The 57,671-nt window shown below is 73.2% G+C and carries 43 protein-coding genes and 1 pseudogene (2 of these 44 running past the window's edge); 27 read left to right on the top strand and 17 right to left on the bottom strand.

Translation table 11 applies throughout. The annotated features are described in order from the left end of the window. Positions 1 to 189, top strand: the 3' portion of a protein-coding gene (locus AB0A61_RS15715) for a hypothetical protein (protein ID WP_361291977.1). The gene continues 234 nt to the left of window position 1, outside the view; the window shows 189 of its 423 coding nt (coding positions 235-423); its start codon lies beyond the left edge, outside the window; its stop codon occupies positions 187 to 189. Positions 190 to 430: 241 nt separating this feature from the next. Here the strand turns inward: AB0A61_RS15715 and AB0A61_RS15710 are convergent, their stop codons facing one another. Genes AB0A61_RS15710 through AB0A61_RS15695 form a run of 4 tightly spaced genes read right to left on the bottom strand, consistent with a single transcriptional unit; the run spans position 431 to position 5,336 of the window. Then, the gene (locus AB0A61_RS15710; protein WP_361291900.1) at positions 431 to 2,101 is read right to left on the bottom strand and encodes a glycoside hydrolase family 13 protein; all 1,671 of its coding nucleotides are present in this window, start codon (positions 2,099 to 2,101) and stop codon (positions 431 to 433) included. 42 nt (positions 2,102 to 2,143) lie between these two features. After that, entirely contained in the window at positions 2,144 to 2,977 is an 834-nt protein-coding gene (locus tag AB0A61_RS15705) for a carbohydrate ABC transporter permease (RefSeq protein ID WP_361291898.1), read from the bottom strand. Further along, the gene (locus tag AB0A61_RS15700; RefSeq protein ID WP_361291896.1) at positions 2,974 to 4,026 is read right to left on the bottom strand and encodes a sugar ABC transporter permease; all 1,053 of its coding nucleotides are present in this window, start codon (positions 4,024 to 4,026) and stop codon (positions 2,974 to 2,976) included. Before AB0A61_RS15700 ends, AB0A61_RS15705 begins: the two co-directional genes overlap by 4 nt. Positions 4,027 to 4,037: 11 nt before the next feature. Continuing rightward, positions 4,038 to 5,336, bottom strand: coding sequence for an ABC transporter substrate-binding protein (locus tag AB0A61_RS15695; protein WP_361291894.1), 1,299 nt, complete (start codon positions 5,334 to 5,336; stop codon positions 4,038 to 4,040). 325 nt (positions 5,337 to 5,661) lie between these two features. On the opposite strand from AB0A61_RS15695, the gene AB0A61_RS15690 reads away from it, so the two are divergent. From AB0A61_RS15690 to AB0A61_RS15680, 3 genes are all read left to right on the top strand, one after another. Continuing rightward, a complete protein-coding gene (locus AB0A61_RS15690; protein ID WP_361291892.1) occupies positions 5,662 to 6,717 on the top strand; it encodes a LacI family DNA-binding transcriptional regulator in 1,056 nt (351 codons plus the stop codon). A gap of 117 nt (positions 6,718 to 6,834) precedes the next feature. Further along, positions 6,835 to 6,957, top strand: a complete 123-nt coding sequence (locus AB0A61_RS15685) for a putative leader peptide (protein ID WP_361291890.1) — start codon at positions 6,835 to 6,837, stop codon at positions 6,955 to 6,957. Positions 6,958 to 7,128: 171 nt separating this feature from the next. Then, entirely contained in the window at positions 7,129 to 8,013 is an 885-nt protein-coding gene (locus AB0A61_RS15680; RefSeq protein WP_361291888.1) for a glutathione S-transferase C-terminal domain-containing protein, read from the top strand. A 164-nt stretch (positions 8,014 to 8,177) separates the two neighbouring features. On the opposite strand, the gene AB0A61_RS15675 is transcribed toward AB0A61_RS15680, so the two are convergent. Further along, positions 8,178 to 9,263 (bottom strand): M12 family metallopeptidase, encoded by a 1,086-nt coding sequence (locus AB0A61_RS15675; protein ID WP_361291886.1) that lies wholly within the window; start codon positions 9,261 to 9,263, stop codon positions 8,178 to 8,180. A 95-nt stretch (positions 9,264 to 9,358) separates the two neighbouring features. On the opposite strand from AB0A61_RS15675, the gene AB0A61_RS15670 reads away from it, so the two are divergent. Further along, the gene (locus AB0A61_RS15670; protein ID WP_361291884.1) at positions 9,359 to 11,272 is read left to right on the top strand and encodes a LuxR C-terminal-related transcriptional regulator; all 1,914 of its coding nucleotides are present in this window, start codon (positions 9,359 to 9,361) and stop codon (positions 11,270 to 11,272) included. A gap of 17 nt (positions 11,273 to 11,289) precedes the next feature. On the opposite strand, the gene AB0A61_RS15665 is transcribed toward AB0A61_RS15670, so the two are convergent. Next, positions 11,290 to 13,854 carry a CHAT domain-containing tetratricopeptide repeat protein gene (locus AB0A61_RS15665; protein WP_361291975.1) on the bottom strand — a complete coding sequence of 855 codons (2,565 nt, stop codon included), beginning with the start codon at positions 13,852 to 13,854 and terminating at the stop codon, positions 11,290 to 11,292. 150 nt (positions 13,855 to 14,004) lie between these two features. On the opposite strand from AB0A61_RS15665, the gene AB0A61_RS15660 reads away from it, so the two are divergent. The 3 genes from AB0A61_RS15660 to AB0A61_RS15650 are packed head-to-tail and all read left to right on the top strand — an operon-like array spanning position 14,005 to position 16,624. Beyond that, positions 14,005 to 15,441, top strand: a complete 1,437-nt coding sequence (locus tag AB0A61_RS15660) for a S8/S53 family peptidase (protein WP_361291882.1) — start codon at positions 14,005 to 14,007, stop codon at positions 15,439 to 15,441. Positions 15,442 to 15,476: 35 nt separating this feature from the next. After that, a complete protein-coding gene (locus AB0A61_RS15655; RefSeq protein ID WP_361291880.1) occupies positions 15,477 to 16,076 on the top strand; it encodes a sigma-70 family RNA polymerase sigma factor in 600 nt (199 codons plus the stop codon). Then, entirely contained in the window at positions 16,073 to 16,624 is a 552-nt protein-coding gene (locus AB0A61_RS15650) for a hypothetical protein (protein WP_361291878.1), read from the top strand. The genes AB0A61_RS15655 and AB0A61_RS15650 overlap by 4 nt, the downstream gene beginning before the upstream one ends. Before the next feature lie 128 nt (positions 16,625 to 16,752). Here AB0A61_RS15650 and AB0A61_RS15645 read toward each other — a convergent pair whose 3' ends face one another. Both AB0A61_RS15645 and AB0A61_RS15640 read right to left on the bottom strand, forming a co-directional pair. Continuing rightward, entirely contained in the window at positions 16,753 to 17,559 is an 807-nt protein-coding gene (locus AB0A61_RS15645; RefSeq protein WP_361291876.1) for an N-formylglutamate amidohydrolase, read from the bottom strand. 188 nt (positions 17,560 to 17,747) lie between these two features. Beyond that, entirely contained in the window at positions 17,748 to 19,967 is a 2,220-nt protein-coding gene (locus tag AB0A61_RS15640; protein ID WP_361291874.1) for an NADP-dependent isocitrate dehydrogenase, read from the bottom strand. 207 nt (positions 19,968 to 20,174) lie between these two features. On the opposite strand from AB0A61_RS15640, the gene AB0A61_RS15635 reads away from it, so the two are divergent. Next, a complete protein-coding gene (locus tag AB0A61_RS15635) occupies positions 20,175 to 21,725 on the top strand; it encodes a M1 family metallopeptidase (protein ID WP_361291872.1) in 1,551 nt (516 codons plus the stop codon). Positions 21,726 to 21,817: 92 nt separating this feature from the next. Here AB0A61_RS15635 and AB0A61_RS15630 read toward each other — a convergent pair whose 3' ends face one another. After that, the gene (locus AB0A61_RS15630; RefSeq protein ID WP_361291870.1) at positions 21,818 to 22,237 is read right to left on the bottom strand and encodes a DUF4186 domain-containing protein; all 420 of its coding nucleotides are present in this window, start codon (positions 22,235 to 22,237) and stop codon (positions 21,818 to 21,820) included. A 229-nt stretch (positions 22,238 to 22,466) separates the two neighbouring features. Here AB0A61_RS15630 and AB0A61_RS15625 point away from each other — a divergent pair, with 229 nt between their 5' ends. Continuing rightward, on the top strand, positions 22,467 to 23,666 hold the full coding sequence (locus AB0A61_RS15625) for an AI-2E family transporter (protein ID WP_361291868.1): 1,200 nt from the start codon (positions 22,467 to 22,469) through the stop codon (positions 23,664 to 23,666). A gap of 84 nt (positions 23,667 to 23,750) precedes the next feature. Here the strand turns inward: AB0A61_RS15625 and AB0A61_RS15620 are convergent, their stop codons facing one another. The 3 genes from AB0A61_RS15620 to AB0A61_RS15610 form a co-directional block, all read right to left on the bottom strand. Further along, positions 23,751 to 24,845, bottom strand: coding sequence for a mechanosensitive ion channel family protein (locus AB0A61_RS15620; RefSeq protein ID WP_361291866.1), 1,095 nt, complete (start codon positions 24,843 to 24,845; stop codon positions 23,751 to 23,753). Positions 24,846 to 25,044: 199 nt separating this feature from the next. Beyond that, entirely contained in the window at positions 25,045 to 26,577 is a 1,533-nt protein-coding gene (locus tag AB0A61_RS15615; RefSeq protein WP_361291864.1) for an amino acid permease, read from the bottom strand. Between the two features lie 41 nt (positions 26,578 to 26,618). Continuing rightward, positions 26,619 to 27,617, bottom strand: a complete 999-nt coding sequence (locus AB0A61_RS15610; RefSeq protein WP_361291862.1) for a hypothetical protein — start codon at positions 27,615 to 27,617, stop codon at positions 26,619 to 26,621. Positions 27,618 to 27,891: 274 nt separating this feature from the next. On the opposite strand from AB0A61_RS15610, the gene AB0A61_RS15605 reads away from it, so the two are divergent. The 3 genes from AB0A61_RS15605 to AB0A61_RS15595 are packed head-to-tail and all read left to right on the top strand — an operon-like array spanning position 27,892 to position 31,942. Next, positions 27,892 to 29,322, top strand: a complete 1,431-nt coding sequence (locus AB0A61_RS15605) for an FGGY family carbohydrate kinase (protein WP_361291860.1) — start codon at positions 27,892 to 27,894, stop codon at positions 29,320 to 29,322. Beyond that, a complete protein-coding gene (locus AB0A61_RS15600) occupies positions 29,319 to 30,722 on the top strand; it encodes an FAD-dependent oxidoreductase (RefSeq protein ID WP_361291858.1) in 1,404 nt (467 codons plus the stop codon). Before AB0A61_RS15605 ends, AB0A61_RS15600 begins: the two co-directional genes overlap by 4 nt. Then, the gene (locus AB0A61_RS15595; RefSeq protein ID WP_361291856.1) at positions 30,719 to 31,942 is read left to right on the top strand and encodes an FAD-dependent oxidoreductase; all 1,224 of its coding nucleotides are present in this window, start codon (positions 30,719 to 30,721) and stop codon (positions 31,940 to 31,942) included. Before AB0A61_RS15600 ends, AB0A61_RS15595 begins: the two co-directional genes overlap by 4 nt. A gap of 304 nt (positions 31,943 to 32,246) precedes the next feature. Here the strand turns inward: AB0A61_RS15595 and AB0A61_RS15590 are convergent, their stop codons facing one another. Further along, entirely contained in the window at positions 32,247 to 33,011 is a 765-nt protein-coding gene (locus AB0A61_RS15590; protein WP_361291854.1) for a crotonase/enoyl-CoA hydratase family protein, read from the bottom strand. Positions 33,012 to 33,270: 259 nt separating this feature from the next. Continuing rightward, positions 33,271 to 34,245 (bottom strand): lysylphosphatidylglycerol synthase transmembrane domain-containing protein, encoded by a 975-nt coding sequence (locus AB0A61_RS15585; protein WP_361291852.1) that lies wholly within the window; start codon positions 34,243 to 34,245, stop codon positions 33,271 to 33,273. A gap of 159 nt (positions 34,246 to 34,404) precedes the next feature. On the opposite strand from AB0A61_RS15585, the gene AB0A61_RS15580 reads away from it, so the two are divergent. The 10 genes from AB0A61_RS15580 (at position 34,405) to AB0A61_RS15535 (ending at position 47,913) form a co-directional block, all read left to right on the top strand. Then, the gene (locus AB0A61_RS15580; protein WP_361291973.1) at positions 34,405 to 36,306 is read left to right on the top strand and encodes an ABC transporter ATP-binding protein; all 1,902 of its coding nucleotides are present in this window, start codon (positions 34,405 to 34,407) and stop codon (positions 36,304 to 36,306) included. Positions 36,307 to 36,399: 93 nt separating this feature from the next. Further along, on the top strand, positions 36,400 to 36,528 hold the full coding sequence (locus tag AB0A61_RS15575; protein ID WP_361291850.1) for a hypothetical protein: 129 nt from the start codon (positions 36,400 to 36,402) through the stop codon (positions 36,526 to 36,528). Positions 36,529 to 36,885: 357 nt separating this feature from the next. Then, entirely contained in the window at positions 36,886 to 37,047 is a 162-nt protein-coding gene (locus AB0A61_RS15570) for a hypothetical protein (RefSeq protein ID WP_361291848.1), read from the top strand. A 177-nt stretch (positions 37,048 to 37,224) separates the two neighbouring features. Continuing rightward, positions 37,225 to 39,120, top strand: a complete 1,896-nt coding sequence (locus AB0A61_RS15565; RefSeq protein ID WP_361291846.1) for a hypothetical protein — start codon at positions 37,225 to 37,227, stop codon at positions 39,118 to 39,120. Then, positions 39,113 to 40,720, top strand: coding sequence for a SagB family peptide dehydrogenase (locus AB0A61_RS15560; protein WP_361291844.1), 1,608 nt, complete (start codon positions 39,113 to 39,115; stop codon positions 40,718 to 40,720). Before AB0A61_RS15565 ends, AB0A61_RS15560 begins: the two co-directional genes overlap by 8 nt. 144 nt (positions 40,721 to 40,864) lie before the next feature. Then, positions 40,865 to 41,047 carry a hypothetical protein gene (locus AB0A61_RS15555; protein ID WP_361291842.1) on the top strand — a complete coding sequence of 61 codons (183 nt, stop codon included), beginning with the start codon at positions 40,865 to 40,867 and terminating at the stop codon, positions 41,045 to 41,047. 112 nt (positions 41,048 to 41,159) lie between these two features. After that, positions 41,160 to 43,103 (top strand): TOMM precursor leader peptide-binding protein, encoded by a 1,944-nt coding sequence (locus tag AB0A61_RS15550; RefSeq protein WP_361291840.1) that lies wholly within the window; start codon positions 41,160 to 41,162, stop codon positions 43,101 to 43,103. Between the two features lie 16 nt (positions 43,104 to 43,119). Continuing rightward, positions 43,120 to 45,738, top strand: a complete 2,619-nt coding sequence (locus AB0A61_RS15545) for a lantibiotic dehydratase (protein WP_361291838.1) — start codon at positions 43,120 to 43,122, stop codon at positions 45,736 to 45,738. After that, the gene (locus tag AB0A61_RS15540) at positions 45,722 to 46,738 is read left to right on the top strand and encodes a thiopeptide-type bacteriocin biosynthesis protein (RefSeq protein ID WP_361291836.1); all 1,017 of its coding nucleotides are present in this window, start codon (positions 45,722 to 45,724) and stop codon (positions 46,736 to 46,738) included. The genes AB0A61_RS15545 and AB0A61_RS15540 overlap by 17 nt, the downstream gene beginning before the upstream one ends. Continuing rightward, positions 46,735 to 47,913: a thiopeptide maturation pyridine synthase gene (locus tag AB0A61_RS15535; protein WP_361291834.1), complete on the top strand. Its 1,179-nt coding sequence runs from the start codon at positions 46,735 to 46,737 to the stop codon at positions 47,911 to 47,913. The genes AB0A61_RS15540 and AB0A61_RS15535 overlap by 4 nt, the downstream gene beginning before the upstream one ends. A 119-nt stretch (positions 47,914 to 48,032) precedes the next feature. On the opposite strand, the gene AB0A61_RS15530 is transcribed toward AB0A61_RS15535, so the two are convergent. Continuing rightward, entirely contained in the window at positions 48,033 to 50,837 is a 2,805-nt protein-coding gene (locus tag AB0A61_RS15530) for a LuxR family transcriptional regulator (protein ID WP_361291832.1), read from the bottom strand. Positions 50,838 to 51,440: 603 nt separating this feature from the next. On the opposite strand from AB0A61_RS15530, the gene AB0A61_RS15525 reads away from it, so the two are divergent. The 4 genes and pseudogenes from AB0A61_RS15525 (at position 51,441) to AB0A61_RS15510 (ending at position 55,388) form a co-directional block, all read left to right on the top strand. Further along, a complete protein-coding gene (locus AB0A61_RS15525) occupies positions 51,441 to 53,750 on the top strand; it encodes a glycosyltransferase family 39 protein (protein ID WP_361291830.1) in 2,310 nt (769 codons plus the stop codon). Positions 53,751 to 54,105: 355 nt separating this feature from the next. Next, positions 54,106 to 54,864: a 3-isopropylmalate dehydratase small subunit gene (leuD, locus tag AB0A61_RS15520; protein ID WP_361291828.1), complete on the top strand. Its 759-nt coding sequence runs from the start codon at positions 54,106 to 54,108 to the stop codon at positions 54,862 to 54,864. Positions 54,865 to 54,921: 57 nt separating this feature from the next. Then, a pseudogene (locus AB0A61_RS15515) lies at positions 54,922 to 55,152 on the top strand (MbtH family NRPS accessory protein). A gap of 56 nt (positions 55,153 to 55,208) precedes the next feature. Further along, complete coding sequence (locus AB0A61_RS15510) at positions 55,209 to 55,388, top strand: hypothetical protein (protein ID WP_361291826.1); 180 nt, start codon at positions 55,209 to 55,211, stop codon at positions 55,386 to 55,388. Positions 55,389 to 55,523: 135 nt separating this feature from the next. Here the strand turns inward: AB0A61_RS15510 and AB0A61_RS15505 are convergent, their stop codons facing one another. After that, the gene (locus tag AB0A61_RS15505) at positions 55,524 to 56,042 is read right to left on the bottom strand and encodes a hypothetical protein (RefSeq protein WP_361291824.1); all 519 of its coding nucleotides are present in this window, start codon (positions 56,040 to 56,042) and stop codon (positions 55,524 to 55,526) included. 102 nt (positions 56,043 to 56,144) lie between these two features. After that, a protein-coding gene (locus AB0A61_RS15500) for an amino acid transporter (RefSeq protein WP_361291822.1) crosses the window boundary here: on the bottom strand, positions 56,145 to 57,671 show its 3' portion. It continues 429 nt past the right edge of the window; the window shows 1,527 of its 1,956 coding nt (coding positions 430-1,956); its start codon lies beyond the right edge, outside the window; its stop codon occupies positions 56,145 to 56,147.

Raw genomic sequence — 57,671 nt, 5'->3', positions numbered from 1 at the left:
CCGGAGCGCTTCGCACGGTGCCGGGACGGTCACGAGCCGTGGCCCGGTGAGATCCCGGCGGGATTCATCCCGCGCCACACCTGCAAGGACGAGTGCCTCTACCACGACAGGGACGTGCTCGACGCCATCATGCAGTGCACCTGCGGCCGGCCGCCGTGCCGGGCGTGCGAGATCGGCGGGAAGCTCTGACCGGCGCGGGCCCACGCCCGCGATGAACGGGAGCCCGCTCCGGGCGGGACGTGGGTCACGTACCGCACTGTGGGTGTCACACTCCGGCCCCCCTGCCCCTGCCCTTCGGTGTCGCCGACACCGAAGGACCAAGGACGCACTCAGGAGACCCGGCCGCCGCAGGACCGCGGCGGCCGGGCGCAGCTCAGGCACCTGACGCCGGAGCCGCGCCCGCGCGGACGGGCACCCGTGGGGCCGGCCGCTACACCGCCAGCCAGGCCGCGTGGTCCGGTGCGAGCAGGCCGTCCCGGACCGGGCCGCTCGACAGGAGCACCGCGGTGTGATCGGGCAGCCGGTACGCGTCGGGGGAGAGGTTGACCACGCAGACGAATCCGGGTTCGCGGCGCAGCGCCAGCACCCCCTCGGGTGCGCCGAGCCAGGTGAGGGTGCCGTCGCCGAGCGCCGGGTGCGCGCGGCGCAGGCGCAGGGCGTCGCGGTAGAGCTCCAGCATCGACGTCTCGTCCCCGGTCTGCGCCGCCACGCTGAGCGCGCCCCAGTCCGCGGGCTGCGGCAGCCAGGGCGCGGCGGAGCCTTCGGGGCCGAAGCCGTACGGTGCCGCCGTGCCGGACCAGGGCAGGGGCACGCGGCAGCCGTCGCGGCCCCGGTCGGTGTGCCCGGACCGCTCCCAGACCGGGTCCTGGAGCACCTCCTCGGGCAGGTCCTCGACCTCCGGGAGGCCGAGCTCCTCGCCCTGGTAGACATAGGCGCCGCCGGGCAGCGCGAGCATCAGCAGCGCGGCCGCGCGGGCCCGCCGGGTGCCGAGGGCCAGGTCCGCCGGACCTTCCGGCCGGTAGGGCTCGTTGGCCACCCACTTCCTGACCGTACGACGGCCGTAGCGGCTGGGATGGCGCATGACGTCGTGGTTGGACAGCACCCAGGTGGCCGGTGCGCCCACCGCGCCCAGCATGGCGAGTGAGTCGTCGATGACCGAGCGCAGCTCCTTGGCATTCCAGCTCGCCATCAGGAAGTCGAAGTTGAAGGCGGTGTGCAGACCGTCCCGGCGGACGTAGGCCGCGAGCCGCTCGGGCGTGTCCGCCCAGGCCTCGGCGACGAACGACCGCTCGCCGGGGAACTCGTCGGCCACCTTGCGCCAGGCGCGGTAGATGTCGTGCACCTCGTCACGGTCCCAGTGCGGGTGGTCGGTGTGCTGCCGGGGCTGCTCGCCCACCGGCTCCCGGGAGCTGAGCGGACCCAGCACCGCGGGCTCCTGGCGGGGCGGCAGGTCGGGCAGTTCGGGGTGCTTGACGAGGCCGTGGGCCACGTCGATGCGGAACCCGTCGACGCCCCGGCTGAACCAGAACCGCAGGACCGACTCGAACTCCTCGCGCACCTCGGGGTGTTGCCAGTTGAGGTCGGGCTGCTGGGGCGCGAACAGGTGCAGGTACCACTCGCCGTCGGGCAGCCGGGTCCAGGCCGGTCCGCCGAAGCAGGAGACCCAGTCGTTGGGCGGTTCGGCACCGCCGGGCCCGCGGCCGGGCCGGAAGACGTAGCGCTCGCGTTCCGGGCTGCCGGGCCCGGCGGCCAGCGCCGCCCGGAACCAGGCGTGCTGGTCGGAGGTGTGGTTGGGCACGATGTCGGGGATGACGCGGAGCCCGTGCGCGTGCGCCTCCTCGATGAGTTGCTCGGCCTCGGCGAGCGTGCCGAACAGCGGGTCGATCTCGCGGTAGTCGGCCACGTCGTACCCGTGGTCCGCCATCGGTGACTTGTACCACGGGTTGATCCAGACGGCGTCCACGCCGAGCGACGCCAGATACGGCAGGCGGGAGCGGAGCCCGGCGATGTCGCCGACGCCGTCGCCGTTGCCGTCGGCGAAACTGCGGATGTAGACCTGGTAGATGACGGCGCTGCGCCACCACGGTGCGGTACGTGACATGGGTTTCGGTCGGCCCTTCGAGTCGACGGGACAGTGCGGTGTCTACTTCGCCGCGCCGGCGGTGAGCCCGGCGACGATACGGCGCTGGAAGAGCAGCACCATGACCACCAGCGGGACGGTGACCAGGACGCCGGCCGCCATCTGGCTGCCGAACGGCGTCTCGAACTGGGTGGCGCCGGAGAACTTGGAGATGGCGACCGGCGCGGTCTGCATGGAGGGCTTGTTCGTCATCGACAGGGCGATGAGGAACTCGTTCCAGGCGGCGATGAAGGTGATGATCGCGGTGGTGAAGATGCCCGGCGCGGCGAGCGGGACGATGACCTTGCGGAAGGCCTGACCGCGGGTGCAGCCGTCGATCATGGCGGCGTGCTCCAGCTCTTCGGGCAGCTGCCGGAAGAACGTGGTCAGGTTCCACACCGCCAGCGGCAGCGCGAAGGACATGCTCGGCACGATCATGGCCTGGTAGGTGTTGATCCAGCCGATGTCCGTGAACAGCTTCAGCAGCGGGACCACGATCGACACCACCGGGAACATCGAGGTGGCGATGATCAGCGTCAGGATCAGCCGCTTGCCCCGGAACTCCAGCCGGGCCATCGCGTAGGCGGTGAACGTGGCCAGCAGCAGTGCCAGTGCGGTGGTGACACCGGCGACGACGAGGCTGTTGAGCAGCGCTCGCGTGAACCCCTGGGACGGGTCGAACACCGCCCGGTAGTTCTCGAACGACACGGGGGAGGGGAACAGCGAGGTGTCGAAGATGTCCGAGGTGCGCCGCAGGCTGGAGACCAGCATCCAGTAGAACGGGGCCAGGCAGTAGGCCACCACCGCGGCCACCCCGGCGTACAGCAGGCCCTGGCGCCACTTCGCGGTGAGGGTCATGCCGTCACCCCCGCCCGGCGCGGCACGACGAGCCGTCGGCGCGCGCTGCGGCCCGGCCGCCCGCCGCCGCGGTCGCCCACGAGATCGGTGCCCAGCAGCCGCACGAAGGCGAGCGCGATGAGCAGGACGTAGAGGAAGAGGAGCACCGCGTAGGCGGAGGCCGGCCCGAAACGGACGTTGGAGGCCTCGTTCTGCGCGAGCATGGACAGGGTCTCCACGGAGTTCTTCTGCGCGCCGATCAGGATGTACGGCAGGTCGAACATCCGCAGCGCGTCCAGGCACCGGAAGAGCACGGCCACCAGCAGCGCGGGTTTCACCAGGGGCAGCGTGATGTGCCAGAACCGGCCCGGTGCGCTCGCCCCGTCGATACGGGCCGCCTCGTACACCTCGTTCGGGATCACCTGCAGGCCGGCCAGGACCAGCAGTCCGATGAAGGGGGCGGTCTTCCACACCTCGGCGACCACGACCGCGACCTTGGCGTGGAAACCCTCGGTGGTCCACAGGATCTGGTGGCCGAGGAGCGCGTTGGCGACGCCGTCGCTGTTGAAGATCCACCGCCACAGCAGGCCGGAGATGGCGGTGGGCACCGCCCAGGGGACGAGGATGCCGGCCCGCACCAGGGCCCGGCCCCGGAACGCCTTGTGCATGATCAGCGCCATCGCGACACCGATCACGGTCTCAAGGCCCACCGTGACGACGGTGAAGAACGTGGTGTTCCAGAAGGCGTTCCAGAAACGGTCCCCGGCCGCGCCGAGGACGTCGGCGTAGTTGGTCAGCCCGACGAACGGTTCGGTGGTGCTGATGAAGCCGGTCTTCGGGTCCAGTCCCTTCGGCCCGTACAGCGACTCCTTCAGCGCCATGAGGGTCGGATACAGCACGACGATCGTCAGCACCAGGAGCGTGGGCGACACCAGCAGCGCCGCCATCCGCCCCGAGCCCGCCGTGGCCCGGGCCCGCGTGCGACGCCGGCCGGCCGGCGCGGACGCCCGCGCGGCGGCGCTGCCGGGGGGCCGCGCAGTGGTTCCGGGCGGGATCTTCGTATCGGCCATGGACCCGCTCCTCACTGCGCCGTGGACTTCTGCAGTTCCGCCTGCAGGTCCTTCAACGCCTGGGCGCTGCTCTTGCCACCGGTCAGGGCGGCGTACGCCTCCCGCTGGATCGCCGATGTCACGTCGCCGTACTGCACGACCCGTGGACGCGGCACGGCCCGCAGGATCGACTGCTTGAGGACGGGCAGGTACGGATACTGCTTGACCAGAGAGGGGTCCTCGTACAGGCCCGCGTACGGCGGGGCGAGGGAGGCGTCCTTGAGGAAGGTGCTCGCGCTGTCCGCACCGCTGAAGAACCTCATGAAGTCCAGGGCCGTGGCCTTGTTCCTGGCGAAGGACGAAAGGGCGAGGTTGTGGCCGCCCAGGCTGGAGGAGCCGGGCCCGTCGAGGCCGGGCAGCGGTGCGATCCCGAACTTCCCCGCGACCTCGCTCTTCTGGGCCAGGGAGTACATGTACGGCCAGTTGCGCAGGAAGACGACCTTGCCGGCCTGGAAGGCCTGGCGGCTGTCCTCCTCCTGGTAGGTGACGGCCTCCTTCGGGATCGTCCCGTCCTTGACGGAGCCGGCGAGGAAGTCCAGGCCCTTCTTCGCCTCGGGGGTGTCGACGTCCGGCCGGCCGTTCGCGTCGGTGACGACGCCGCCCGCGGAGTTCACGGCCTCGGCGAAGTTCACCGTGAGGCCTTCGTACTTCTGCAGCTGCCCCGCGTAACAGGAGGCGTTCTGGGCCTCGGGCAGCTTCTTCACCTCGGCGCAGTCCGCCGTCATCTGCGCCCAGGTGGTGGGGGGCGTGGTGATGCCCGCCTTCTTCAGCAGGTCCTTGCGGTAGTACAGCAGGCCGCCGTCGGAACTGGCCGGGGCCGCGTACAGCCCGCCCCGGTACCGCGCCGTCTCCACCACCGGCTTCAGCATCTTGCCCAGCGGGAACTGCTGCTCGGGCAGGCGGTCGATCCACTGGTGGGCGGCGAACTCCGACGTCCACACGACGTCGAGGGAGAGCACCGTGTAGGCGTCGGACTTCGTCTCCGCGTTCTGGATCATCTGTTGCCGCTGCGAGTCCGCGTCCGTCGGCAGCTGGATGAAGGTGACCTTCTCCTTGGGGTGCAGCTGGTTCCAGCGGTCGATCACTTTCTGGACTACGCCGGAGCTGTCCTTGCCGGCCACGTACGTGATCGGGCCACGGCCCTGGAACGACGCGTTCTGGGCTTGCTTCCCGGCGTCGCTGCCGCCGGACGAGCCGCAGGCGGTGAGCAGGAGTCCGGCGGCGACGAGTGTCGCCGAGCACTGCAGGGCTCTGCTGGTCGTGGTCTTCACTGTCTCTCTCCTGGTCGTGCGGAACCGAAGGCGGGGCGACCGCCCCGAGACTGTGCTGTCACGGTCTTGCACACAGGGAAAGTGCAGGTCAGAGCCGTACGTGCCGATTTGGTGAGGCTGACTTCGGCGCCGCCGTGACAACGCTTGCACGCTAGGAGTGCACCTGAGGTAAGTCAATCGGTAACTTGTCGGTAGCTCGAACAGAACTAGGTGTTGTGCGCAGCTTTTTCATGGGCAGACAGGGGCGTATAGCCCCACATGGGTCGCGTGACAGCGCTGTCACATCGAGCCTGGCGCGGACCTCGATCTGTGCTAACTTCCGCTCATGGCACCCGCTCCACGGCACCCCACGATGGCCGACGTCGCCGAACGGGCAGGCGTCTCCGCGTCCACCGTCTCGCGCACCCTGCGTGGCCTGACCACCGTCTCGCCCGAGGTCCGCGCCCGGGTCGAACAGGCCGCCCGCGAACTCGACTTCGCGGTCTCGCGGCAGGCCGCGAGCCTCGTCACCGGCAGGACGGGCGTGGTGGCGGTGCTCGTGCCCACGCTCAACTCCTGGTTCATGGGCTCGGCGCTCAACTCCCTGGGTCCGCTGCTGCGCGCGGCCGGCATGGAGCTGAACGTCTACGTCATCCCGGACATGACCGAGCGCACCTCGTTCTTCGAACGGCTCCCGGCCCGGCGCAACGCCGACGCGCTGCTGGTGTTCGGCTTCGACCTCACCGACGAGGAGACCGCACGGCTGGACCACCTCGGGATGCCGGTCATCTACGTCAGCCAGCACGCCCACGGCCGGCCGAGCGTGTACGTCGACGACGTGGCCGGAGCCGTGAAGGCCACCCGCCACCTGCTTCACCTCGGACACCGCCGGATCGCCTTCGCCCCGACCGTGGGGGCCAGCGGCTTCAGCTTCAGCTCACGCGCCCGGCTGCACGGCTACCGGCAGGCGCTCACCGAGGCGGGCATCCCGCCGGACGACGACCTGGTGATCACGATGGCCTTCGAGGACAAGCGGGGCCTCGTGGAGGGCGTCGGACACCTGCTGAGTCTGCGTCAGCCGCCGACCGCCGTCTTCGCCGAACAGGACGAACTGGCCGTCGCCGTCATCCACACCCTGCGCGCGGCACGGATCCAGGTGCCCGAGCAGATGTCCGTCATCGGTTTCGACGACCACCAGGTGGCCGAGTGGTTCGATCTGTCCACCGTGGCCCAGTCGCCGTCGGACATGGGCCGTGAGGCCGGGGAACTGGCCCTCGAACTCCTCAACGAGCCCGAGGGCGACCAGACGCGGCGGCACATCGTGCTGCCCACGCGCCTGATCCCGCGGGCCACCACCGCCGCGCCGTCCCTGCCCCAGGGCGAGGGGGCGTCCGAGTCCTGAGACCACGCACCCGTCCACGCCTCAAGACGAGTGCGACGGCTGGCGTACGCCCCCTTGACTGCGCATCGAGGCGGACCGACACTCCAGTGAAGAATCCCAGTGAACAGGTAGGGAAGCATGGGGTGCCTTGAGCCGGTCACCAGCCGAGTGAGCCGTACGCCTGCGCCCTCGCCCCTTCTCACCTCCCGTCGGCACATCGATCTGCTGCGGGTCTGCAGCGCGATCAGCCCCCTCGGCTGAGCGCGCCCACCCGGTGCCCGGGCCGGACCGGCGGCATCACCGCGGATGCCGTCGCGGCCGGCGCACAGCGGTGAACGCCGCGCGCTCCCTTTCGACGCCTTCGACGCCTTCGACGCCCTCGACGCCGTTTCCGCCGCGCGTCCGCTCGCGCGCCCGTACCCGGGGAGACCCATGACCGTCACACCGCCGGCCGCCCACCCCTTGGCACCGTCCGCCCCCGCCTTCCGGGGCCGCATCGGCCGGGACGCGCGCAGCGGCCACTACGCAGTGCCGCGCCGCTACCGCCTCCATCTGTCCACCGCCTGCCCCCAGGGCCTGCGCATCGCCGTCACCCACAGCCTGCTGGCCCTCGACGACATCTGCCCGGTGACCCTCCTGCCCGCCGTGCCGGACTGTCCAGGCGGCGGCCACTCGGCCCTGCGCCCGTTGTACGAGGCGAGCGCCCACCGCTACACCGGCCCGGCCCTGGGTCCGGTGCTCAGTGACGACTGGTCGGGGCGGATCGTCAGCACCCACGCGCCCGACATCGTGCGCGACCTCGACCGGCACTTCGGCGACAGCCGTGCCCCACTCCACCCGAGCGGCGCACAGACGCGGATCGAGGCCGTCGAGCGCCTGTGCGCACAGGACATCGAGCAGGCCGCCCAGCGCGCCGGACAGGCCGGGGGCGACCCGGCCGAACGCGCCGCGGCCCTGGAGGTCCTGCTCGGCGCGCTGGACGTACTGGAGCAAGAGCTGACCCGGCATCCGTATGTGACGGGTGATCAACTCACCTCGGCGGACGTCGCGTTGTGGGCACACCTCGTGCGGCTCGACACCGTGCACCACAACCACCTGGACGCCTGCGCCGTGCACCGCATCGCCGACCGTCCCGCCGTGTGGGCCTACGCGCGCCGCCTGGCCGCCCACCCCGCCTTCGGCACCCATCTGGACCTCGACGGCATCGCCCGCCGCCACCACGCGCACTGCCGGGGTCTGGAGGCCGCCGGGGCGGCCGTGCGGATCCTCGACTGGGCCGCCCACGCCGCCGACGCAGTCCGCGGCGGCCACCGCTGAGCCGTTCCCACTGGTGGACCCGCGCGGCCGCCGGGCGGCGTCGTGGGGTTGGGCACCGTGGCGCCGTGGTCGGGGACGTCACCCTCCCCCGAAGGTGGCGTCCCCGACCGCTCCCCCGGCGCCGGACTGCGGTTCGTGTGTCCGCGCGGTGCGGGGCCGTGCTGTCACCAGCACATGACCGCCGTCTCGCCCGAACCCCAGGTGGAGTACAGGCGTACGCGGACCATGTAGCGGCGGCCCTTGACGAGCCGGACCGCGAGCGTGGCGTTGTGCCGGGTGCCGCCGTCGTCCTGACCGGACAGGAAGCGCGGCTCGCCGTCGCGCTCCTCGAAGACCACGACGACGGCGTCGCACTCCCCGAAGGTGCGCAGAGTGTAGGTGCGGCTCTCCGGCGGCTCGACGGTGAAGTCGGTCTGCTCGCCGGGCCCCGGGCGCAGCGGCACAGAGCGGAACGGCACCAGCGGGGCCGGCCGGGACGGCCCGCACGGCGGGTACCAGCGCAGGACGAACTCCTTGTCGGCCGGTGACAGGGTGCCGGGCGGGTCGATGCCCCCGCGGAACTGTTCCGGCTCCAGGATCAGCCCCGACGCGAACGGGTACTCCATGATGGACAGCGGGTCCCAGACGGAGCCGTTGACCTCACCGGGCTGCAGCCTGCGCAGGACGTTGGCATACGTCTTCTCCCGGCTCCAGTGGTTGGGGGCGCCCGCCAGGTCGGCGTAGACCGCCTCGTCGTCGAAGAGGAGGCCCGCGAACGGGCTCTGGTGCTCGTGCCGCATGCCGAGCGCGTGCCCGATCTCGTGCAGGGCCGTCGCGCGCTGTCCGGGTGCGGTCAGGTCCCAGCCGAAGTTCATCGTCCGGTCGTTCAGACCGACCTGCAGCGCCTCGCGCCCCACCGCCGACCAGGAGCCGTCACCGCTCTGGAACCCGATGCGCAGCTCCGCCTCGGAGCGGTCGCCGACCTCGGCGAACGTGACGCCGACGCCGAGGTCCGCCCACTCCCGGAAACAGTCGCGCACCACGTCCTGCTGGTCCTTGCCACCGGCCCAGGAGACCCTGCGCATCTCCCCGGTCGCGGGGACCGCGATGACCGAGCCGTCGGTGTCGTCGCCGAAGAAGTAGTAGTGCAGAACCGTGCCGTTGACCCACATCTGCCGCCCGCCGACGAGCGCGGCGAGCCGCTCGGCGGCCAGCCCCGGAGCGTACGACGGGGCCGACTGCCGCGGCAGCGAGCAGTAGCGGGCGGTCATACGCCCAGACTGCCGTCCCTCCCGCCCCGGGCGCCTGAGTCGGGGGCTACTCAAGTCCCCCTGTATCAGGGGTGAGTAACCCGGGTCCTGTTTCCGTGACGACTTTCGACGGCGACGCGAAGACCCCCGAACTGCCCTGGCCGTTCACCGGCCGTGAGGAGGAACTCGACATCGTCCGCCGGTCGTTGGCCGCCGGACGGCCCGGCATCGTGGTGACCGGCCCGGCAGGCTGCGGAAAGACCCGGCTGGTGGCCCAGGCGGTGGGCGGCACCGACTGCGCACGGGTGACCGGGACGCCCGAGGCGCGGCGGATCCCCTTCGCCGCGTTCGCGCACCTGCTGCCCGAAGCCGTCACGCTGCACCGCGCGGTCCACCTCCTGTCGGGCGTACGGCTGCTGCTGGTCGACGACGCACATCTGCTCGACGACGCCTCGGCCGCCCTCGTCCACCAGCTCGCCGCGCACGCCCGCACCCGGCTGCTCGTGGTCGCGGCCGACGACGCCCCCGTGCCCGGCGCGGTGTCCCGGCTGTGGACCGGCGAGCTGCTGCCGCGGCTCGCCCTGAAGGCACTGCCCCGGGCGGAGACGGCCCAGCTGCTCACCCTCGGCGGCAGCGGGCCGGAGCCGCTCACCGCCGACCGGCTGCACCGGCTGTGCGGGGGCGACCTGCGTCTGCTGCGGGACCTGCTCGGCGCGCTGCGCGACCACGGCGGGCCGGCCCCTTCCCGCCTTCCGTCCGCGGGGACGGCCGTTCCGCTGCACGCGCCCGAGGCCGAGGAGTGGGCCTGGCGGGGCCCACTGCCGCTCACCGCGGCCGTCCGCGAACGCAGTGCGCGGGTCCTCGACGGCGCACGGGGAGAGGAACGGCAGATCCTCGAACAGGTGGCCTTCGCCGAACCCGTGCCGCTGCACGCGGACAACCTCGACCTGCGCGTGCTCGAAGCGCTGGAGGCCGAGGGCCTGGTCCACGTCGACGCCGACCGGACCGTTCGCCTCGCCCACCCCCTGCACGGCCCGGCGCTGCGGGCGGCGGCCGGACGCCTGCGGGCCGGACGGCTGGCCCGCACGCCCGAGCAGTGCGCGACCGCGCTGCGGGCCGAACGGGCCGCACTGACACACAGGATCGAACAGGCCGACGTACGGCGGTTGCCGACCCCGGTGGGGGAGTGGCTGGTGGACGAGGGCGCGCCGGTGCCGGCCGGGTACGCGGCCGTCCGGGCGCGGTTCTCCCGGCTGCGGGGCGAGCTGCGGGAGGCGGCCGCCTGGGCGCGCGAAGGGCTGCGGCACGCTCCGGGCGATCCGGACTGCCGGGCCGAACACGCCCTGGCGGCCGCCCAGTCGGGCGAGGTCACGGCCGACCGCGCCGCGAGGGCGGACCGGCCGGTGACCGACGCGTCGCGGGCCTGGCTGCTGGCCGCCCAGGGTGACCTCGACCAGGCGGTGGAGGCCGCCGCCGTGGTCGCCGAGGACCGTCGAAACCCGTACGGAGACGTCGCCTTCCTCCTCCACGACCTGGTCCGCCTGGGCGCGCCGGAGCGTGCCGCCGGCCGACTCGCCGAGCTGCCCGGTGCCGGCCCCGCCGTCCTGGCCCGGCACGCGGACGCCCTGGTGCGCGGGGACGGGGCCGCCCTCGACCGGGCGGCCGAGGCGCTCCGGGAGCGGGGACTGCTGCTGTGCGCGGCCGAAGCGCACGCCCAGGCGGCGGGGGCGCACCGTGATCCGCGTGCCGCCCGCGTGTCGCGCACGCGCGCGGTCGCGCTGGCCCGCCGCTGCCAGGGAGCCCGTACTCCGGCGCTGGCCGGGCTGGTGCTGGGCGAACTGACCGCCCGGCAGCGGCAGATCGTCACGCTCGCGGCCACCGGACTGAGCAACCGGCAGATCGCCGAACGCCTGACCCTCTCCGTGCGCACCGTCGGCAACCACCTCCACGGCGCCTACACCCGCCTGGGCGCGAGCGACCGGGCCGCGCTGCCATGGCTGGTGGACCAGCCGGAGCCGCGCACCGCGTGAGGACCCGGGAATGCCGCTCAGGCCGCCCCGAACGCCGAGAACGCCCAGCCCGTGGCCCGGTGCACCGGGTCGCCCGGCAGCGCGGCCCGCGCGTCGCGCAGCGCCTCGGCCAGGGACAGCCCCGCGCCGAGCCCCTTGTGCAGCGCGAGCATCAGCGGCACCACCGCCTCGTCGTTGACGGGCGCGCTGCACGCCACCACCCCGGCCGTGCCCAGCGGCAGCAACGCGGTGACCAGACCGAGGAGTTCGTCCGCGCCGACGGACGCGAGCCGGGCGGTGTCGCAGCAGGAGAGGATGATCCGGTACGGGCTGCGGTCCAGACGTTCGAAGTCGTGCACGATGAGCGGGCCGTCGGCCATCGTCAGCGACGAGAACAGAGGGCTGTCCGCGCGGAACGTGCCGTGTGCGGCGATGTGCGCGAGCGCGGCCCCGTCGAGTTCCTGCAGCACCCGCGCCACGTGCGCGTCGGTGTCCTCCAGAACGGTCGGCGTGCCGTACCGGCCGGCCAGCTCCGGCACCTCGGCCCCGCCGGTCGCCAGCCCCGGACCGCGCACGAGCACCTGGCGCCCGCCCGGCGGCGGCTCGGTCTCCCGCGCGCGCAGCCAGCTGCTCGCCGACGGCGACACGCTCAGCACCCTTTCCCGCAGCGCGGGCAGCAGCGCCCACGGCACCCGGTGCAGGGATCCCGGCGGCACGATCACCACCGGCCCGGAGCCCAGATGCCGCGCGGCCGGACCCAGCAGCAGCTCCTGCAGACGGCGCCCCGCCGCCTCCACCAGGGGCAGCCGGGCCTGACCGCCCGGATGCGCCAGGCGCCGCAGCCCGGCCTGCACATGCTCGGCCTCGACCACCGCGTCCGTGAGCCGCCCGGCCGCGAAGCGCCGTACCCGTCCCGCCCCGCACAGCAGCGCGTGCACCCGCCCGTCGAGTACGGCCAGTTCGACCAGCCGCACCTCACCGAGCCGCTCCAGCAGCCGCCCCGGGTCGAAACGGCCGCCGCCGCCGGGTGTGTCGCCGCGCAGACGCAGGGTCCGCGCACGGATCTCCCGCTCCAGGCGCCGCTGCTCGCGCTCCAGCGCAGGTACCGGGTGGCCGTCCCTGCGGGCGCCCTCGGCACGTGCGGCGATCTCGCGGAAGGCGGTCAGGTCGCCGAGCAGCGCCGGGTCGGCGGGCGGCCGGGTGGGCGGCGCCGACAGCACGGTGGCCCGCCAGCGCTCGCTCCACACCAGCAGCCGCCGCGGCTCGCCGGAGGCGAGGCTCGCCTGCTGGGCCAGCGCGGCCAGTTCGGCCCCCTGCGCGGTGGCGCGGGCCCGCAGTTCCGAGGCGCCGAGCGTCATCCGGTGGTCGTCGAGCACGTCGAGCCCGCGCCGGCAGGCCTCCAGAACGCCTCGTCCGGAGCCGGCCGCCCGGGCCCGCAGGGCCTGCGCGGCCCAGCCCGTCATACGGGCCAGGGGCGGCCCGCCGTACCGGCTGCGCGCGGCGACGGCCAGGTGCCGTTCGGCGTCCGCGGTCCAGCCCAGGGCGAGGGCGATCCGGCCGGCCAGCAGCGACGCCTCCGGCGCGGCCGGTGAGCCGAAGGAGGCCAGCCGTTCGGCCACCGCGGCGGCGTCCGCCACCAACCGCCCCGAGCGGCGGCCGGCCGCCACCCGCGACCCGATCAGCACCAGCCGTGCGTGCGCCTCCCACCAGGGGCGCCGCTGCCCGGTGAACAGCCGTACGGCCACGGCCGCCCGCGCGATCGCCGTGTGCGGGTCACCCGCCAGGCGTGCGGCACGGGCCGCGGCCAGCAGCAGCTCCGCCTTGCGCGTCGACTGGCCGCCGATGTCGTCGAGCACCGCGATCGCCGTGTCCGCCTCGGCCAGCGCCTCGGGGGCCAGCCCGGCGGCCATCAGGACCTCGCAGCGCCGGATGTCCAGCATGAACGTCGGTGTGCCCAGCTTGGCGTACCGCTCCTCGGCCTCGTCCAGCAGCCGCAGCGCCGCGGGGATGTCGCCCTGACGGAAGGCCGCGAGTCCGCGGCTCTCCACGGCGTCGGCCTTGTCGTGCTCCTGGCCGGTGGTGTCCCACAGCGCCTCGGCCGCGGTGAAGTCGGCGTCCGCCCGCTCCACCGCCCCCAGCGCCAGATGCACGGTGGCCCGCAGCGTCAGCGCCCGCGCCGTCCAGATCACGTCGCCGGTCTGCCGCAGCACGGGTATCGCCCGGCGTACGTCCTCCAGCGCCTCGCGGTGCCGGCCCAGCACCCACCAGACGTACGCCCGCCGGTACAGCACGCGGGCCCGGGTGTGTCCGCTCCCGCGCGCGACACCCCGCTCGAACGCCTCAAGACCCCGCCGCGTGCGCCCCGCGTGCACCAGTGCGACCCCGAGCGTGGCCAGCACGTCGGCCTCCCGGTCGGCCGACTCCGCCCGCGCCGCCAGGTTCCGGGCGCGCCGCAGATGCCACAGCGCCAGGCGCATGTCGCCGAAGTCCCGTTGCCAGATGCCGATCACCTGGTGCGCCACGGAGGCCTGCGACGGCGACGGACCGGTGTCGAGCAGCCCCCGGGCCCGCGCCAGGGCCTCGCCCGGGGCGGCGAACACCATCGGCAGCAGTTCGAGAGCCGAGTCGCTTCCCGCTGTCACTCCTCGGATGGTAGTGGCCGCAGGAACCGCGTCACACAGTTTGGCGCTGTATCAATCGACGACCCTGCGGCTCTGACTGAACGAACCACCGCCCCAACGGGAGGACACGCCATGGCACCTCAGCGATTCCACGAGCAGTTCGACCAGATCCAGCGCTCGATGCCCGACGTCCCGCTGGCCATGGGACCGGACGACTCGTCCGAGTTCTTCTACGAGAAGGGCGTGGTCCTCGCCCGCGACGGAGAGGAGGCGCGACTGGTCGAGGACACCGTGCGGACGCACTTCACCGAGGCGACCGGTCTGTCCGCGGACCATGTGCGCCGCGCGGGTCCCGAGACCAACCGCACCGGCGTCACCCGCATCCAGGTCGGCGACCCCGGACACGGCGACCGCAGCGGCGACCGCGCCGTCGCGCACGCGCTGCGCGCCCTGCGCACGCACGAGGGGCGGGCCGGACGGCGGCTGGTCAGCCGCAACCACGTCGTGGCGATCGCGGTCAACGCCTGCCCCGGCGACGAGCCGGTGCCCGCCCCGCTCACCCAGGGGAGCAACCCGGCGCCCGCCGAGACGGCGTACGACGCCGACACCGCCGTGGGCGTCCTCGTCGTCGACACCGGCCTGATGCACGACTACCGTTCCTACCCGCTGATGGCCCATGTCCAGGGCGACGCCCAGGTCGAGGAGACCGACGACCGGGGGATCCTCCAGCAGTACGTCGGCCACGGGACGTTCATCGCCGGGCTTGTCGCGTCCGTCGCGCCCAACACGGACATCACGGTGCGGGGTACCCTCAACGACGCTGGCGCCATCCTGGAGTCCGACTTCGGGCACCGGCTCTTCGAGGCCGTCGACCAGCACGGCTGGCCCGATGTCATCAGCCTCTCCGCGGGCACCTCAAACGGCCGCACCGACGGCCTGCTCGGCGTGGACGCCTTCATGCGGGAGCTGCGCGCCCAGGGCACCCTGCTGGTCGCGGCCGCCGGCAACAACGCCAGCGCCACCCCCTTCTGGCCCGCCGCCTACGCCGATCTGCCCGACTACGCCGACTCCGTGCTCTCCGTCGGCGCCCTGCGCAGCGACGGCGAGTTCGGCGCCTGCTTCAGCAACCACGGTGCCTGGGTCAAGGCCTACGCCCCCGGCGAGCGGCTCACCAGCGCCCTCACCGGCTTCGACGCGCCGGTTCCGTACGTCTACCAGCACTCCACGTACGACGCCTGCCGGTTCGGCTTCACCTACACCTGCACCTGTCAGTACCCGCGGCACACCGGCGTGTTGAGCGAGGAGAAGGAGAGCACGCCGGGCAAACCGGACCAGGTGATGTTCGAGGGGTTCGCGCACTGGAGCGGGACCTCCTTCGCCACTCCGGTCGCGGCCGGCATGGTCGCGGCGCACATGACGGCGCACAAGGAGCGCGACCCGCGCGCGGCGCGGCGTCAACTGCTGGAGGCGAACGCCGAGTACGCGGAAGTGCGCGGGGCGCACGTACCGGCGCTGCGTCCGCCCACCTGGCGCCCGGTCCCGGTCGTGCGGCTCGGTCCGCCGGCATGAGGGCCGAAGCCGTCCCCGCCACGGCGTACGATGACATGCCGTACACGAGGGGTGGGACCGTGGACCGTACAGATGTCGGCGCGCTCGTCCAGTCCGCCGTCGACGGTGACGCGGCGGCCTGGAAGGCGCTGGTGGAAGGGCTGAGCCCGCTGGTGTGGTCCGTCGTGCGCGCTCACCGGCTGTCCGATGCGGACGGGCACGAGGTGTACCAGACCGTGTGGTTCCGCTTCGCCCAGCACCTGGGGCGGATCCGGGAACCGGACAAGGCGGGCTCGTGGCTGGCGAGCACCGCGCGGAACGAGTGCCTCAAGACGCTGCGGAGCCTGAGCCGGCTGACGGTGACGGATGATCCGCAACTGCTGGACCGGGTCAGCGAGGAGGGCACGCCCGAGCAGTCGCTGCTCGAGTCCGAGGAGGCAGCCGCCCAGAGCGAGCGGGTGCGTCGGCTGTGGCAGGAGTTCGAGGAACTGGGCGAGCGCTGCCGGCAGTTGCTGCGCGTGCTGATGGCCTCGCCGCCGCCCAGCTACCAGGAGGTGTCCGCCGCACTGGGCATCGCCGTGGGCAGCATCGGACCTTTGCGCCAGCGCTGTCTGCGGCGGCTGCGCGCACGACTCGACGCACGGGGGGTGCTGTGAGCGACGACGGACGCAACGGCGGTTACGGCCGCAACAGCGGCATGAGCGGCAACGGGGCCGACGGTGACCGCGACGACGACCTCGTCCTCGGTCAGGAGGCCGTCCACGACGACGAGTTCGGCGACGGGATGCTGGAGGAGGAGCTGCGCCAGGCCGCCACGATCCTGGATCCGGTGCCGGACGAGCTGCGCCAACTGGCCTTGGAGGCCTTCGCACTGCACGACCTCGACGCCCGCATCGCCGAGCTGACCTTCGACTCGCTGATCGACGCGATCCCCGTCCGGGGCGCGGTGGACGTGCCGCGGATGCTGACCTTCCAGGCGGGGGAACTGACGGTCGACGTCGAGGTCACCGGGGACGGCCTGATGGGGCAGGTGCTGCCCCCGCAGCCGGCCCGGATCGAGGTGCTCAGCGGCCCCCAGCCGGGAGCGCCCCTCATGGCCGACGCCCTGGGCCGCTTCACCGGTGACGTGCCGCCCGGCGGCCCGTTCGCGCTCCGGCTGCGAGCGGGCGGCGAGGTGGTCGTCACGGAGTGGCTGCGGGCGTGAAGCGGGTGGTGATCGCGCCGACGGCCCTCACCGGGTGACCGGAATGCGGGCGTGGTGATCTCCTGCGGCATACGCCCGCCCTCGCGGCGCCTGTCTCGCTGGAGTGCTCCGGCCGCAGTCCGAGGAGGTCAGCGCGACATGCCGTCGACAAGGGCGGCCAGCGCCGCCGCCAGCCGGGACAGGCCCGGGCCCGCGGGGCCGCCCGGCTCGCTCATGTACGTGTCCCGGCGGATCTCCACCATCAGGGCGCAGACCCGGCTCTGACGGCCGTAGTGCTCCAGCGGCACGTAGGCCCCGCTGAACGGGCTGTCCAGCGCCGCCCCGAACCCGGCGAACGCCTCGCGGGCCAGGTCGGCCAGGGCGCGCGGGGTGTGGAAGGGGTCGGTGCCCAGGCACACCGGCGGCCGGGGACCCTCGCCGTGCAGCTCGTAGGGCAGTGGCGCGGTGGGGTAGGAGTGGACGTCGACGATCACGGCGCGGCCGGTGGCGGACAGCCGGTCGGCAACCGCCTCGGTCATCGCCCGTGCGTACGGCCGGAAGTAGCGCTCGAGCAGCGGCTCGGGGTCGGTGTCCGCGGGGCGCAGAGCGCCGCGGTGCGTGGTCCGGGTGTACACGGCGCCCATGCCCACCGCGAGCATCTCCTCCCGCTCGTCGGGGAAGCGCTCCGGATCGACGGCGAGCCGGGACAGCCGGTTGACGAACCGCCAGGGGGTGACGGCGGACAGGCGGGCCGCCGCCTCGGCGAGCTCCGCGGTGTGCGCGTCGGTGATGTGGTCAAGCTCCCGCTCCAGCGACTCGTCGTCCAGCAGGACGCCGGCGCGTACCTCGGGCGGTATCTCCCGCGCCGAGTGCGGCACGTGCAGGATCACGGGTGAGTCCGCGGCGCCGGGACGGAGTTCGAAGGACGGGACGGCGGGCGGCACGGGCTGCTCCAAGGGGGGCGTCGTCGATGTTCTGAAAAAAGTGCGCGGTCGCGAGCAGGGGACGAAATCCGGCCATCGCCTCCGTTCCTACCCCGGTCCCAGCCCAACCGCGTTCGCCGTCTCCGCCTGCAACGCAGCCGCCCCGCCCGGGAGTTGTCCCGGGCGGGGCGGCTTTGCGGGACGGGCTCGGAGCCGTCCGGTCAGCTCAGGGACGCGAGTGCCTCGTTCCAGGTGGCCGACGGGCGCATGACCGCGGCGGCCTTGGCCGGGTCGGGCTGGTAGTAGCCGCCGATGTCGGCCGGCTTGCCCTGGACGGCGATCAGCTCGTCGACCACGCGCTGCTCGTTGGCGGCGAGCGTCTCGGCGAGCGGTGCGAAGGCCTTGGCCAGGTCCGCGTCGTCGGTCTGCCGGGCCAGCTCCTGCGCCCAGTACAGGGACAGGTAGAAGTGGCTGCCGCGGTTGTCGATGCCGCCGAGGCGACGGGTCGGGGACTTGTCCTCGTTGAGGAAGGTCGCCGTGGCGCGGTCGAGGGTGTCGGCGAGGACCTGGGCACGCTGGTTGCCGGTGGTCTTCGCGTACTGCTCCAAGGACGGCACGAGCGCGAAGAACTCACCGAGGGAGTCCCAGCGCAGGTAGTTCTCCTTGACCAGCTGCTGGACGTGCTTCGGGGCGGAGCCGCCGGCGCCCGTCTCGAACAGGCCGCCGCCCGCCATCAGCGGGACGACCGACAGCATCTTGGCGCTGGTGCCCAGCTCCAGGATCGGGAACAGGTCGGTGAGGTAGTCACGGAGCACGTTGCCGGTGACGGAGATGGTGTTCTCACCGCGGCGGATGCGCTCCACCGACAGCTTGGTGGCCTCGACCGGGGACAGGATGCGGATGTCCAGGCCCTCGGTGTCGTGCTCCCGCAGGTACTGCTCGACCTTGGCGATCAGGTTGGCGTCGTGTGCGCGGGTCGCGTCCAGCCAGAACACGGCCGGGTCGCCGGTGGCGCGGGCGCGGGTGACGGCGAGCTTCACCCAGTCCTTGATCGGGGCGTCCTTGGTCTGGCAGGCGCGGAAGATGTCGCCGGCGGAGACGGTCTGCTCCAGGACGACGTCGCCGGCCTGGTCGACCAGGCGGACGGTACCGGTGACCGGGATCTCGAAGGTCTTGTCGTGGCTGCCGTACTCCTCGGCCTTCTGCGCCATGAGGCCCACGTTCGGGACGGAGCCCATCGTGGCCGGGTTGTAGGCGCCGTTGGCACGGCAGTCGTCGATGACGGCCTGGTAGACGCCCGCGTAACTGGAGTCCGGCAGCACCGCGAGGGTGTCGTGCTCCTGGCCGTCCGGGCCCCACATGTGGCCGGAGGTGCGGATCATGGCCGGCATGGAGGCGTCGACGATGACGTCGGAGGGGACGTGCAGGTTGGTGATGCCCTTGTCGGAGTCGACCATCGCCAGCTCCGGGCCCTCGGCGAGCTCCGCCTCGAAGGAGGCCTTGATCTCGTCGCCGTTCGGCAGGGCCTCGAGGCCCTTGAAGATGCCGCCCAGACCGTCGTTCGGGGTCAGACCGGCCGCGGCGAACGTCTCGCCGTACTTGGCGAAGGTCTTCGGGAAGAAGGCGCGCACCACGTGACCGAAGACGATCGGGTCGGAGACCTTCATCATCGTGGCCTTCAGGTGCACGGAGAACAGGACGCCCTCCTCCTTGGCGCGGGCCACCTGAGCGGTCAGGAACTCGCGCAGCGCGACGACGCGCATCACGGAGGCGTCGACGACCTCGTCCTTGAGGACGGGGACCGACTCGCGCAGAACGGTGGTGGAGCCGTCGTCGCCCTTCAGCTCGATGCGCAGCGAACCCGCCTCGGAGATCACCACGGACTTCTCGGTGGAGCGGAAGTCGTCCACGCCCATGGTCGCCACGTTGGTCCTGGACTCGGAGGTCCAGGCGCCCATGCGGTGCGGGTGGGTCCTGGCGTAGTTCTTCACCGAGGCGGGGGCGCGGCGGTCGGAGTTGCCCTCACGCAGCACCGGGTTCACCGCGGAGCCCTTGACCTTGTCGTAGCGGGCGCGGATCTCGCGCTCCTCGTCGGTCTTCGGGTCGTCCGGGTAGTCCGGCAGCGCGTAGCCCTGGCCCTGGAGCTCGGTGATCGCGGCCTTCAGCTGCGGGATGGACGCCGAGATGTTCGGCAGCTTGATGATGTTGGCCTCGGGAGTCTTGGCGAGCTCGCCCAGCTCCGTCAGCGCGTCCGGGATCCGCTGGTCCTCGGTCAGGTACTCCGGGAACACGGCGATGATGCGGCCGGCCAGCGAGATGTCACGGGTCTCCACGGCGACACCCGCCTGCGACGCGTACGCCTGGACCACCGGCAGGAAGGAATACGTCGCCAGGGCCGGGGCCTCGTCAGTGTGCGTATAGATGATGGTCGAGTCAGTCACCGGGTGCTCCGCTCCACGTCTGCAACATTGCTCGACATCAAGATATCTCGTGGGCGAGCCCGGCTCGACAGGGGTCCGGTACGGATCTCGCCACCAGGGTGACGTGCTCATGCAACCAAAGCCGCTTTTTCGCGGTCAGGGGAGTTGATCGGCTCCTTGACCCGACGGCCGGCCCCGACCAGCCGGCCGCCCGAGCGAAAGCGGACCATGAGATATCGCACCAGAGTGACGGCCCCGGCGGCCGCCCTCATCGGCACCGCCGCGGCGCTGACCGCGGGATCGACGGCGTACGCCCGGCCCGCGGACCCGGGGGACACCGGCTCCCCGGGCCCGGAGACCCTCGGCGACCCCGTCTTCCCGAGCCTCGGCAACGACGGCTACCGCGTCGCGGCCTACCACCTCGACATCGCCTACGACGCGACGACCAGGCTGGTCGACGCCACCGCCACCCTGGAGATCCGCACCACCCGGCCCCTGACGCGGTTCTCGCTCGACGCCCTGGGCCTGGACATACGGGCCGTGCGCGTGGCCGGCCGCACGGCCGCCTTCGAGCAGGCGGACGAGAAGCTGCGGATCACCCCCGACCGCGCCCTGCCGGAGAAGGCCTGGGCCACCGTCTGCGTGGAGTACTCCGCCGACCCGCGCCGCAGCCTGCCGCACACCGGCTGGGTCGTCACACCGGACGGGTTCGCGGTGTGCGGCCAGCCGAACTCCGCGCACACCGTCTTCCCCTGCAACGACCACCCGTCCGACAAGGCCGACTTCACCTTCCGCGTCACGGTCCCGAACGGCCTGCGCGGAGTCGCGGGCGGCCTCCTGGTCCGCACCGAGAACCTGGACGGCGGCCGGACCGCGTACACGTACCGCTCCCGCTCGCCGATGGCCACCGAACTGGTGCAGATCACCGTCGGCGACTACGTCGTCAAGGACCGCCGGGGCCCGCACGGCCTGCCGCTGCGCGACGTCGTGCCCACCGCCCGCGCGGCCGCCCTGGAACCGGCGCTGTCACTGACCCCCGGCCAGGTCGACTGGCTGGAACAGCGCCTCGGCGCCTTCCCGTTCGAGACGTACGGCCTGCTGCCCTGCAACTCCGACGACCCGAACGCCTTCGACTTCACCGGCCTGGAGACCCAGACCCTCACCCTGTACAAGCCGAACTTCCTGCTCCAGGAGGAGAAGAAGATCGGCTCGCACATGATGCACGAGCTGGTCCACTCCTACTTCGGCAACAGCGTCAGCCCCGCCACCTGGGCCGACCTGTGGCTCAACGAGGGGCACGCCGACTTCTACGGGCTGCTGTACCGCTACGAGCGCGGCTGGCCCGACTCGCTGGGCCTGACCACCATGGAGGCCCGGATGAAGGACACCTACGCGCGCGGCGACCAGTGGCGGCACGACTCCGGACCGGTGGCCGCGCCGAACGCGGTCAACCTGTTCGACAGCCAGCGCTACCTGGGCGGTGTGCTGGTGCTGTACGCGCTGCGGCAGGCCGTCGGCGACGAGGTCTTCGCCGCCGTCGAGCGCACCTTCCTCGACCGGTACCGCAACGCCTCGGCGACGACCGAGGACTACATCGCCGTCGCTTCGCAGGTGTCCGGCCAGGACCAGTCGGGCTTCCTGCGCGAGTGGCTGTACGGCACCAGTACGCCCCGGATGCCCGGCCACCCGGACTGGACGGTCACGCCGGTGAGCCCGTCCCTCGCCGTGCCGCACGTCCGCGGGAACGGCCACCACCACGACGCCTCGGCCACCCTCTGAGGCCCGCGGGCCGTGGGCCGGGCTGACGCCGGGGGCCGTCGGCGCCGACGGGTCCGTCAGTCGTGGTCGGCTCGCCGGCCGTGGCCGGGCCGTCAGCCCTGGCGGGCGGAGGGAGCTCCGCCCGCCACCTCGCGCTCGATCCAGCGGCAGATCACGTCCACCACATAGGCGCGCTCCTCGCGGCTCAGTTCCCGCCCCTTGGGGATCCGGTGCCAGCGCTCCAGGCAGGTACGGCAGCACGTCGCGGTGGCGTGCTGGGCGACGAAGACCGGGTGGCCCCGGTAAGGGGTCTGCTTGCCGTCCTTGTACGGCTCGGCCGGTGCCAGCCGGGCGGCGATCAGGTCGTAGGCGTGCCATCGCATGGTGGCGGGCCCGCGCAGTTCGGCGGTGGCCAGGTCCCGCCCGCGCAGATGGAACTTCGCCCGGAACGGATCGCGGGCGATCGTCTCCAGCCGCCGGTCGAGCGCGCGGGCGGACCGATCGGGCACCGATGGGTCGGGAGAAGATGTCATGCTGCCTCGAGCATAGGACGTGCCAGTGGCACCCCGGCAACCGGCATGAACGTCCCTCGGGCGGACACCCGCTGTGGCAGGAGATCCCCGGCGGCGGCCCGGAGTCCCGCTCGGGCGTGACGGCCGGTGCGGCCGCGTGGCGGTGGGATCCGTGGTGGAGGCCGAACGGCGCGGAGGTGGTCCCGACGCGCGGGCGCGGCCGTTCATCGCGGGGTGAGGAGGCCTGCGCATGAGTGCTGCACTGCCCAACGGCGGCGGCGATCGACGCCCTGGCCGCGCCACGCTCGCCGAGGACCGGCGAGTACACCCCGTGGGCGCGGAAACGCCGGGCGAGAGCCCGCACGCCCCGCATGCCCCGCATGCCGCAGGCGGTGCGCGTGCCCACGACCGGGCGAGAACCGGCGTGGGCCTCGGGTCGTGGGCGAGGGTGGGGTTCGGGTTCGGCCTCGGGGCGATGCTGGCGTGGCTCGTGGTGCAGACGGTGCTGCAGATCAGTGAGCTGCTGTCGTTGTTCCTGGTGGCGATCTTCGTCGCGATGGGACTGGAACCGCTGGTCGCCTGGCTGACGCGTCACCGCATGCGGCGTGGCTGGGCGGTCACCGTGGTCCTGCTCGGCTTCGCGCTGTGTGTGGCCGGGTTCGTGGCGCTGATCGTTCCTCCCGTCACCGACGAGGTCAACTCGCTGGCCAAGGCCGTGCCGACCTGGCTGAACGAGCTCCACAACCACCACACACCGCTCGGCCGCCTGGAGGACCGCTACCACCTGCTGGCCAGGGCGCGGTCCACCCTGACCTCCACGGGCGGGTCCGGCCTTGCCGGCGGTCTGCTCGGGGCGGGGAAGATGGTGGCGAGCGTGATCACCTCCACGGTGATCGTGCTCGTGGTGACCATCTACCTGATGGCGGCCCTGCCCGTGATCAAGAGGTTCGGCCTCCGCTTCGTCGCCGCGAGCAAGCGGCCCCGGGCACAGACGGTCACGGACGAGATCCTGAGCCGGACCGGCCGCTTCATGCTGGCCAACCTGGTCACCTCAGGCATCGCGGGCATTGCCACCTTCGCCTGGTGCGCGGGCATCGGCGTGCCCTACCCCGCCGCTCTCGGCTTCTTCGTCGCCCTGATGGATCTGATCCCCGTGGCCGGCTCGACGATCGGCGGGGTGGTCGTCAGCCTGGTCGCCCTGTCGGTCTCCCTGCCCGTCGCGGGCGCCACAGCGGGCTTCTACGTCGCCTTCCGCCTTGCCGAGGACTACCTGATCATGCCGCGGGCGATGAAGTACGCGGTCCGCGTGCACCCCGTGGTCACCGTGGTCGGCGTCCTGGCCGGAGGCGCCCTGCTGGGCATCATCGGCGCCCTGGTCGCCGTACCGGCCGCCGTCGCCATCGGCGTCCTCCTGGACGAGTACCTCTTCCCGAGGACCGACGCGGCCTGACCGCGGACCGGGGCGCCCGCCGAACGCCCGGCCGGGAGCCCGGGCCCGCACCAGCCGGGAGCCCGGGCCCGCGCCCCGCACTGGCTAACCGGCGACCGCGGAGCCCACCCCCACGTCGTCTCCGCCGCCGCGCTGCTGAGGGATGGTTGCCGAGCCCTGCTGGAGGGCCACCGTCCGGGTCGGGGCCGGGATGCGGATGCCCTCCTCGCGGTAGCGGCGGTGCAGGCGCTTGATGAACTCGTGCTTGATCCGGTACTGGTCGCTGAACTCGCCGACGCCCAGGATCACCGTGAAGCCGATCCGCGAGTCGCCGAACGTGTGGAAGCGGACGGCCGGCTCGTGGTCGGGCACGGCGCCGGTGATCTCCTGCATCACCTCGGCGACGACCTCCTTGGTCACCCGCTCCACGTGCTCCAGGTCGCTGTCGTAGCCGACCCCGACCTGCACCAGAACCGTCAACTGCTGCTCGGGCCGCGTGAAGTTGGTCATGTTCGTCTTCGCGAGCTGCCCGTTGGGAATGACGACCAGGTTGTTGGACAGCTGCCGGACCGTCGTCTGGCGCCAGTTGATGTCCTCGACGTAGCCCTCCTCACCCGTGCTCAGCCGGATGTAGTCGCCGGGCTGGACGGTCCTGGAGGCGAGGATGTGCACACCGGCGAAGAGGTTGGCGAGCGTGTCCTGCAGGGCGAGCGCGACCGCGAGACCGCCCACGCCCAGGGCGGTGAGCAGCGGCGCTATGGAGATGCCCAGGGTCTGCAGGACCACCAGGAAACCGATCGCCAGGACCAGGATCCGGGTGATGTTGACGAAGATCGTGGCCGATCCGGCGACACCGGAGCGGGACTGGGTGACCGTCTGCACCAGCCCGGTGATCACCCGGGCCGCCGACAGCGTCGCCACGAAGATCAGCAGCACGCTGAGCGTCTGGTTCACATGGTGCTGCACGGTCCGGGTCAGCGGCAGCACCGCCGCCGCGGATGCCGCGCCGCCCGCGATCGCCGCCCACGGCACCACCGTGCGCAGCGCGTCCACGATGACGTCGTCGCCGCTCCAGCGGGTGCGCTTGGCGTGCTTGGCCAGCCAGCGCAGCAGTGTGCGCGACAGGAACGCCGCCACCAGGCCCGCGGCCACGGCGATGCCGGCGAGGATCAGGTCGTCCAGGGTCACAGCGCGGTTCACCGGTCACCTCCGGGGACACCTGCTGCGGCGCACGGCGCCGCCGACGGCCGGATGTGAAGTCGTGTCACGTAGTCACCTGCTCGATTCCGGGATGTGCGATCGCGCCGGCCGGTACCGGTACCGGTGACCGGCGCGATCGTTCATCCTGCCGTATCCGGCACGGCAGTTCGTACCGGGAGCGGCGGGAGGGCCGGATCGCTCAGACGATGCCCTCGGCCAGTTCGGCCTGGTCGCGGTCGCTGCCGTAGGCGGCCGTGGTGGGCGTGCCGTACGAACGGCGGGCGACGTACCACCACACGCTGGCCAGGACGAGTACGACGGCGAGGGCGACCGACGCGTAGTTCATCGTGTCGACGGTCACCGGCGACGACTGCGGCAGGCAGAACAGCACGGTGACCAGGGCCACCCACACCACGGCGATCCAGCCGACCGGCCTGCTCCACCGGCCCAGACTCCACGGGCCCGGCCGGAAACGGTCGCCCGCGCGCAGCCGCAGCAGCACCGGGATCGCGTACGCGGGCGTGATGCCGATGACGTTGATGGCGGTGACCGCGCCGTACGCCGTCGTCGAGTACAGCGACGGCAGGGCCAGCAGACAGGCGACCGCGACCGACAGCCACACCGCGGCGACCGGGGTCTGGGTGCGGCTGCTGACCCGGCGCCACAGTCCCGAGCCGGGCAGGGCCTTGTCCCGGCTGAACGCGAACACCATGCGGCTGGCCGCCGCCACCTCGGCGTTGCCGCAGAACAACTGGGCCACGACGACGACGAGCAGCAGGACACTGGCGCCGTCCGGGCCCAGGCCGTCGAGCAGGATCTGCGCGGGCGGCACCCCCGTGGCGCTGTTGCGGGTCGCGTCGTAGTCCTGGATGGCGAAGGTCAGGCCCGCCAGCAGTACGAAACCGGCGATCCACGACACCCAGATGGAGCGCACGATGCCGCGTGCCGCCGACACCGAGGCGTTGGAGGTCTCCTCCGAGAGATGGGCGGAGGCGTCGTAGCCGGAGAAGGTGTACTGCGCGAGCAGCAGGCCGACGGCCGCCACGTACACGGGACTGGACCACCCGGTGTCGTTGACGAACTTCGTGAACACGAATGAGGCGGATCGGTGGTGGGCGGGCACGATCGCCAGCGCGCCCACGATGAGTCCCACGCCGGCCAGATGCCACCACACGGAGACGGAGTTGAGCAGGCTGACCAGCCGCACGCCGAACAGGTTCAGCACCGCGTGCAGCAGCAGGATCGCGACGAAGATCAGCATGGTCCTGCCGGGGGTCGGCTGGAAGCCCCACCGGAGGTTGGCGAAGGCCCCGGTGAACAGGGCGGCGCCGTAGTCGATGCCGGCGATCGCACCGAGCAGACCGAGCAGGTTCAGCCAGCCCGTGTACCAGCCCCAGCGTCGGCCGCCGAGCCGGTCGGCCATGTAGTACAGGGCGCCGGAGGTCGGATAGGCGCTGGTGACCTCCGCCAGCGCCAGCCCGACGCAGAGCACGAACAGGCCGACACCCGCCCAGCCCCACAGCATCACGGCGGGGCCGCCGGTGGAGAGACCGAAGCCGTACAGGGTCATGCAGCCGGACAGGACCGAGATCACCGAGAAGCTGATCGCGAAGTTGCCGAAGCCGCCCATCCGGCGGGCCAGCACCGGGCGGTAGCCGAGCTCGCGCAGCCGCTGTTCCTCGTCGTGCTGCGGCAGACCCGGCAGGGGGGACGGATCAGAGGTGCGGGACATACGGAAACCTCCGAGAAGATCGACACAACGAACAGGGGCGGCTAGGGGCGGTCGGACTCGTCCGCCGCCGCGCGGCAGCGGGCCCGGGCCTGGAGGAAGACCTGCACGGCCGCGGCCCGGTCGCGGGGGTCGGGGACGCGGTGGGCCCAGGGCAGGGGCGTCCAGTACGGGCCGAGCGCGTCGAACACCCGGGCCGCGTCCCCGAAACGCAGGGCGCCCCACAGGGCGTGCGCCAGATGGTTGAGGTCCAGCAGGGAGCGCTCGGGGGTGTCCGTGTGCTCGAACCAGGAGTGCAGCGCGCGCTGCGCCTCGCGGGTGGCGTCCTCGGCGACCCAGTGCAGGTCCAGCGCCGCGTCGTGCCCGCCGCCCCGGCGGTAGCGTTCGACCCGTACGTACAGCGGCAGTACGTGCAGCGCGGAGCCCGGCGGCGCGGAACCGGCGACCCACTGGGCGTAACCGGCCGCCTCCGCGGGCCGGTCCGAGGGTCCGCGCGCGTAGAGGAACTGCAGCATCCGGTGGTGCGCCTCGCGGTTGTGCGGGTCCCGCTTGTCGGCCTCGGCGAGCAGTCCCCACGGCCCCGGCGGCAGCGTCGGCTCCGGCGCCGCCACCCGGTGCTCCTCCCAGCTCAGTTCGCCGTCGAGCTGGGCCAGCGCCAGCAGGCACAACCACGGCACCGGGTCCTGCGGGGCGATCCGGCTGGCGGTATGGCTCGCGTCCCAGGCCTCGATCCACAGCTCGTGCGTCCGGCGGTGGCGCTCCCGCCGTGCCCGCAGCGCTCGTTCCACGGCGACCCGGGCGTGCATCACCGCGGCCGGCACGCTCTCCGGCTCCTCCGCGCGCCAGGCGCGCACCACGTCGGTACCGGCGGCCGCGGCCGCCAGAACCTGGGTGCGCTGCGTCCACTGCCACCAGGCCGTGGTCCGCTCCAGCAGGTCCCGCATCGCCATCCAGCGCCCGGTGCGCAGGTCCTGCAGGGCCGTGCGCAGGGCCGGGTCGTGGCCCGCCGGGTCGTAGGCGGGACGTGCTCCTTCTCGGGCCATCAGCCGTCCGCTCCGGTCCTCGATCGGGACGGAACGGCAGGGTGGAGTAACAACAGCCCTCCCCAGGGCGGCGGTCGAGGAGCACGTGCGGTCGGCGGTCACTATAGAGGCGGACCCTTCCGGACCACTGCACCTTTCCCGATCCTCCCGAACCCCGGTACGAATCAGCACGGTTGCCCCCGAACCCAGTACGGTCGGCGGCCACTCGACGCCGCTTGACGCGGTGCGGCGAGCGGCGGCAGGCTGTCGCGCAGTGATCGGCGGAAGGGGTGCGATGACGGGTCCGGTGCTCGCCGTGGACCAGGGCACGTCCGGCACCAAGGCACTGGTCGTCTGCCCCGAGCGGGGCGTCGTCGGCACCGGGTTCGCGGCCGTGCGGCCCCGGAACCTGCCCGGTGGTCTGGTCGAGGCCGACCCCGCCGAGCTGTACGCCTCCGTGCTCGACGCCGGGCGCCGGGCCCTCGACGAGGCGGGCGTACCGGTCGTGGCGATGGGGCTGGCCAACCAGGGCGAGACGGTGCTCGCCTGGGACCGGGCGACGGGCCGGCCGCTGACCGACGCGCTGGTGTGGCAGGACAGGCGGGCACAGAACGTCTGCGACGAACTCGCCGAGCACGCCGAGGAGTTGCGGCAGCTGACCGGACTGCCCCTCGACCCGTACTTCGCCGCGCCCAAGATGGCCTGGATCCGCCGGCACCTCACCCGCGACGGCGTGGTCACCACCTCCGACGCATGGCTGGTCCACCGGCTCACCGGCGCCTTCGTCACCGACGCGGCGACCGCCGGCCGCACCCAGCTGCTCGACCTCGACCGCGTCGCATGGTCGCCGCGCGCCCTGGAGCTGTACGGGCTGGCGGGGGAGGGGCTGCCGGACGTCGTCGACACGGCGGCCCACGTCGGCACGACCACCGCCTTCGGCCCCGAGATCCCGGTCACCGGCCTGATCGTCGACCAGCAGGCCGCCCTGCTCGCCCAGCGGATCACGGGGCCCGGCGGGGCCAAGTGCACCTACGGCACCGGCGCGTTCCTCCTCGCACACACCGGCGACACGCCCCGGCGCGGCACCTCGGGCCTGGTCAGCTGCGTCGCCTGGCGGCTCGCGGGACGCACCGGCTACTGCCTGGACGGGCAGGTGTACACCGCCGCCTCCGCAGTGCGCTGGCTCACCGAACTCGGCGTCCTCACCGAGGCCGCGGACCTCGACCGCGTGGGCGGCACCGTGCCCGACACCGGCGGCGTCACCTTCGTACCGGCGCTGGCCGGGCTCGCCGCCCCCTGGTGGCGCGGCGACGTGCGCGGCTCGCTGACCGGCCTCGGCCTCGACACCACGCCCGGGCACCTGGTGCGCGCCCTGTGCGAGGGCCTGGCGGCCCAGGTCGCCGAACTCGCCCAGGCCGCCGCGACCGACCTGGGCAGCCCGCCGGACTCCCTGCGCGTCGACGGCGGCCTGACCCGCTCGGCCCTGCTCATGCAGATCCAGGCCGACCTGCTGCAACGCCCGGTCGAGGTGTCCGCGCTGCCCGAGGCGACCGCGCTCGGCGCCGCCGCCCTGGCCCGGCTGGGAGCCGACCCCCGGGCGGCCGTCGAAGACACCCTCCCGGACTGGAAGCCGGCCGCCGTGTACGAGCCGCGCATCAGCCCCGGCGAGGCCGAGGCGCGCCGAGGCGCCTTCCGCGCCGCCGTCGCCTCCCTGCTGAGCCCGTGACGGTCACCACGCGGGGGGCGCTGCCCGCGCAGGCGTACGACGTGGCGGTCGTCGGTGCCGGAGTGGTCGGCTGCGCGATCGCCCGCGAACTGGCCCGGCACCCCCGGCTGCGGGTCGCCCTCGTCGAGGCCGGGGAGGATGTCGGCGAGGGCACCTCCAAGGCCAACACCGCCATCCTGCACACCGGCTTCGACGCGCCCCCCGGTTCCCTCGAGGCCCGCCTCGTCCGCGACGGCGGCCGCCAACTGGCCGACTACGCCGCCGAGTCCGGCATCCCCGTCGAACGGGTCGGCGCACTGCTCGTCGCCTGGGACGAGGACCAGCTCGCCGCCCTGCCCCGCCTCGCCGAGAAGTCCGAGCGCAACGACTGCCACGACACCCGCCTGATCGAGCCCGCCGAGCTGTACGCCCGCGAGCCGCACCTCGGCCCCGGCGCCCTCGGCGCGCTGCACGTGCCCGGCGAGAGCATCGTCTGCCCGTGGACCACGACCCTGGCGTACGCGACACAGGCGGTCCGGCACGGCGTCGACCTGCATCTCGACTGCCGGGTACGGCAGGCCCGTCGGAGCGAGGAGGGTCACCTCATCGACACCACCCGGGGGACCCTGCGCACCCGGTACCTGGTCAACGCGGCCGGACTGCACGCCGACGACCTCGACCGGCAACTCGGCCACCACGACTTCACCGTCACCCCGCGCCGCGGCCAGCTGATCGTCTTCGACAAGTTCGCCCGGTCCCTGCTCCGGCACATCCTGCTGCCCGTCCCGACGGCCCTCGGCAAGGGGGTCCTGGTCGCCCCGACGGTGTACGGCAACGTCCTGCTCGGCCCCACCGCCGAGGACCTCGACGACAAGCGGGCCACCGGCTCGACCGCCGACGGCCTGGCCCTGCTGCGGGAGAAGGGCCGCCACATCCTCCCCGAACTGCTGGAGGAGGAGGTCACCGCCGTCTATGCCGGCCTGCGTGCCGCGACCGAGCACGAGGACTACCGCATCACCGCCCACCCCGGCCAGGCCTGCGTCACCGTCGGCGGCATCCGCTCCACCGGGCTGACCGCCTCCCTCGCCATCGCCGCCCACGTCGTCGAGTCGCTGGCCGGCACCGGCCTCGGCCTCGGCCCGGTGCGGGACCTGGCTCCGGTGCGCATGCCGAACCTGGGCGAGGCCTTCCCACGCCCGTACCAGCGCGCCGACCTCATCGCCGCCGACCCCGAGTACGGCGCCCTCGTCTGCCACTGCGAGCGCGTCTCACGCGGCGAGATCCGTGACGCGCTCCGCAGTACGGTCCCGCCGCGCAGCCTGGACGGACTGCGCCGCCGCACCCGGGCCAGGGCGGGCCGCTGCCAGGGCTTTTACTGCTCGGCCGCGGTACGGGCGCTGTTCGAGGAGGCGGCGAGGTGACCGGAGTACGCCACGTCGACGTCCTCGTCGTCGGGGCCGGCCCCGCCGGACTGGCGGCCGCCGCCCGCCTGGCCGCCTCCGGTGCGGGCCGCATCGAGGTGCTCGACCGGGAGCGGCAGTCCGGGGGAGTGCCCCGGCATTGTGCGCACGGCGGCTTCGGCACCTGGCTGCACCCGCTGACCGGCCCGGCCTACGCCCGTTTGCTCACCCGGGCCACGGTGAGCGCCGGAGCGGTCCTGCGCACCGGCGTGACCGCCCTGGACTGGGCGGGCCCCCGGACACTCACGGCCGTCGGCCCGGACGGCCCGGAGACGATCGAGGCCAGGGCCGTCGTCCTGGCCACCGGCGCCCGCGAACGCCCGCGCGCGGCCCGGCCGGTGCCGGGCACCCGTCCCGCCGGGGTGTACACGACGGGCGAACTGCAGCAGGCGGTGCACCTGTACGAGCAGCACATCGGCACCCGGGCCGTGGTGGTCGGCGCCGAGGACGTCTCCTACGCGGCGGCCGGCACCGTACGCGGCTCGGGAGCACACGTCGTGGCCATGGTCACCGACCTGCCCCGCGACCAGGCGGCCCCCGGACGCTCCCTGGACGCCCGGCTGCGCCACGGCATCCCGCTGCTCACCGGCACCACGGTGACCGAACTCCTCGGCCGGGGACGGCTGTCCGGCGTCCGGGTACGCCACCGCGACGGCCGCAGTGCCGTACTGCCCTGCGACACCGTCGTGTTCACCGGCGACTTCGTACCGGAGGACGAACTCGCCCGCCGCGGCGGCCTCGGCCTCGACCCCGGCACCCGCGGCCCCGCCGTCGACGGCCGCCTGCGCAGCTCGCACCCGGGCGTGTTCGCCGCGGGGAGCGTGCTGCACCCTGCCGAGAGCGCGGCCACGGCGGCCCGGGAGGGCGCGCACGCGGCTGCCGCCGTGCGGGAGTGGCTCACCGGCGCCGGATGGCCGGCCGGGGTCCCGCTCGCCGTGGCCGCCCCGCTGCGCTGGATCGCCCCCCACCGCGTCGCCACGGGCGACGACCTGCCCTACGTGCTGCGGACCACGGCCGTACTGCACCGCCCCACGCTGCACGTCACCCAGAACGGCCGCCTGCTGCACCGCGAGTGGCCGCGCGTGCGGGCCGCGGTCCCGAACCGGCCCCTGCCCCTGACCGCCCGCTGGACGCACCGCGTCGACCCCGAGGGCGGTCCGGTACTCGTGACGGTGACCTAGTGTCCTGCGCCTGAAGTCCATCGGTAGATCTGCCTCGTCTCGGTGATCGGATTCACGCTGCCGACCAGGCGCGTTGACCGTCCGCGGCTCAGCCGGAACTGCCTGGGAACTTCCGGCGCAGGACACTAGCGGGTGTCGTTCGGATCACTGCGGATCAGGCCGCGGCGGTGGGGTGCCTCGCAGGGCGGAGCATGACCCGCGTACCGGGCGTACTCGGGTCATGCGACAACGCGGCGAGGTGCCGTGCCGGGCGTCGCGGACCCGCGGTGATCCGGACGACACCCCCCAGGGACAGCCGGTCCGCTCACAGATCCGTGAAGGAACCGTGCCGCCCCGCACCCCGGGCGAACCGGGCCGCCCCGTCACGGCTCTGCGACAGGACCCCCATGCCGTGCCGCAGCTCACCGCGCAGCGCCGCGTCCTGCGCCAGCCCCTCCTGTTCCAGCAGGGAGGCCCGGTCGGAGCGCAGGCAGGCCTGCGGGAACCGGGCGATCTGCGCCGCCAGTTCCTCCGCCCGAGCACGGGCACGCCCGACCGGCACGACCCGGTTCGCGAGCCCCATCTCATACGCCTCGCGGGCCGGCACCGGGCGGCCCGTGAGGATCATGTCCAGCGCGCGGCTGGTGCCGATCAGCCGGGGCAGCCGTACCGTACCGCCGTCGATCAGCGGCACGCCCCAGCGGCGGCAGAACACCCCGAACACCGCGTCCTCCTCCGCCACCCGCAGATCGCACCACAGCGCCAGCTCCAGGCCACCGGCGACGGCGTGCCCCGCGACCGCCGCGATCACCGGCTTGGACAGCCGCATCCGGGTCGGCCCCATCGGCCCGTCGCCCTCCTCGGCGACCCGGTTGCCGCGCTCGGTGCCGATCGCCTTCAGGTCCGCGCCCGCGCAGAACGTGCCGCCCTCGCCCCACAGCACCGCGACCCGGGCCTCGTCGTCGGCCTCGAACGCCCGGAACGCGGCGGCGAGTTCCTCGGCCGTCGGGCCGTCCACGGCGTTGCGGGCCTCCGGCCGGGCGAGTACGACCGTGGTGACGGGGCCCTGGCGTTCGATGCGGACCGGCATGGCGGTGGCCTCCTTCTCGACGAGAGCGGCAGGCTACCGGCTCATGGGTGCGCGCAGCCGGTCGCCCGCGCGGACCGGGCTCGCGGCAGGGGTGCACCAGGACACCGCGACGGCGGCACGGCGGTACCGGCTCCGGACACGCCAGGCGTACGGGCTCCGGAGACGACGGGCGGTACCGGCTCCGACAGGACGAAGTCCCGGCCGGCCCCCCGGCCAGGGCCGATGCCGGTCTGCCGGGGCCGTCAGGGGGCGCGCGGAGTCAGATCACCTTCAGCCGGACCAGGGCGCCGAGCGTCAACGCCCCCGGCACCAGCGGGAGCCAGACGGTGATGATCCGGTAGGCCAGGACCACCGCCGTGGCGACCGCGGCCGGCCCGCCCGCCGCCACCAGGGCCACGATGAGCGCGGCCTCGACCGAGCCGAGGCCGCCCGGAGTGGGCACCAGCGCGACGGCGACCGTCGCCGCCAGATACGCCAGGGCCATGTGCGCGGGCGGCACCGGAAGCTCCAGTGCCCGCCCCACCGCGGCCAGCCCGGCGGCCTGCAGCGCGGGGAAGGCGAGCGAACCGCCCCACAGGGCGAGCGCCCGCGCCGGGCGGGTGTGCACCGAGCGGGCCTCGTTCAGGGCGGTGCGCAGGAACCCGAAGGCCGCGGTGCGCAGCCGGCGTACCACGACCAGCGCGCCGGCCGCGACGACCAGGACCGCACCCGCGGTGAGCAACAGCGGCCCGATCGCACCGGCGGGTACCAGGTCCCCGAGCCGCAGCGCGTCCGGGAAGGCCAGGAACAGCACCGCCAGCAGGGTCACCCGGGCGATGCTCTCGGCGAGCAGGTAGAGGGCGAGCGCGGCGGAGGAGCGGGCGAGCGGAAGCCCGCACACCGTCAGGAACCGCAGGTTCACCGCCCCGGCGCCGAGCCCGGTGGGCAACAGGTGATTGGCCGCTCCGGCGGCGAACTGGGTGGCGAGCAGCCGCCGCCTGGGCAGCCGCTCTAGCACCGCGCCCTGCCGGGTGACGGCCGCGGCCACCCAGGTCAGACAGGTGGCACCGGCCGCGACCAGCAGCCACGGCCACTGGGCGCTCCTCAGGTGGGTGAAGCCCTCGGCCAGCACGGAGCGGTGCTGCACCGCGGCCACCGTGACGAGCAGGAGCGGCACCAGGCACAGGGCCTGGCGGACCGGGACGCGACGGGGGAGACGTCCGGGCGGGAGATCGGGGAGTTGGACCGCTGTCACATCCGAAGAGGTTTTCCGCGCCACGCCAACGGCGGGTTGCGGAATGCGGGACAGCCGCTTACGGGCGGACAGCGGATGCGAAGGCGGAGTCCTCGGCTCCTGCGGGGCACACACATTGACCTCAACGATGCTTGAGGTTCTAGGTTCTCTCCCATGAGCATGGAGACCACCGCCTGGACGCAGCTGCACAGCGTCATGACCGCCCAGCAGGAGCGCCGGCCGTTCGCCCGCGCGACCCTGCGCCGCATCGCCGCCTTCGCCCGGCCGCACCGCCGCCGGATCGCGCAGTTCGTCGCCCTGGGAGTGGTGACCGCGCTGCTCGCCGTGGCCACCCCCGTGCTCGCCGGCCGCGTCGTCGACGCGATCGTCTCGCACGGCGACGAGCGCACCGTCGTACGCCTTGCCCTGCTGATCGCCCTGATCGCGGTGGCGGAGGCCGCGCTGGGCATCCTCGGCAGACGGCTGTCGGCGACGCTCGGGGAGGGGCTCATCCTCGATCTGCGGACGGCAGTGTTCGATCATGTGCAGCGCATGCCGGTCGCGTTCTTCACACGCACTCGTACGGGAGCGCTCGTCTCCCGTCTCAACAACGACGTCATCGGCGCCCAGCGCGCCTTCAGCAACACCCTGTCCGGCGTGGTCAGCAACGTGGTCACGCTGCTGCTCACGCTCGCCGTGATGCTCACCCTGTCCTGGCAGATCACCCTGCTCGCGCTGGTGCTGCTGCCGGTGTTCGTGGTGCCGGCCCGCCGGATGGGCAGCCGGATGGCCCGCATGCAGCGGGAGGCGGCCACGCTCAACGCGGCGATGGGCACCCGGATGACCGAGCGCTTCTCGGCCCCCGGCGCCACCCTGGTCAAGCTCTTCGGCCGCCCCGAGCAGGAGTCGGAGGAGTTCGCGGCCCGGGCCCGGCGGGTGCGGGACATCGGCATCCGCACGGCGACGGCCCAGTCCGCGTTCATCACGGCGCTGACCCTGGTGTCCTCCCTCGCGCTCGCCCTGGTCTACGGACTCGGCGGCTTCTTCGCCCTGCGCGGCACCCTCGAGCCGGGCGCCGTGGTGTCCCTGGCGCTCCTGCTGACCAGGCTCTACGCACCGCTCACCGCACTCGCCGGCGCCCGCGTCGAGGTGATGAGCGCCCTCGTCAGCTTCGAGCGGGTCTTCGAGGTGCTCGACCTCCGGCCGCTGATCGAGGAGCGGCCCGACGCCCGCGCGGTGCCGGACGGCCCGGTCTCGGTCGAGTTCGACGCCGTCCGCTTCGGCTACCCGTCGGCCGACAAGGTCTCCCTGGCCTCGCTGGAGGAGGTCGCGACCCTCGACACCCGCGGCGGTGCCGAGGTCCTGCACGGCGTCTCCTTCCGCGCCGAACCCGGACAGACCGTGGCCCTGGTCGGCTCCTCCGGCGCCGGGAAGTCGACCGTCGCCCAGCTGCTGCCGCGCCTGTACGACGTCGACGAGGGCGCCGTGCGCATCGGCGGCGTCGACGTGCGCGACCTGAGCTTCGCGGCGCTGCGCTCCACCCTCGGCATGGTCACCCAGGACGGCCACCTCTTCCACGACTCGGTGCGCGCCAACCTGCTGCTGGCCCGCCCCTCGGCGAGCGACGAGGAGCTGTGGGACGCCCTGCGCCGGGCCCGGCTGGACGACCTCGTGCGCTCCCTGCCCGACGGCCTCGACACCGTCGTCGGCGAACGCGGATACCGGTTGTCGGGCGGGGAACGCCAGCGCATGACCATCGCCCGGCTGCTGCTGGCCCGCCAGCGGGTCGTCATCCTCGACGAGGCGACCGCCCACCTGGACAACACCTCCGAGGCGGCCGTTCAGGAGGCGCTCACCGAGGCGCTGCAGGGCCGCACCGCGGTGGTGATCGCCCACCGGCTGTCCACGGTGCGGGCCGCGGACCTCATCCTGGTCGTCGAGGCCGGTCTGGTCGTCGAACGCGGCACGCACCAGGAGCTCCTGGCGGCCGGCGGCCGGTACGCGGAGCTGTACCGCACCCAGTTCGAGCGGCAGCCGGGCGAGGCGACGGCGGACATTCCGGCCGGGGAGGCGGTGGCGTAGGGGGCGCCGGCCGGGGGCGGTTGTCCTCGGCCGCCTTCAACTCCTCGGCAGAGCAACACCGCCGACACCGGCCTCGTCGTCAACGGCGACGACGTGACGATGTACGGCCTGTGCGCCGAGCACCTCCAGAAGTACCGGACCATCCGGCACGGCAACCGCGGCCGCACGTACTTCCACCAGAACGAGATGCGAACTCGTCGGCCGACGTGGCGAATCTCCTGAGCTGTCCGTAGCTGTTCGTGGGCGCGCCTTCGGCCAATCCGCCCGGAACGCGCCCTTCGAGGAGTATGGTCCGAGGACGCGGAGGTAGGTATCCCGCGCGTGAACGTGCCTCGGCACGGCGAGTAACCGTGGAGGTCGCGGTGCCCGTACGCGTAGCAGAGATGAGAAAACCGCCCCGAGTCTCACATCGTTTCCCGCGCCGCGCAGCCGAACGCGGCGCACGCGAGAGCCGCCGGGCGTCCTCGTGGACGAGCGATCCCGGAGACAGCCAGTGGAAGGCCGTGTGGCCGGCCGGCGCATCCCCCGTCGCCGGCGGGCCACTCACCGACCACTGACCCTCTTCCTGGAAGGCTCGACATGGAAGCTGCCGGGTGGGTGACGGCCGCCCTGGCCGGTATCGCCGGAGGCATCTCCGTCCTCGGATACGTCTTCGACCAGGTGCCGCCGCTGTCAAGGAAGGCCATCGAGGCCGTCCGCTCCCTGCGCGCCCTGCGCGAGGAGGTCAAGCGCATCAAGTGAGGCGTGGCCGCCGCATCGCTTCCGGGTGTGGCGGCCACACCCGAGGACACGGGACGGCCCGCAGTGCGGGCGCTCGGAAAGTCTGTGGTGCGCCCTGGGGCCGGCCCGTGAAGACGCGCGCGGGTACGGGCGTGACACTCGGCTCGTCACCGAGCCGACCACGACCCGAGGCGGGCGATGCAACCGAAACTCAAGTCCGACGTGCTGTACGTTCCCACGCGCGACGGCGCCCACGTGTTCGGCGCCGGAGCCGATCTCACACTCACCGGCGCGGCCGCCCACCAGTGGCTGGACCGGCTCGCTCCGCACCTGAACGGTGCCACCCACCTCGACGACCTGGTCCGCGGGCTTCCACCGGAGAAGAGCGCCGCGGTACGGGCGTTGGTGGACCGGCTGTACGAGGCCGGCTGCCTGACCGATGCCGCCGAGGACCTGCCGCACGACCTCACCGACCGGGAACGGGACACCTACGCGGCGGAGATCGCCTTCATCGACTACTACGCGGACTCGGCGGCGCGCCGGTTCCAGACCTACCGGGACAGCGCGTTCGCCGTCGTCGGCTGCGGACCGGTCTTCGTGTCCCTGGTCTGTGCCACCCTCCGCTCCGGAGTGCGCCGAGTGCGGGCCGTGCGCACCGAGGAGTCGCCGACCGACACCGGCCGGCTCGCCGAGCTCGTCTCCGAAGCCCTCGGGCGCGACCCGCTGCAGAGCGTGGACCACGTCTGCGCCGACGGCCGGGCCGCACTCCGCGCCGCGCTCGACGGTGCCGACGTGGTGCTGCAGGTGGCGCCGGGACCCGCTGCCGAGCGCGCGCAACTCCTTTACGACCACTGCCGGGAGCGGGAGATCCTGCTGGTGCAGGGCGTGGTCCTGGACGACGTGGCCTGGCTGGGGCCCGCGGGCAAGGACTGGCGGTCGGCCTGGCTGCGGCTGGGCGCCCGGCCCCCGTACCGCACCGGCGAGTTCTGCACCGGTCCGGCCGCCGCCGTCGTCGCCTCCCACCTGGGGCTGGCCGCGCTCAAGGCGGTCACCGGCATCGCCACGGCCGAGGACTCCATGCTGACCCGGATCGACCTGGAAACGCTGCGCACCTCCCGGCACAGCGCCCTGCCGCACCCCGTGGCACACCCCGTCCCGGCCGAGGGCCGCGCGGAGTTCGCCGAGCGGATCGAACGCCTCGCCGCTGTGGCCCCGTTGGACGAGGAGGAGTTCTCCCGCCGCGCGGCCCGGTGCTTCGACCCGTACGTCGGTGTGCTGGGAGAACTGGACGAGCAGGACTTCCTCCAGATGCCGTTGCACGTGACCGAAGTCCGCACCCGCGACGGCGGGCCCGGTCGCGTCTTCGGCAGTGGCCTCGACTTCGCCGAGGCCCGTGGCCGGGCCGCGCTGCGTGGCATCGCACGGTACGCGGCGACCGCCGCCGACCCGCGCGGAGCGGCGTCCGGCCGGGTGGTGCGGGGCTGGGACCCGCACCACCGCCGCGCCGTCGAGGTGCCGTTCGCCGACGCGTTCGCGGCGGGCACCGGCCTGGCCGCCGAACTCGGCTGGGACGCCGCCGTCACCGACGGCCTGGCCCAGCACTGCGCTGACCTGGCCCTCGCGGACCTCGCGGACGGCAGGGTGCGGCCGGTCGCCCTGGACGCCGCGGCCACGGCGTGCGAAGGCCGCGCCCGCCGTCTGCTGGACCTGCTGCGCGCAGCCGGGGGCACGACAGGCCTGGCCGACATCGGCGCCCGCCTCGGCATTCCCGTCCTCGCGTGGTGGCAGGGCGGCGAGCCGGTCGCGGTCACCTGCGGGCCCCGTGCCGTCGCCGACGGCCTGGAGCGGGTCGTCCTGCACCGGCAGGCCGCCCTCGACGGCGGCGGCCCCTACGCCCCGGCCGGCCCGGCCCGGCTCGGCCCGCCACCCGGCCCTCACCCCCGCGCGGCGGCGGTGGCGCCGCCGGACCGCGACGCCATGCTGCGGGCCCTGGCGGCGCGCGGGCGGCAACCGGTCGTGGTGCCGCTCGACCACGATCCGGCGGTGCACGACGTACTGCCCTTCGTTCTCAAGGTGGTCCTGGCAGATGGCTGACACCCCGACGGCCGCGCCGCCACTGAGCCTGCGGTTCTGGCAGCGCACCTTCGAGGACGTGCGTGAGCTGTTCGCGGAGGGACAGGGCGAGGAGGGCGGCCCGGAGGACCCGTTGCCCACCAAGACCTACCGCGGCCTGCCCCGGCACCCGCTCAGCGCGCCGGCGCGCGCCATCGGGGACGCCCGCTGGTCCTTCGCCGGCCACCGCCGCGCCCACCCCGCCGGGCCGCCCCGCCGCGACACCCTCGACGAACCCGCGGTCTCGGCGCTGCTTCACCACGCCTACGGGCTCGCCCGTATCGAACTGGGACCGCACGCGGTGTGGCCCCATCACCGCACGGTCGCCTCCGCCCGCTGCTTCTATCCGGTGGAGCTGTACCTGTGGACGGCCGCGGCCTCCCCCGGCCTGCCCGCCGGCTGCTACCACTACGACCCCGCACACCACGCGCTGACCCGGCTGCGGGAAGGCGGGATCCCCGAGACGCTGCGGACCGCGACCGGGACGGGGACCACGGCCGCGCCCCCGCACGCCCTGCTGGTCGTCGCCGTGCACTTCCGCAAAGCGGCGTTCCGCTACCGCGACTACGCCTACCGGCTGTGCGCGCAGGAGGCGGGCATGACGGTCGGCAACCTGCTCATGGCCGCCGGCGCACTCGGCCTCGGCGCCCGCGTGCACCACCGCTTCGACGCCGACGTGGTGCACCGTGCCGTCGGCGTGGACGGCGACGAGGAGGCCGCCTTCGCCGTCGTCGACCTCTCGGCCCGGCATCCCGTCGGTGCGCCCCCGGCCGACGCGGACGACGGCGATCCGCTGCCCGCCCTCGAACCCCACCACGTACGGCGCAACCGGACCGACTCCCGGCTGTGGGCGGGGCTCCGCGCACTGGACCGTGCCGCCCGCGGCGAGCCCGTTTCGTCCGCCCCCGTCGACGAAGAGGCGTTCCACGTCCCCGCTCCCGCCGGCTGCCCGGCACCGGTGCCGCTCGACGACGCGGCCGCCCCGGCGCACGTGGAACTCGCCGACGCCCTCAGGGCACGCGACTCCGGGGGCCGAATGTTCCTGCCGCAGCCCTGCGAACTGCCCTTCGACGGCATGCAGTTGCTGCTCCGCCACGCCCTGGAGCCGGTCCCCTCGGACCACGCCCCCGCCGCCCTGCGGCCCCTGGTGGACTGTCACGTCCTCGTACTCGGCGTGGCCGGCCTGCCCGCCGGCCTCTACCGGATGGACCCGTCACCGGCGCTGGTGGCACAGCCGGCACCCGACTGGCCGGCGGTGGTGTCCATGCTCTGCGAGCGGACCCCGTCGGTGAACGCGGCGAAGGCCAACGCGATCGTGTTCCTGAGCGTCGACCGGCAGGCGGGGGAACGGTGGTTCGGCGCTCGCGGCTACCGCGTGCTGCACCAGGAGGCCGGTGTCGTGGCCCAGCGCATCAGCGTCCTCGCCGCGGCCGCCGGAGTGTCCGCGCGGGTCACCAACGGATACGACGACGCCGACGTCAGGACCCTGACCGGGGCGGACCGGGACGTCGTGCCGGTCTTCACGCTCGTCCTCGGACGCCGCAGGCCCACCGCCCAGTACGAACCGCCGCTCATCTGGTGACGGTTCTGCGGTCCTGCGGTCCGGCCCCCGGGTTCCTGCGGTCGATTCTGCGGTCGCACCGTGAAGACCTCGGACCGGCGAACGCCCGACAGTGGCTCACGGACCGAAAGCGGTCCAGCCAGCATCCTGGAGAAAGGAGACCCGATGGAGTCGAACCTCGTGCTCGACCTCGCCGACCTGAGCGCGGACGAGCTTCAGGTACTGCCCACCTCGCCGGGCGCGAGCCTGGAGTCGGTCAACGTCGGCCACGCCATGGTCGAGATCGGCGCGTCCAACTGCACCTCGACCGGCACGCCCGCGAGCTGCTGCTCCTGTTGCTGCTGCTGACCCCGGTCGGCACCGCCGTGTCCGGTGGGCCCGAGCCCGCCGGACACGGCACCGGGGCACCGTCACCCACCGGCCCCGCCGCCGAAGCACACCCCCGCCGAAGGAGGAGACGTTGACCGAAGCCGCCACGGCACCGACCTCCCGACCCGCCGCCGCCGTGCTGGGCAAGGGACTGCTCGCCGACGCGCTCCGGACCGCCGTCTCCCGGACCCACCGGCTCGTGCCCGCAACCGACCCCGCCTGCGGCGCTGTCGTCACCGCCGACGACGCCTGGAGTCCTGGCACCACGCCCGTCCGGCCCGACCTGCCCCGGCTGGCGGTCCGCACGGAGCTCGGCAACCTCGTCGTCGGCCCGCTCGTCCTCCCCGACCAGCCGGGCTGCGCCCACTGCGCCGACGTACGGCGCGACCGGGCCCTCGGCCCGGACAGCCCGCGGGCGGCCCTGCGCGAGCGGTTCGCCGATCTGCTCGCCGACCGGGCCACACCGGTCCTGTCGGGCTGGGCCTGCGAGGTGGCGGCCTCCCTCGTCACGGCCGACCTCGCGGATCCCGCCACCGCGCGCACGCTGCGCGCCGTCGCCGTCCTCTCGCTGACCCGCATGACGGTCGACGTCCACCCCTTCCTGCCCGACCCCTCGTGCCCGCACTGCGGCGGGCTGCCCCCGGACGGGCCGCCCCTGCTCATGGCCACCCCCCGCCCCAAACCGGACCCGGACACCTACCGGATGCGCGACCTGGCCGAGGACTGGGACCTGCTGGTGCGCACCTACGTCGACGGACGCACCGGGGTGATCCGGCAGCTCGACGTGCGCACCGACTACCGCTACCCCATGGTGTCCGCCCCCGTGCACCTGCCCGGCGCGGAGGAGGAGGCCGGATTCGGCCGCGACCTCGACTACGCCGGCTGCGCCCGCACGGCGCTCGCCGAGGCGCTGGAGCGGCTCGGCGGAGCCCGCCCCGGTGGCCGGCGCTCCGTGGTCCGCGCCGCCCACCGGGAGGTCGCCGACCAGGCCGTCCACCCGGCCGACCTGGGGCTCTACCCGCCCGAACGGTACGCCGAGCCGGGCTTCCCCTACCCGCCGTTCGACCCCGACGCCGAACTGACCTGGGTATGGGGCCACTCCCTCGGCCGCAACGCCCCGGTGCTCGTCCCCGAGGACTACGCCTACTACCGCACCCGGCACGGCAACCCCCTCGCCCGCCCGCTCGCCTACGAGGTGTCCAACGGGTGCGCCCTGGGCGGCTGTCTGGAGGAGGCGGCGCTGCACGGGCTGATCGAACTCGCCGAGCGCGACGCGTTCCTGCTGACCTGGTACGCGCGGCTGCCCGTGCCCAGGATCGACCTCGCCACCGTCGCCGACCCGCGGATCGCCGTACTGGCCGAGCGGATCCGGCAGGACGGCGGCCACCACGTCATGGCGTACGCCACCACCCCCGACCACGGCATCCCCACGGCCTGGGTCATGGCGGTGCACCCCGCGCCCGGCGCCGAGCCCGCCGCGGTGTGCGCGGCCGGAGCCCACTTCGACCCCGAACGGGCCGTACTGAACGGCATGCTGGAACTGGCCGCCAACCTCGGCTGGAACAGATCCGCCCACCGCACGGAACACGAGCGGATCACCCGCATGGTGGCCGACCCCGAACTGGTCCGGGACATGCGGGACCACGCCCTGCTCTACTGCCATCCCGCCGCGTTCGACCGGTTCGACTTCCTGATGGGCGACCCGGTGGGCCGGCCCGTCGAGGAGGCCTTCCACCGGGCCGACTGCCGGCCCCGCGGCCGCGACCTGCGGGCCGACCTGGCCGAGTGCGTCGAACGCTTCACCGCCCTGGGCCTGGACGTCGTCGTCGTCGACCAGACCACCGACGAACACCGGGCGGGCCGCCTGGCCTGTGCCAAGGTGATCGTTCCCGGACTGCTGCCGATGACCTTCGGCCACCGGATGCGCCGCACCCACGGGCTGCCCCGGCTGCTGGACCTGCCCGCCCGGCTGGGCCACCGGCCCGCGCCGCTGGGCCCGGCCGACGTCAACCCCCACCCCCATCCGTTCCCGTGACCCGGCGACTGGAGCCATGACAGAGGACTTCTCAACCCCGGACACGCTCGGCGTGCGCGTCGGCGGACTGCCCGCGGCGACGCTGGACGAGCTGCGCTCCCCGGACCTGTGGCGGCAGATCGGCACGGTCCTGGCGGGGGAGCGCGCCCTGACGTCCGCCACGGAACAGCTGTCGGACGAGCTGTACCGCCTCATCGGCACCGCCGGCACCGGCAAACCCCAACTCGTCGCGCTGCGCCGGGCGGTGCACAACCGGCGGCCGCTCAACGCCCGCTGCTGGAACGACGACGTCCGCGCGCTGCTGCCACCATCCCTCGAACAGGCGGTACGGGACTGGCTGCGCCGCACCGCCGAACTGGGCCGGGCGACGGCACGGCTGGACGACCTCCTCGACCACCACACCCGGGCCGGGCACGCCCTGCTCCGCAAGGCGGTCGCCGACCCCGCCGTCCGGCACGGGCTGGTGCTCAGCAGCCCGGTGCTCCACGAGCAGCTGGGCAAGTGGCTCGCCCGGCCCGACGAGACGCCACCCGACCGCGGCCTGGCGCAGCGGCTCGCCAAGTACCTGGCCCGGATCACCGTGAAGACGACCCCGTTCAGCACCTTCACGGTCAGCGGGCTCACGCACTGGAGCACCGGTGAACCGGGCGGTCCCGCTCCGGACTTGACGGTCCGCAGCGTGGTGGAGATCAACGTCTGGCTGGTGCAGCAGATCGTCCGCGAGCTGAGCCGGCACCCCGCGGTGGCGGCGGGGCTCGGGCTGCGGCTCAATCCGAGTGCCGTGCGGGCCGGGGACCGCTGGGAGTTCCTCGGCCCCGGTCCCGAGGAGCCCCTGCGCGCGATCGCGGCCACCCCGGCCGTCCAGGTGTGCGTGGACGCGGTCACCGAGACGGACCGCACCCGAGCCGCAACGGTGGCGGAGGTGGCCACGCGCACCGGCAGCCCGCTGCCCCGTGCCGCCGACTACGTGGCGCGCCTGGTGGAGCTCGGACTGCTGGAGACCGTACGGCCGTTCGCCGACCAGGACCTGGACCCGCTCGGCGCCCTGCGCGCCTGGACCGAGGCCGCCGGCCCCCAACTGGCCGGTGTCCGCGCCGGACTGGACGCCGTCGCCGCCCACCTCGACGGCTACCCCCGACTCACCGACCCCGAGGAGCGCCTGCGCCGCCTGCGCGCCGTAGAGGCAGGCCTGCGGCGGGTCTCCGCACAGGTGGCGGAACTGACCGGCACCGACGGCCTCGACCTGCCCGCCAAGAACACCTTCGTCGAGAACGCGGTGCTGACCACCGCGCCCGCCGGTCCCGACCGGCGCGTCTGGGCCCCGGTCCTGCGCGACCTGGACACCGTGCGCCGCCTGTACGCGCTGCTGGACCCGGCGCTGCCCGGGCGGGTGGCGCTGGCCGACGCGTTCGCCGAGCACTTCGAGCCCGGCGCGACCGTACCGCTGCTGACGTTCCACCGCGCGGTCCAGCAGTGGCTGCGCGAGGATCCCGGCCTGCCCCCGCTGCTCAGCATGGGCACCCATGGCTACCGCGCGCTCACCGGTCACCGCCTGCCGCGGGTCCGTGCCCTCGCCCGCGCGCGGGAGGAGCTGTGCGCAGCCGCGCTCCCGCCGGCCGGGGGCGCGGACACGGTGGAGGTGGACCGGGCCCGCCTGGCCGCCCTGGCGGCCGACTGGCCGTCGTGGATGCGCGCACCGGACTCGGTGGCCTTCTACGGCCAGCCCCACGGCACCGAGGACGCCCCCCGTTTCGTGGTGAACGCGGTGAACTCCGGGCACGGCCGCGGGCGGGACCGCATCGCCCGCCTGCTCGCCCAGGCGGGTGCCGGCGCCGCGCCGGACCGGCCGGGACCGGCCGACGGTGTGCTCCTCGCCGACACCTGCCGTCACTTCGGCAGCAACGTCGGACTGCGCACCTCGCTCCTCGCCAACGAGATCGACTACCCGGAGGGACGCAGCCTGCGCGGTCCCGGCGGACGGATACCCCTGGCCGATCTGGAGGTGCGGCACGACCCGGCCCGGGGGCTGCTGACCCTGCGCTCGCACAGCCGCGACGCCGAGGTGCGGCCCGTCCACCCGAACCTGATCGCGGAACTGTGGCTGCCCCCGGCGATCCGGCTGCTGTTGCAGGCGTTCGGCACGACGTCGAACCTGCTGATCCCCGGCCGGCGGATGTTCGGGGACACCTCGCTGGACGCCGTGGACGGCCTGCTCGCCGAACCCCGCGTGGTGATGGGCGAGGTGACCGTCAGCCGCCGCCAGTGGGTGTTCCCGGCAAGCTCGGTGCCGGTGCGTGCCCCGGCCGAGGGCGATCGCCGCCATCTGCTGAGGCTGGCCGAGTGGCTCGGCACGCACGGCATGCCGACGCGCTGCTTCGTACGGGCCCTGGACCCGGCCTCCGTGGTCGAGGGAAGCGTCTGGCGCGTCAAGTCACGCAAACCCCTCTACGTCGATTTCGCCAACCCGCTGCTGGTCGGTGTCTTCGAGCGGCTTCTCGGCAACCGGGACCAGGTGCTCTTCCTCCAGGAGGCGCTGCCCGACCCGTCCGACTTCCCCCACCACGGGGCCCACGGCTCCCGGGTGACCGAGTACGTCATCGAGATCAACGGAGGACACGATGTCCCACGGGCATGAGCCGCTGGACCCCGCGGCGGCCGACGGCGCCGACTGGGTGTGCGCGCACATCTTCTACGACACGGACCAGGACGCCCTGCTGACCGGCTGCGTCCGCCCGCTGGTGCGTGAACTGACCGACGCCCGGGTGGTACAGCGCTGGTTCTTCCTGCGGTACTGGGAAGGCGGCCCGCACGTGCGCCTGCGGCTGCTGCCCCGGCACGAGGACGACCGGACGCTGGTGGAGAAGCGCCTGCTGGAGCAGGTCCGCGCCTTCCTGGCCCGGACGCCGTCGGCGGACGTGGTCGACCGCTCGCGCTTCGCCGAGGTGGCCCGGGGGCTGGCCGGCCTGGAAGGCAGGTCCGGTCACGACCAGGCCGTCCGCCCCAACAACAGCGTCGAACTCCTGCCCTATGAGCGGGAGCACGGCGACTACGGGTACGGACCGGCCGTGGCCGCCGTGGAACGCCACTTCCACGAGTCCAGCGAGCTCGCACTGTCCGTGGTCGCCGCCGGGACCACCGTGGACCAGCGCGCCCTGCTCGCCTTCGACCTCGTCGTCGGCGTGTTCGCACTGTGCGACGAGGTGCGCGAGCAGTGGGCCCGGCACGGCGGGCCCCCGCTGCCCTTCGGCAGCGGACCCGAGGCCCCGGACGTCGAGGAGCGGTACCGCGTACAGGGGCCGCAGTTGCGCCGCCGTGCCCTGCGCGCCTGGCAGGGGACACGCGAAGGAGGGGACAGGGGCCAGCGGGCGTACTGGGCGGCGTCCGTGCGGCGGTTGCGTGAGGCGCTGCACACCCTGGAGGACAGCGGTGGCTTCGCCTCGCAGTGGGCCGACTCGCCGCTGGCCGCACCGCTCAACCTGGCCGGCACCGCCCACCCGGCCACCAGCCTGGTGCTGCTGCGCTGCGCCCATCTGGTCAACAACCGGCTGGGCCTGACGCTGTGGCAGGAGAACCAACTGCGCTTCCTGGTGGGCCGGGTGCTCTCCGACCTGCCCGAGGCGGCGACCGCGTCATGACCCCGGCCGAGTCCCGGTGGCACAGCATCCACGTGCACCACCACGACGAGTCCACCGAACCGGACCTGGTGCTCGACGCGGTGCGTCCCGCCTTCGAGGCGGTCGGCGACGCCGTCGCCCGCGGCTGGTTCGGCCGGCACTGGCTGCGCGGCCCGCACCTGCGCCTGAACTTCCGTACCACGTCCGCGGACTGGGAACGCACCGTGCGCCCGACGGTGACCGGCACGCTGGCGGCGTACCTGCGCGAGCGTCCCTCCCGCGCCCGACTGGACGAGGCGGAACTCGAGCCGGTGCACCGCCGGCTCGCGCGGCTGGAGATGGAACCGGGCCCCGTGCGCCCCTGGGTGCCCGACAACACCGTGCGGGAGCAGCCCTACGACCACCGGCTGCCGGTGCTGGGCTCGATGCGGGCGTCCGAGTTGCTCGCCGACTTCCTCTCCGACACCAACGACATGGCCTTCCGCATGTACGCGCACCTGCGCGGCCGAGCCGCCCTGCCGGTGCTCGCCCTGGACCTGATGTGGACCACCGTCGCCGAGACGGCCATCCCGTTCCACCGGGACGACGCCCCCATCGCGCGCGGATTCCTCTCGCTCAGATCACACGCGGACGCCTTCCTCTCCCGCACCGGCGACCCGGGCGGGTACCGGGAGCGGTTCGACGAGCGGTACCGGCGCCAACGCCCCGCGCTGACAGCCCGGTTGCGGGCGGTGGAGGCCACGCTGGCGGGGACCGCCCCGGACGGCGCCGCCCTGCCGTTCGTCTCCGAATGGGCCGAGACCGTGCGGCGCCATCAGCACACCGCCCGTCCGCTGCTGGCGTCCGGCGAGGTGTCGATGCACGGAGCGGCGATCGCGCCGCGCATGCCGACCCGCCAGGTCACCGACTTCCACCGGCTGCTGCGGTCGGACCACGGGCATGACGACTTCGTCACCGACGACCAGTGGTTCGCCTCCTTCCGCCTGATCGTCAACTACCTGTACATCCACCTGAACCGCATGGGCCTGAAGCCGGTGGACCGGGCGCTGCTGTGCCACCTGGCGGCGTGCACGGTCGAGACGGTGCACGGAGTCTCGGCGGTCGACGCGTTCGAGCGGTACGTCGTGAACGAACCGGAGGGCGACGCGCCGGAGTGGGCCCGGCTCGGCGCGGAGTGGGCGGGCGGGGCGCACTGAGGGCCGACGTGCCAGTGCGGGACCGGCCAGGGACGGGAGCAGCCAAGGCCGGGGCCGGCCAAGGCCGGGACGCCGCCGCCCTCTCGCTCCGGCAGTCTGTCCTTCGGCGCCGGCGGTGGTCAGGGCCGCGCCGGGCGGGCGGCCGAGGGCACGATCTCCGGAAGCTGGCGCCGCCCCGAGATGCCGAGCTTGCGATAGGCGCCGGACAGATGGAACTCCACCGTCCGCACCGTGACGAACAGCCTCTTGGAGATCTCCCGGTTGGTGTATCCCTCCCTGGCCAGGACCAGGATCTTGAGCTCCTGGGGGGTCAGGACGGCCAGCAGCCGTTCCAGGCCGGGCTCGGCGCCGGCCGCGTCGGCCTGCTTGCGGGCGGTCCTGATCCGTTCCGCCAGCGGCCGGGCCCCGCACGCCTCGGCCAGGGCGAGCGCGGCGGCGAGCTCACGGCGCGCCGCGTCGTGACGGCCCGCCCCGCTGAGCGCCACGCCCAGGTCGAGCCGGGCGACGGCGAGTTCTAGCCGGGCCGGAGAGGCGGCCAGCAGATCCACGGCGGCGGCGACGGCATCGGTGCCGTCGGCGTGGTCGGAGTCCCGCGAGTCATTCGAGTCATTCGAGTCATCCGGTTCACCGGATGTCGCCGAGTTCGCCACGGCGAGCGCGTGCCGGGCGGTGCCGACCGTGCGCGGGGTGCCCCATCGCAGGGCGTCCGCCAGTTCGGCCGCGGCCAGCCGGGCGGCCTGCGCCGGCTGCTCCAGTGCGGTGAGCATCCGGGCGGCGTGCGAACGCCACGGTGCCACGGCGGGGTTGCGCACACCGCAGTCGGCCAGCAGCCGGCCGGCCGCCAGACAGTCCTGCACGGCGACCGCCAGGTCACCGGCGCTCTCCCGGGCGACCGCCCGGGCGACGAGGACGGTCACCGTGTCCTGACGCACCGGTACGTCGCCGTCCAGGCCGCAGTCGGCCAGCAGGCCGAGGGCGGTGTCGGCGTCGCCGCGCAACGCGTGCGCCTCGACCAGCGCCGCGATGCCGAGCGCCCCCAGCAGGTGACCCCGGCCGGCGGCCGCGCCGAGCAGGCCGGTGAGCGGGGCCAGCGCGTCGAGCACCCCGTGCAGGTCGCCGCGTATCCGGCAGATACGGCCCCGCAGCAGCTCGGCGGTGACGTGCTCCCACCGTCCGGGAAGGGCTCCGGCGACCGGACGGAGCCCGCTGCAGTGCGTCCACGCCTCGGCCAGTTCGTCGGCGTGGATGAGGGCCGTACAGCCGTGCCACACACAGCGCTGGGTACGCTCCCGGCCACCGGCAAGGGCGATGCGGGCCTGCCGCACGGCCGTCATCCGGCCGGCACCGTCGGCCACCGCACGTGCGGCACGCAACGCGGCCAGTTCCCGGCCGGCCTCGGGCGTGGCCGGCCGGGAACCGGTCAGCTCGTACGGCGGTTTGAGCGCGCGCGACAGCCAGCCGGGGCCGTCGAGACAGATGAACTCCTTGTGCGCCCGCAGCCGCCACACCTGCGCCGCGGCGTCCGCGCCCAGCTGGCCCGCGGTGTCGTCCAGGACCGCCACCGCGTCGGCGGGGCGCCCGCCCCGGGCGAGGAGACCGGCCAGGGCCATCGCGCAGCCGGTCACGGACTCCGGGTCCCCGGCCTCCGCCCGCGCCTCCTCCAGCCGGCGCTCCGTTCCCGAGGGGTCCACGAACTCGTCCAGTTCGGCCAGCTCGCACCGCACGGCCGAGCGGACCCGGGGCGGCAGCTTCTCCCGCAGCACCCGCCGCAGGTGCTGCGCGGCCTCCTCGGCCCGGCCGGCGCGTGCCAGGCGCCGGGCCGCGGCCATCAGCGGGCGCAGCGTCCAGTTGAGGTCCATCGGTCCCGCGGCCATCAGATGCCGGGCGACCTTGGTCGCGTCGAAGTGGCCGTCCCGCAGGATCTCGGCCGCTCGCAGATGCAGCGCGGTCCGGGACCCCACCGGGATCGCCCCGCGCACCATGTTCCCCAGCAGCGGATGGCGGAAGGTCAGGGGCGTGCGGTTGGCCAGCACCCCGTGCCGGACGAGTTCGTCGAGGGGCGGCAACGTCTGCTCCGGCGTCAGCTCCGCGAGCTGTGCGGCCAGGGAGATCTCGGCGTCCTGGTCGAGCACGGCGACGGCCTGGGCCAGGGCCAGCGCGTCCGGTCCGAGGCCGCCGAGCCAGCGTGCGCTTCCCGGCAGCGCGGCACGCTCCCCTGCGGCACGCAGCTCCCCCGCGGTGGGCGCGCCACCGGCATGGCCGTCGAGCAGCGACAGCAGCAGTCGCGGATTGCCGCCGGTCAGCTCGTGGCAGACCGCCGCGGACTCCTCGCCGAGGGCGGTCTTCTGCCGTGCCGCCGCCAGCTGGACGAGCGCCGCGGGGGACAGCCCGCCGAGATCCAACTGCTCCGCCCGCCAGGCGAGCTCGCCGACGGGAGGCTGCCCCAGGCCGACGTCGACGGCCGTCTCCGACAGCGCGATGATCGAGGGGGAGGGCCATTCCGCCTCCGAGACGGCGCGCAGCCAGCGCGTCGACCACTCGTCCATGCGGGGCGCGTCGTCCAGACACAGCAGCACCGGGCCGCGTGCGGTGTGCGCGGCGAACCTGTCCAGCAACTCGTCAAGCAACCGCGCGGCAGGGGGACTTTCGGCCCCCGTCCGCGCCCGGTGTGTGGATTCCAGCGACGTGAGGGCCACTTCGGCCGTCGCGAGGGGACGGTCCGGAGTGCGGCGGACCGGCGCGGCGCCCACCTGGAACCCGGTGTCCGCGGCGAGGCGGCCGAACGCGCCCAGCAACGCCGACTTGCCGATGCCGGGCTCGCCGCGGACCACCACCACGGCGGGGATTCCCGCGGCCGCCGACTCGATCAGAGCGATGAGCCGCGCCATCTCGGTCTCACGGCCGTGCAGCCCGGCAGAGGTCATTCAGGCGCCTCTTTTCGGTCCACGAAGACACCTCGAACGGGTGTTCCTGCGTGAAGATCACCCTACAGTTGACGTTTTTGCGGGGCAATGACACTTATCCGCCAACCTGGCCGCGGAATGGGCCGAATACGGGCCGCCGCGCGGAATCCATTTCAGGGGCTGGGGCAACCGTGGGTAACCGCGCGTGGTCCTGCCCGGTTCCGCCCGTGCGCAATCGGATCGTCACCCGTGGCGCTCCGGACGGCCGTGCGTTTCAAGACCGGCCGGCCTGCCGGGTGTTGGCGGGAATCGGGCGCTCAGCGCGCGCAGGCCGACGGTTCAGGCCACGGGGAGGTGCAGGTCAGCCGATCCGGAAGGCCCGGCGCCGTGCCGGCGTGGCGGTGCTCCTCGCCAGGCGCCAGGGGCGGCTGTTGTGCGGCTGCTGTGGAATTCCTGTGAGCGCGTGTCCATGCGCGGTGGTCCATCCGGTGGGTAAGAAAAAGCACTCCACAGATTGAAATCTCACCCGATCCGGTTAAAGAGTCTTCCCAGTTTTCATGAGAATTTCCTTGAACCGGCCTGTTCCGGCCTGGCGGGCCCGCGCGTCATCGAACACTGCTGTGCATGGCTACGACAGTCCTCGCCCCGACCGCCCCCACCGGCACCGGTCGCCGAGCACCCTGGAGATCGCCGGTGGACCAGCCCGCGTACGCGCGTCCGGTGCTGCTGGCCATCACTGTGCTCGCCGCCCTGCTCTACGCCTGGGGGATCGACCACAGTCAGTACCACACGTTCTACGCGGACGCCGTCCGCAGCATGACGAAGAGCTGGAAGGCCTTCTTCTACGGCTCCTTCGACCCCGGGAACTCCATTACTCTCGACAAACTGCCCGGATTCCTGTGGCCCCAGGCGCTCAGTGCCCGGATCCTGGGATTCCATCCGTGGGCGCTCATCCTTCCCCAGGTCCTCGAAGGAGTGGCCAGCCTGCTGGTCCTGCACCGGTTGGTGAGCCGCTGGGCCGGCGTCAACGCGGCACTGATCGCCGACACGGCGTTCCTGCTGACGCCGGTGGCCGTCGGTCTCTTCCGCACCGGGGTCGAGGACCCCGCGTTCACGTTGTGCCTGCTGCTGGCGGCCGAGGCCACCCAGCGTGCCGCCAGGGACGGCCGGCTGCGCCCGCTGCTGCTCGCCGGTGTGTGGGTCGGACTCGGCTTCCAGGCCAAGATGCTGGAGGCCTGGGCGGTGCTCCCCGCGCTCGCCCTGGTGTATCTGACGTCGGCTCCGATCACGCTGCGCAGGCGGTTGGCGCACCTCGGCCTGTCCGCACTGGTGATGACCGCCGTGTCGGCGTCGTGGATGCTGGCCGTCACCCTCACCCCGGCCGGGGACCGGCCATACGTGGATGGCACCACCAACAACTCCGCGTTCAGCATGGTGGTCGGCTACAACTTCCTGAACCGCTTCGCCTCGCTCGGCATCAGCGCGGCGTCCACGGGCAGCGTCAGCGCGACGCAGAACGGCGGCGGGCACGGCGGCTCCCGGCAGCAGGCCGGCCAGGCCGTCGGCACCCAGGGCGCACCGAGTGCGCGGGGCAGTGCGGGTGCCTGGGGCCCGGCAGCCGCGCAGGCCGCCGGAACGCGGGCGGGCGCCGCATACCGGGCCGGCGGAGGGCGCCGGGCCGGTGGCGGCTTCGGCGGTGACCAGAACGGCTGGTCGAAGATGTTCGGCACCTCGCTCGCCTCGCAGACCGGCTGGCTCTACCCGTTCGCCGCCGTCTCCGTCGTCTGCGGTCTGCTGTGGCGCCGGGGCAAGGCGCGCACCGACCGGATCCGTACCGGATTCCTGCTGTGGGGAACCTGGCTGGCCACGTTCTTCCTCGTCTTCAGCGCGGGCAGCGTCGCCGGCCACACCTACTACATGGGCGTGATCGCGGTACCGCTCGCCGCGCTCACCGGCGGTGGCATCGTGCTGATGTGGCGCGCCCACCGGGCCGGCGGCCGCCGGGCATGGGCGCTGCCGGGCGCGGTGGCGGCGACGGCGATCTGGAGCGCGTACCTCGCCGGGCAGTTCCCGTCGTTCCTGCCGTGGCTGGCGCCCGGGGTGGGGGTGCTCGGCCTCACCGCCGTCGTGCTGCTGGCGTCGTCCCGTTCCGGTCGTTCCCCGCACGGCGGCCGGCTCGCCCTCGCCGGGCTGGCCGCGTCCCTGGCCGCCGTGCTGATCGCGCCGAGCGCATGGGCCGTGCAGGTCTTCAACCCCTCGTCCGGCAGCTCCGGCATGGGCGCGGTCGGCCCGTCCGCCACGAACCGCGGCCACGGCTCGGTGAACCTGGCGGGCGGCCGGATGGGTGCCCTGCCCTGGGGCAACGGCCTGGCAGGCGGCGACCGGGCGAGCCGGGGCAAGGAGGCGAGCCGCCAGGGCATGGGCGGCGTCAGCGTCCTCAGCCAGGACGGCGGACTGAACCCGGCCCAGCGGAAACTGCTCGACTACACCACCGCGCACCGGGGTTCGGCCACGTACGTCTTCGCCACCACCAGCTGGAACGCGGCCTCTCCGTACATCCTCGCCACCGGCGCCCCCGTCCTGCCGCTCGGTGGCTTCAGCGGCAGGGTGCCGTTCCCGACCCAGGGGCAGTTCCGGCAGTGGGTCTCTTCCGGCAAGCTGCGGTACGTGCTGGTGGGCGGCGGCCGCGGCATGGGCGCCCTGTTCGGCGGCGCCGACGAGACCACGGCCGCCACGCAGATCACCGACTGGGTCCGGTCCGCCTGCACCCGCGTCCCGGCCGCCGCCTACGGCGGCACGGACCCCACCGGCGCCACCCCTGCCGTCGCGGACCCCACCGGCAGGACCCCTGCCGTCCCGGGCCGCCCGGCACCCACTGGGGAAGGAACAGCCGCCCAGACGCTGTACCGGTGTGGCCCCGGCGGGGCCGACTGAATGCCGGGGATGCGCAAGTAGTGCCGGAGGCCGTTCACGGCAGAGGAGCGGCCGCCGGTGAGGACCCGAAAGCTCTACGCGCGTCAGACGGTGAGCCGGGCTCGGCCGCGCCCGATTCGTCCGGGGCAGCGCGGCGAACCGGGCGGCGACCTCCTCGGCACGCGGGACCGAACGCTCCCCGGTGGCCCGGCCGACCGCGACGGCCTCGTCCAGCAGGCGCCGCGCCTGCGCCGGCCGGCCGGCGTCGAGCAGGGCGGAGGCCAGCTCGGCCAGCGCTCGCGCGTACCGTCCGCGGGCTGCCGTGCCGGCGAGCACACGTACCGCGGTCCGCAGATGACCGAGTGCCGCCGGGCCCGTGAGCGCGACGCCCGTCCAGAGGTGGACGGCGCCGACGGCGCCCGGTGCGCTCCAGGTCTCGGCCGCCGCCAGGCTCTCGGCCAGCGTGCGCCCGGCCGCCTGTGGGTTCGCGCAGGCCTGCGCCACGCCGAGAAGCGGACGCCAGGGCACGACGGCGGGCCATCAGGGCACCGCGGTGCCGCTGATGCGGTCCAACGTCAACACGGACGACATCGTCCCGGCCCGGTTCCTCAAGTCGATTCGCCGCACCGGCTTCGCCCAGCACCTGTTCGCGAACTGGCGCTACCTCGGGGACGGCCGCACACCGAATCCCGAATTCCCGCTCAACCAGCCGCGTTTCGAGGGCGCGAGAATTCTCGTGGCGGGCGAGAACTTCGGCTGCGGCTCCTCCCGCGAGCACGCGCCGTGGTCGCTGCGGGAGTACGGATTCCGGTGCATCGTCGCCCCGGGCTTCGCGGACATCTTCCACAACAACTGCTTCAACAGCAGCATTCTTCCGGTCAGGTTGGAGGCGTCGGAAGTCGACGCGATCTTCGGCGCCCTGACCAGCGGCGCGGCGCCGAGGCTGCACATCGACCTGCCGACCCAGTCCGTGACGACCGAAGACGGACAGGTCTTCCACTTCGACGTCGACCCCTTCAAGAAGAACTCCGTGATGGAGGGTCTGGACAACATCGGATGGACCCTCTCGCACCGGGACCAGATCCTCGCCTACGAGCAGCGCCGCAAGCAGGAAGCGCACTGGCTCTTCATCTAGACCACGTGGCACAAGGCACCAAAACGCGCCCCCGACAGCACAGGCTGGAGAACGTCAATGGAAGCAAATGAGTTGAAGGTTCTCGTCAATGACGAGGAGCAGTACTCCCTGTGACCGCAGTACCTCGCCGTTCCCGCGGGTTGGAAGGAGACGGGGACCGTCGGCTCCAAGGAGGAGTGTCTCGAGTACGTGAAACTCGAGTACGTGAAACTCGAGTACGTGAAAGAGGTCTGGGTCGACATGCGCCCCAGGAGTCTGCGCCGGCAGATGGAGCAGTCGGCCGGCTGACCGGCCCGAGCACGGCACCCGTAAGGAAGCCCGTAGAAGTCATGGAGGAGCCACCCATGGATGAACTCGTCGAACGTCTTTCCGCCGAGGGTCAGAAGGCCGTGGCCGGCGGCCCCGGGCCCTCTGTGGAGGACCTGCAGCGGCGTATCACCGAGATGCGGTACGTCTTCATCAAGTTCCCCGACACGCGCGGCGGCAGGCTGTCGCCGAACTCGGCCACGGCAGGGTCGCGTTGAACGCATGGACTGCCGTCGGCTGTCCGACCGCGACGGCCACCTGGGGCGCGCCTTCCCCGGTCACACCCTCGACGACGGGCAGAGCGGCATCGGCGTCGTGCACCACGTCCTCCTTCCGGACGGCCCGGAGCGCCGTCAGGAAAGCCCCGACACACGAAGTACCGCCTGCATCGTTTCGTCGTCGATGCGGTGACCCAGTCGCTCCAGAACGTCCGTTCCGTGGCGCAGCGTGCCGCGCTCGAGGGAGCGGTGGACACCCGTGTCCAGTTCGTGCCAGAGCAGGGGGTTGGCCGTGAGGGTTCGGGGGTCGAGTTCCAGACGGTGGCCGTGGATGTCGCGCAGGACCAGGTGGGAGGAGACGCCGTCGTACTGCCGTACGGCCGTCAGCGCGTCGGTGTGGACGACGTGGCGGCGCCAGGGCGTGCGGACCGCCAGCCAGCCGGGGCCGGCGCTCACCCGGGGCGGCAGCAGGACGGCACCCACCGCGGCGGACACCGCGACCCACAGCAGACCGCGCAGCGCGGTAAGGCTTCCCGCATCCCAGTCGACGAGCAGCGCCATGCCGCAGAACAGCAGTGCGCAGCTCACCGCGAGCCGGGCGCTGCCGCGCCAGTGGCGGTCGCCGGCCGGGCCCCTTGGTCCGTTCCGCTGCACAGAGCCGACGCTAGGCGGCCCTGCCGGGTCCGGCGACCGGCGCTGACGGGGCCTTGACGGCAGAGGAGTGGATCCTGACGGAATCCTTACGTGGGTGCCCGGTCAGCCGGTGTGGACGCGCGGGCGGCGCTCGCGATCCGGTTCCGCTTCGCGCAGGACCTCGCGGGTGACGGGGGCGACCTCGCCCTGGCCGAAGAGGAAGAAGCGCAGGAAGTTGGCGAACGGGCCGCCCTCGGTCCACTCGAAGTAGACGTGCGGGGTGCAGCCGGTGGTGTCGCGGACGTGGAGGAGGAGAGCGGCGAGCGCGTTGGGTACGGAGGCGGACTCCAGGGTCAGAACGCGGTAGCGGTCGTGCAGGACCTCGCCGCGCACGGTCAGGCTCGCCTCGAACTCGGAGGGGTCGGTGACCGTGACCTCGACGAAGACGAAGTCCTCCGAGTCCGGGATGTCGTTGTCGTTGCGGATCTGCTCGACCTTGTCGCGGTACTCGGCCTTGTCCCGCAGGCCCGGCTTGTTCGCGATGAAACGGATGCGGCGGTGGGCCATGTCCCGGACGAACCGCTCCGCCATGTCGTCCAGCTCGACATGTGTGACACGAAGTTCGAAGGCGCGAGCAAGGCGGGACAGCAGTGACACCAGGATGATGCCGGCGATGAAGCAGGCACCGATCTTCACACCGTCCGGGCGCTCGATGACGTTCACGACGGTCGTGTAGACGAACACCGCCGCGATCACGCCGAAGCCGATGGTCCAGCCACGCTGCCCCGCTTTGTGAGCCGCGATGGTCACCGCGATGGCGGCCGAGGTGATCAGCACGAGCACACCGGTGGCGTAGGCGCCGCCCTGTGCGTCCACGTCAGCGTCGAAGATCCAGGTCACCAGGAACGCGACCAGGGTGAAGACGATGACCATCGGGCGCACGGCGCGGGCCCAGTGCGGGGCCATGCCGTAGCGGGGCAGATAGCGCGGCATGAGGTTGAGCAGGCCCGCCATCGCAGAGGCGCCGGCGAACCACAGGATGGCGATCGTGGAGACGTCGTAGACCGTGCCGAAGCCGCCGCCGACATACTCGTGGGCGAGGTAGGCGAGGGCGCGGCCGTTGGCCTGGCCGCCGGCCCTGAACTCCTTCTCCGGGATCAGCAGGGTGGTGATGAAGCTGGTGGTGATCAGGAAGCCGCTCATGATGACGGCGGCCGTGGTCAGCAGCTTCTTGGTGTCCCGGATGCGTCCCGTCGGCTTCTCCTCGGTGTCCCCGGCATCGCCCTGGACGTGCGGCATCACGGCGACGCCGGTCTCGAAGCCGGACAGGCCGAGGGCGAGTTTCGGGAAGACGATCAGTGCCAGGCCGACCATGACGAAGACGTTGCCGTGCTGGGCCGTCAGGGCGCTGCTCCAGTCGGTGACCACTTGGCCGGCGGTCACGACGTGCCACAGACCGACGACCACGACGACCACGTTGAGTCCGAGATAGACGCCAACCAGGGCGAAGGCGACCCCGATCGCCTCCAGGAAGCCCTTGAGGAACACCGCGCCGAGCAGCGCCACCAGGAACAGCGTGATCACCATCTGGTGGCCGTGCAGCGCGCTGGTCAGATGCGGGTTCTCCACCAGGTGGGTGGAGGCGTCGGC

It is taken from the genome of Streptomyces sp. NPDC046197 (assembly GCF_040646295.1).
Lineage (GTDB): Bacteria > Actinomycetota > Actinomycetes > Streptomycetales > Streptomycetaceae > Streptomyces.
Note: the sequence above shows the minus strand (reverse complement) of the source record. Positions and strands in the feature narration are given on the sequence as shown.

Coding starts and splice junctions, on each gene's coding strand:
- AB0A61_RS15635 (WP_361291872.1), top strand. CDS start 20,175: ATGAGATATCGCACCAGAGTGACGGCCCCGGCGGCCGCCCTCATCGGC.
- AB0A61_RS15580 (WP_361291973.1), top strand. CDS start 34,405: ATGGAGACCACCGCCTGGACGCAGCTGCACAGCGTCATGACCGCCCAG.
- AB0A61_RS15510 (WP_361291826.1), top strand. CDS start 55,209: ATGGATGAACTCGTCGAACGTCTTTCCGCCGAGGGTCAGAAGGCCGTG.
- AB0A61_RS15615 (WP_361291864.1), bottom strand. CDS start 26,577: ATGTCCCGCACCTCTGATCCGTCCCCCCTGCCGGGTCTGCCGCAGCAC.
- AB0A61_RS15665 (WP_361291975.1), bottom strand. CDS start 13,854: ATGGTGTTCGCCGCCCCGGGCGAGGCCCTGGCGCGGGCCCGGGGGCTG.
- AB0A61_RS15605 (WP_361291860.1), top strand. CDS start 27,892: ATGACGGGTCCGGTGCTCGCCGTGGACCAGGGCACGTCCGGCACCAAG.
- AB0A61_RS15535 (WP_361291834.1), top strand. CDS start 46,735: ATGACCCCGGCCGAGTCCCGGTGGCACAGCATCCACGTGCACCACCAC.
- AB0A61_RS15555 (WP_361291842.1), top strand. CDS start 40,865: ATGGAGTCGAACCTCGTGCTCGACCTCGCCGACCTGAGCGCGGACGAG.
- AB0A61_RS15655 (WP_361291880.1), top strand. CDS start 15,477: ATGCCGTACACGAGGGGTGGGACCGTGGACCGTACAGATGTCGGCGCG.
- AB0A61_RS15545 (WP_361291838.1), top strand. CDS start 43,120: ATGACAGAGGACTTCTCAACCCCGGACACGCTCGGCGTGCGCGTCGGC.
- AB0A61_RS15530 (WP_361291832.1), bottom strand. CDS start 50,837: ATGACCTCTGCCGGGCTGCACGGCCGTGAGACCGAGATGGCGCGGCTC.
- AB0A61_RS15610 (WP_361291862.1), bottom strand. CDS start 27,617: ATGGCCCGAGAAGGAGCACGTCCCGCCTACGACCCGGCGGGCCACGAC.
- AB0A61_RS15685 (WP_361291890.1), top strand. CDS start 6,835: ATGGGGTGCCTTGAGCCGGTCACCAGCCGAGTGAGCCGTACGCCTGCG.
- AB0A61_RS15630 (WP_361291870.1), bottom strand. CDS start 22,237: ATGACATCTTCTCCCGACCCATCGGTGCCCGATCGGTCCGCCCGCGCG.
- AB0A61_RS15565 (WP_361291846.1), top strand. CDS start 37,225: ATGCAACCGAAACTCAAGTCCGACGTGCTGTACGTTCCCACGCGCGAC.
- AB0A61_RS15675 (WP_361291886.1), bottom strand. CDS start 9,263: ATGACCGCCCGCTACTGCTCGCTGCCGCGGCAGTCGGCCCCGTCGTAC.
- AB0A61_RS15590 (WP_361291854.1), bottom strand. CDS start 33,011: ATGCCGGTCCGCATCGAACGCCAGGGCCCCGTCACCACGGTCGTACTC.
- AB0A61_RS15525 (WP_361291830.1), top strand. CDS start 51,441: ATGGCTACGACAGTCCTCGCCCCGACCGCCCCCACCGGCACCGGTCGC.
- AB0A61_RS15660 (WP_361291882.1), top strand. CDS start 14,005: ATGGCACCTCAGCGATTCCACGAGCAGTTCGACCAGATCCAGCGCTCG.
- AB0A61_RS15540 (WP_361291836.1), top strand. CDS start 45,722: ATGTCCCACGGGCATGAGCCGCTGGACCCCGCGGCGGCCGACGGCGCC.
- AB0A61_RS15705 (WP_361291898.1), bottom strand. CDS start 2,977: ATGACCCTCACCGCGAAGTGGCGCCAGGGCCTGCTGTACGCCGGGGTG.
- AB0A61_RS15700 (WP_361291896.1), bottom strand. CDS start 4,026: ATGGCCGATACGAAGATCCCGCCCGGAACCACTGCGCGGCCCCCCGGC.
- AB0A61_RS15690 (WP_361291892.1), top strand. CDS start 5,662: ATGGCACCCGCTCCACGGCACCCCACGATGGCCGACGTCGCCGAACGG.
- AB0A61_RS15570 (WP_361291848.1), top strand. CDS start 36,886: ATGGAAGCTGCCGGGTGGGTGACGGCCGCCCTGGCCGGTATCGCCGGA.
- AB0A61_RS15625 (WP_361291868.1), top strand. CDS start 22,467: ATGAGTGCTGCACTGCCCAACGGCGGCGGCGATCGACGCCCTGGCCGC.
- AB0A61_RS15680 (WP_361291888.1), top strand. CDS start 7,129: ATGACCGTCACACCGCCGGCCGCCCACCCCTTGGCACCGTCCGCCCCC.
- AB0A61_RS15710 (WP_361291900.1), bottom strand. CDS start 2,101: ATGTCACGTACCGCACCGTGGTGGCGCAGCGCCGTCATCTACCAGGTC.
- AB0A61_RS15560 (WP_361291844.1), top strand. CDS start 39,113: ATGGCTGACACCCCGACGGCCGCGCCGCCACTGAGCCTGCGGTTCTGG.